This is a genomic window from Paraperlucidibaca baekdonensis (assembly GCF_003387535.1).
Classification (GTDB): domain Bacteria; phylum Pseudomonadota; class Gammaproteobacteria; order Pseudomonadales; family Moraxellaceae; genus Perlucidibaca; species Perlucidibaca baekdonensis.
On sequence record NZ_QUNR01000003.1, the window covers coordinates 399,957 to 456,116 of the forward strand.

57 protein-coding genes, 2 tRNA genes and 1 pseudogene (2 of these 60 running past the window's edge) are annotated in these 56,160 nt (G+C 53.4%); 47 read left to right on the forward strand and 13 right to left on the reverse strand.

The window, feature by feature from the left end; genetic code table 11:
• A protein-coding gene (yoaA, locus tag DFR26_RS08405; protein WP_116208505.1) for a DNA repair helicase YoaA crosses the window boundary here: on the forward strand, positions 1–4 show its final stretch. It extends 1,940 nt beyond the left edge of the window; 4 of the gene's 1,944 nt are visible here — the last part of the coding sequence; its start codon lies beyond the left edge, outside the window; its stop codon occupies positions 2–4.
• Positions 1–690 carry a tRNA (adenosine(37)-N6)-threonylcarbamoyltransferase complex dimerization subunit type 1 TsaB gene (gene tsaB, locus DFR26_RS08410; protein ID WP_116208506.1) on the forward strand — a complete coding sequence of 230 codons (690 nt, stop codon included), beginning with the start codon at positions 1–3 and terminating at the stop codon, positions 688–690. The genes yoaA and tsaB overlap by 4 nt, the downstream gene beginning before the upstream one ends.
• A complete protein-coding gene (locus DFR26_RS08415; protein ID WP_116208507.1) occupies positions 687–1,133 on the forward strand; it encodes an acyl-CoA thioesterase in 447 nt (148 codons plus the stop codon). The genes tsaB and DFR26_RS08415 overlap by 4 nt, the downstream gene beginning before the upstream one ends.
• Positions 1,133–1,960, forward strand: coding sequence for an undecaprenyl-diphosphate phosphatase (locus DFR26_RS08420; protein ID WP_116208508.1), 828 nt, complete (start codon positions 1,133–1,135; stop codon positions 1,958–1,960). The genes DFR26_RS08415 and DFR26_RS08420 overlap by 1 nt, the downstream gene beginning before the upstream one ends.
• Positions 1,957–2,802 carry a class I SAM-dependent methyltransferase gene (locus DFR26_RS08425; RefSeq protein ID WP_116208509.1) on the forward strand — a complete coding sequence of 282 codons (846 nt, stop codon included), beginning with the start codon at positions 1,957–1,959 and terminating at the stop codon, positions 2,800–2,802. The genes DFR26_RS08420 and DFR26_RS08425 overlap by 4 nt, the downstream gene beginning before the upstream one ends.
• 28 nt (positions 2,803–2,830) lie before the next feature.
• Here DFR26_RS08425 and plsB read toward each other — a convergent pair whose 3' ends face one another.
• On the reverse strand, positions 2,831–5,377 hold the full coding sequence (gene plsB / locus DFR26_RS08430) for a glycerol-3-phosphate 1-O-acyltransferase PlsB (protein WP_116208510.1): 2,547 nt from the start codon (positions 5,375–5,377) through the stop codon (positions 2,831–2,833).
• Between the two features lie 149 nt (positions 5,378–5,526).
• Here plsB and DFR26_RS08435 point away from each other — a divergent pair, with 149 nt between their 5' ends.
• A complete protein-coding gene (locus DFR26_RS08435; RefSeq protein WP_116208511.1) occupies positions 5,527–6,420 on the forward strand; it encodes an acyl-CoA thioesterase in 894 nt (297 codons plus the stop codon).
• 4 nt (positions 6,421–6,424) lie between these two features.
• On the opposite strand, the gene DFR26_RS08440 is transcribed toward DFR26_RS08435, so the two are convergent.
• On the reverse strand, positions 6,425–7,618 hold the full coding sequence (locus tag DFR26_RS08440; RefSeq protein WP_116208512.1) for a patatin-like phospholipase family protein: 1,194 nt from the start codon (positions 7,616–7,618) through the stop codon (positions 6,425–6,427).
• A gap of 173 nt (positions 7,619–7,791) precedes the next feature.
• Between DFR26_RS08440 and DFR26_RS08445 the strand changes: the two genes are divergently transcribed.
• Both DFR26_RS08445 and DFR26_RS08450 read left to right on the forward strand, forming a co-directional pair.
• Entirely contained in the window at positions 7,792–8,742 is a 951-nt protein-coding gene (locus DFR26_RS08445) for a FecCD family ABC transporter permease (RefSeq protein WP_116208513.1), read from the forward strand.
• Positions 8,739–9,536 carry an ATP-binding cassette domain-containing protein gene (locus DFR26_RS08450; protein WP_116208514.1) on the forward strand — a complete coding sequence of 266 codons (798 nt, stop codon included), beginning with the start codon at positions 8,739–8,741 and terminating at the stop codon, positions 9,534–9,536. Before DFR26_RS08445 ends, DFR26_RS08450 begins: the two co-directional genes overlap by 4 nt.
• On the opposite strand, the gene DFR26_RS08455 is transcribed toward DFR26_RS08450, so the two are convergent.
• Positions 9,526–10,539, reverse strand: coding sequence for a MaoC/PaaZ C-terminal domain-containing protein (locus DFR26_RS08455; RefSeq protein WP_116208515.1), 1,014 nt, complete (start codon positions 10,537–10,539; stop codon positions 9,526–9,528). The genes DFR26_RS08450 and DFR26_RS08455 overlap by 11 nt on opposite strands.
• Positions 10,540–10,550: 11 nt before the next feature.
• Positions 10,551–11,957 (reverse strand): 3-oxoacyl-ACP reductase, encoded by a 1,407-nt coding sequence (locus DFR26_RS08460; RefSeq protein ID WP_116208516.1) that lies wholly within the window; start codon positions 11,955–11,957, stop codon positions 10,551–10,553.
• 204 nt (positions 11,958–12,161) lie between these two features.
• Between DFR26_RS08460 and DFR26_RS08465 the strand changes: the two are divergent.
• Positions 12,162–13,433, forward strand: a pseudogene (locus DFR26_RS08465) (acetyl-CoA C-acetyltransferase); the annotation flags it as partial.
• A 122-nt stretch (positions 13,434–13,555) separates the two neighbouring features.
• On the opposite strand, the gene bamJ reads toward DFR26_RS08465, so the two are convergent.
• Together bamJ and DFR26_RS08475 are read right to left on the reverse strand one after the other, a co-directional pair.
• Positions 13,556–14,260 carry a BamJ family beta-barrel-assembly machinery protein gene (gene bamJ / locus DFR26_RS08470; RefSeq protein ID WP_116208596.1) on the reverse strand — a complete coding sequence of 235 codons (705 nt, stop codon included), beginning with the start codon at positions 14,258–14,260 and terminating at the stop codon, positions 13,556–13,558.
• Between the two features lie 69 nt (positions 14,261–14,329).
• Positions 14,330–15,205: an NAD(P)-dependent oxidoreductase gene (locus DFR26_RS08475; protein ID WP_116208518.1), complete on the reverse strand. Its 876-nt coding sequence runs from the start codon at positions 15,203–15,205 to the stop codon at positions 14,330–14,332.
• Positions 15,206–15,346: 141 nt separating this feature from the next.
• On the opposite strand from DFR26_RS08475, the gene DFR26_RS08480 reads away from it, so the two are divergent.
• Positions 15,347–15,568: a (2Fe-2S)-binding protein gene (locus tag DFR26_RS08480; RefSeq protein WP_116208519.1), complete on the forward strand. Its 222-nt coding sequence runs from the start codon at positions 15,347–15,349 to the stop codon at positions 15,566–15,568.
• Between the two features lie 87 nt (positions 15,569–15,655).
• Here the strand turns inward: DFR26_RS08480 and gltA are convergent, their stop codons facing one another.
• Complete coding sequence (gltA, locus tag DFR26_RS08485) at positions 15,656–16,933, reverse strand: citrate synthase (protein ID WP_116208520.1); 1,278 nt, start codon at positions 16,931–16,933, stop codon at positions 15,656–15,658.
• A gap of 406 nt (positions 16,934–17,339) precedes the next feature.
• Between gltA and sdhC the strand changes: the two genes are divergently transcribed.
• The 10 genes from sdhC (at position 17,340) to DFR26_RS08535 (ending at position 29,678) form a co-directional block, all read left to right on the forward strand.
• Positions 17,340–17,729 carry a succinate dehydrogenase, cytochrome b556 subunit gene (gene sdhC, locus DFR26_RS08490; protein WP_116208521.1) on the forward strand — a complete coding sequence of 130 codons (390 nt, stop codon included), beginning with the start codon at positions 17,340–17,342 and terminating at the stop codon, positions 17,727–17,729.
• A complete protein-coding gene (gene sdhD, locus DFR26_RS08495) occupies positions 17,729–18,094 on the forward strand; it encodes a succinate dehydrogenase, hydrophobic membrane anchor protein (RefSeq protein WP_116208522.1) in 366 nt (121 codons plus the stop codon). Before sdhC ends, sdhD begins: the two co-directional genes overlap by 1 nt.
• 3 nt (positions 18,095–18,097) lie before the next feature.
• Positions 18,098–19,870: a succinate dehydrogenase flavoprotein subunit gene (gene sdhA, locus DFR26_RS08500; RefSeq protein WP_116208523.1), complete on the forward strand. Its 1,773-nt coding sequence runs from the start codon at positions 18,098–18,100 to the stop codon at positions 19,868–19,870.
• 12 nt (positions 19,871–19,882) lie between these two features.
• Positions 19,883–20,590: a succinate dehydrogenase iron-sulfur subunit gene (locus tag DFR26_RS08505; RefSeq protein ID WP_116208524.1), complete on the forward strand. Its 708-nt coding sequence runs from the start codon at positions 19,883–19,885 to the stop codon at positions 20,588–20,590.
• 293 nt (positions 20,591–20,883) lie between these two features.
• Positions 20,884–23,724 (forward strand): 2-oxoglutarate dehydrogenase E1 component, encoded by a 2,841-nt coding sequence (locus tag DFR26_RS08510; RefSeq protein ID WP_116208525.1) that lies wholly within the window; start codon positions 20,884–20,886, stop codon positions 23,722–23,724.
• Between the two features lie 29 nt (positions 23,725–23,753).
• Entirely contained in the window at positions 23,754–24,980 is a 1,227-nt protein-coding gene (gene odhB / locus DFR26_RS08515) for a 2-oxoglutarate dehydrogenase complex dihydrolipoyllysine-residue succinyltransferase (RefSeq protein ID WP_116208526.1), read from the forward strand.
• Between the two features lie 53 nt (positions 24,981–25,033).
• Entirely contained in the window at positions 25,034–26,467 is a 1,434-nt protein-coding gene (gene lpdA, locus DFR26_RS08520; protein ID WP_116208527.1) for a dihydrolipoyl dehydrogenase, read from the forward strand.
• A gap of 105 nt (positions 26,468–26,572) precedes the next feature.
• The gene (gene sucC, locus DFR26_RS08525; protein ID WP_116208528.1) at positions 26,573–27,736 is read left to right on the forward strand and encodes an ADP-forming succinate--CoA ligase subunit beta; all 1,164 of its coding nucleotides are present in this window, start codon (positions 26,573–26,575) and stop codon (positions 27,734–27,736) included.
• A gap of 2 nt (positions 27,737–27,738) precedes the next feature.
• Positions 27,739–28,617, forward strand: coding sequence for a succinate--CoA ligase subunit alpha (gene sucD / locus DFR26_RS08530; RefSeq protein ID WP_116208529.1), 879 nt, complete (start codon positions 27,739–27,741; stop codon positions 28,615–28,617).
• Positions 28,618–28,736: 119 nt separating this feature from the next.
• Complete coding sequence (locus tag DFR26_RS08535; protein WP_116208530.1) at positions 28,737–29,678, forward strand: alpha/beta fold hydrolase; 942 nt, start codon at positions 28,737–28,739, stop codon at positions 29,676–29,678.
• Positions 29,679–29,755: 77 nt separating this feature from the next.
• Here DFR26_RS08535 and DFR26_RS08540 read toward each other — a convergent pair whose 3' ends face one another.
• The 3 genes from DFR26_RS08540 to DFR26_RS08550 all read right to left on the reverse strand — a co-directional run bounded on the left by DFR26_RS08540 (position 29,756) and on the right by DFR26_RS08550 (position 32,691).
• Positions 29,756–30,238 (reverse strand): FKBP-type peptidyl-prolyl cis-trans isomerase, encoded by a 483-nt coding sequence (locus tag DFR26_RS08540; RefSeq protein ID WP_116208531.1) that lies wholly within the window; start codon positions 30,236–30,238, stop codon positions 29,756–29,758.
• Positions 30,239–30,310: 72 nt separating this feature from the next.
• Positions 30,311–32,188, reverse strand: a complete 1,878-nt coding sequence (locus DFR26_RS08545; protein ID WP_116208532.1) for an Lnb N-terminal periplasmic domain-containing protein — start codon at positions 32,186–32,188, stop codon at positions 30,311–30,313.
• Positions 32,189–32,202: 14 nt separating this feature from the next.
• Positions 32,203–32,691: a DUF3015 family protein gene (locus DFR26_RS08550; RefSeq protein ID WP_116208533.1), complete on the reverse strand. Its 489-nt coding sequence runs from the start codon at positions 32,689–32,691 to the stop codon at positions 32,203–32,205.
• A 282-nt stretch (positions 32,692–32,973) separates the two neighbouring features.
• Here DFR26_RS08550 and htpG point away from each other — a divergent pair, with 282 nt between their 5' ends.
• From htpG to DFR26_RS08570, 4 genes are all read left to right on the forward strand, one after another.
• Entirely contained in the window at positions 32,974–34,875 is a 1,902-nt protein-coding gene (gene htpG / locus DFR26_RS08555; RefSeq protein ID WP_116208534.1) for a molecular chaperone HtpG, read from the forward strand.
• A 124-nt stretch (positions 34,876–34,999) separates the two neighbouring features.
• Entirely contained in the window at positions 35,000–36,028 is a 1,029-nt protein-coding gene (locus DFR26_RS08560; protein WP_116208535.1) for an NAD(P)H-dependent glycerol-3-phosphate dehydrogenase, read from the forward strand.
• A gap of 3 nt (positions 36,029–36,031) precedes the next feature.
• Complete coding sequence (gene sixA / locus DFR26_RS08565) at positions 36,032–36,559, forward strand: phosphohistidine phosphatase SixA (protein WP_116208536.1); 528 nt, start codon at positions 36,032–36,034, stop codon at positions 36,557–36,559.
• 24 nt (positions 36,560–36,583) lie between these two features.
• On the forward strand, positions 36,584–36,871 hold the full coding sequence (locus tag DFR26_RS08570) for a hypothetical protein (protein WP_147300284.1): 288 nt from the start codon (positions 36,584–36,586) through the stop codon (positions 36,869–36,871).
• Positions 36,872–36,880: 9 nt separating this feature from the next.
• On the opposite strand, the gene DFR26_RS08575 is transcribed toward DFR26_RS08570, so the two are convergent.
• Positions 36,881–37,663, reverse strand: a complete 783-nt coding sequence (locus DFR26_RS08575; RefSeq protein ID WP_116208538.1) for an SCP2 sterol-binding domain-containing protein — start codon at positions 37,661–37,663, stop codon at positions 36,881–36,883.
• Between the two features lie 112 nt (positions 37,664–37,775).
• Here DFR26_RS08575 and DFR26_RS08580 point away from each other — a divergent pair, with 112 nt between their 5' ends.
• The 10 genes from DFR26_RS08580 (at position 37,776) to DFR26_RS08625 (ending at position 44,118) form a co-directional block, all read left to right on the forward strand.
• On the forward strand, positions 37,776–39,005 hold the full coding sequence (locus DFR26_RS08580; protein ID WP_116208539.1) for a DUF445 domain-containing protein: 1,230 nt from the start codon (positions 37,776–37,778) through the stop codon (positions 39,003–39,005).
• 33 nt (positions 39,006–39,038) lie between these two features.
• Entirely contained in the window at positions 39,039–39,446 is a 408-nt protein-coding gene (locus DFR26_RS08585) for a phasin family protein (protein WP_116208540.1), read from the forward strand.
• Positions 39,447–39,517: 71 nt separating this feature from the next.
• Positions 39,518–39,593, forward strand: a tRNA-Gly gene (locus DFR26_RS08590).
• A 105-nt stretch (positions 39,594–39,698) separates the two neighbouring features.
• Positions 39,699–40,595 carry a 4-hydroxy-tetrahydrodipicolinate synthase gene (gene dapA, locus DFR26_RS08595; protein WP_116208541.1) on the forward strand — a complete coding sequence of 299 codons (897 nt, stop codon included), beginning with the start codon at positions 39,699–39,701 and terminating at the stop codon, positions 40,593–40,595.
• Positions 40,592–41,161: an outer membrane protein assembly factor BamC gene (bamC, locus tag DFR26_RS08600; RefSeq protein WP_181899028.1), complete on the forward strand. Its 570-nt coding sequence runs from the start codon at positions 40,592–40,594 to the stop codon at positions 41,159–41,161. The genes dapA and bamC overlap by 4 nt, the downstream gene beginning before the upstream one ends.
• Before the next feature lie 27 nt (positions 41,162–41,188).
• Positions 41,189–41,902, forward strand: a complete 714-nt coding sequence (gene purC, locus DFR26_RS08605) for a phosphoribosylaminoimidazolesuccinocarboxamide synthase (RefSeq protein ID WP_116208543.1) — start codon at positions 41,189–41,191, stop codon at positions 41,900–41,902.
• 32 nt (positions 41,903–41,934) lie between these two features.
• Entirely contained in the window at positions 41,935–42,177 is a 243-nt protein-coding gene (locus tag DFR26_RS08610; RefSeq protein WP_220375746.1) for a DUF6726 family protein, read from the forward strand.
• 52 nt (positions 42,178–42,229) lie between these two features.
• Positions 42,230–42,320: transfer RNA gene (locus DFR26_RS08615), tRNA-Ser, on the forward strand.
• Positions 42,321–42,727: 407 nt separating this feature from the next.
• Entirely contained in the window at positions 42,728–43,057 is a 330-nt protein-coding gene (locus tag DFR26_RS08620) for a hypothetical protein (protein WP_116208544.1), read from the forward strand.
• Complete coding sequence (locus tag DFR26_RS08625) at positions 43,054–44,118, forward strand: relaxase family protein (protein ID WP_116208545.1); 1,065 nt, start codon at positions 43,054–43,056, stop codon at positions 44,116–44,118. The genes DFR26_RS08620 and DFR26_RS08625 overlap by 4 nt, the downstream gene beginning before the upstream one ends.
• A 172-nt stretch (positions 44,119–44,290) precedes the next feature.
• Here the strand turns inward: DFR26_RS08625 and DFR26_RS08630 are convergent, their stop codons facing one another.
• Positions 44,291–45,316 carry an integron integrase gene (locus DFR26_RS08630; protein ID WP_116208546.1) on the reverse strand — a complete coding sequence of 342 codons (1,026 nt, stop codon included), beginning with the start codon at positions 45,314–45,316 and terminating at the stop codon, positions 44,291–44,293.
• 292 nt (positions 45,317–45,608) lie between these two features.
• Between DFR26_RS08630 and DFR26_RS08635 the strand changes: the two genes are divergently transcribed.
• Positions 45,609–46,415, forward strand: coding sequence for a hypothetical protein (locus DFR26_RS08635; protein ID WP_116208547.1), 807 nt, complete (start codon positions 45,609–45,611; stop codon positions 46,413–46,415).
• Positions 46,416–46,544: 129 nt separating this feature from the next.
• On the opposite strand, the gene DFR26_RS08640 is transcribed toward DFR26_RS08635, so the two are convergent.
• Positions 46,545–46,949, reverse strand: a complete 405-nt coding sequence (locus DFR26_RS08640; protein ID WP_116208548.1) for an MAPEG family protein — start codon at positions 46,947–46,949, stop codon at positions 46,545–46,547.
• A 277-nt stretch (positions 46,950–47,226) separates the two neighbouring features.
• Here DFR26_RS08640 and DFR26_RS08645 point away from each other — a divergent pair, with 277 nt between their 5' ends.
• The 12 genes from DFR26_RS08645 to DFR26_RS08695 form a co-directional block, all read left to right on the forward strand.
• On the forward strand, positions 47,227–48,681 hold the full coding sequence (locus DFR26_RS08645; protein ID WP_116208549.1) for an ATP-dependent nuclease: 1,455 nt from the start codon (positions 47,227–47,229) through the stop codon (positions 48,679–48,681).
• Positions 48,682–48,806: 125 nt separating this feature from the next.
• Positions 48,807–49,148, forward strand: a complete 342-nt coding sequence (locus DFR26_RS08650) for a hypothetical protein (protein WP_025264740.1) — start codon at positions 48,807–48,809, stop codon at positions 49,146–49,148.
• Positions 49,148–49,900: a hypothetical protein gene (locus DFR26_RS08655; RefSeq protein ID WP_025264739.1), complete on the forward strand. Its 753-nt coding sequence runs from the start codon at positions 49,148–49,150 to the stop codon at positions 49,898–49,900. Before DFR26_RS08650 ends, DFR26_RS08655 begins: the two co-directional genes overlap by 1 nt.
• A gap of 89 nt (positions 49,901–49,989) precedes the next feature.
• Complete coding sequence (locus DFR26_RS11035) at positions 49,990–50,328, forward strand: hypothetical protein (protein WP_147300285.1); 339 nt, start codon at positions 49,990–49,992, stop codon at positions 50,326–50,328.
• Positions 50,329–50,668: 340 nt separating this feature from the next.
• Positions 50,669–51,280, forward strand: coding sequence for a hypothetical protein (locus DFR26_RS08660; RefSeq protein ID WP_116208550.1), 612 nt, complete (start codon positions 50,669–50,671; stop codon positions 51,278–51,280).
• 144 nt (positions 51,281–51,424) lie between these two features.
• Entirely contained in the window at positions 51,425–51,838 is a 414-nt protein-coding gene (locus tag DFR26_RS08665; protein ID WP_116208551.1) for a DUF6713 family protein, read from the forward strand.
• A gap of 180 nt (positions 51,839–52,018) precedes the next feature.
• The gene (locus tag DFR26_RS08670; protein ID WP_116208552.1) at positions 52,019–52,636 is read left to right on the forward strand and encodes a LysE family translocator; all 618 of its coding nucleotides are present in this window, start codon (positions 52,019–52,021) and stop codon (positions 52,634–52,636) included.
• Between the two features lie 189 nt (positions 52,637–52,825).
• Positions 52,826–53,389, forward strand: a complete 564-nt coding sequence (locus DFR26_RS08675) for a TIR domain-containing protein (RefSeq protein ID WP_116208553.1) — start codon at positions 52,826–52,828, stop codon at positions 53,387–53,389.
• 25 nt (positions 53,390–53,414) lie between these two features.
• Positions 53,415–54,251, forward strand: coding sequence for a macro domain-containing protein (locus DFR26_RS08680; protein WP_116208554.1), 837 nt, complete (start codon positions 53,415–53,417; stop codon positions 54,249–54,251).
• 144 nt (positions 54,252–54,395) lie between these two features.
• Positions 54,396–55,091: a DUF2971 domain-containing protein gene (locus tag DFR26_RS08685; protein ID WP_220375747.1), complete on the forward strand. Its 696-nt coding sequence runs from the start codon at positions 54,396–54,398 to the stop codon at positions 55,089–55,091.
• Between the two features lie 114 nt (positions 55,092–55,205).
• Positions 55,206–55,817 (forward strand): cation efflux transmembrane domain-containing protein, encoded by a 612-nt coding sequence (locus tag DFR26_RS08690; RefSeq protein ID WP_116208556.1) that lies wholly within the window; start codon positions 55,206–55,208, stop codon positions 55,815–55,817.
• Positions 55,818–55,908: 91 nt separating this feature from the next.
• Positions 55,909–56,160 carry the 5' end (the start) of a hypothetical protein gene (locus DFR26_RS08695; protein ID WP_116208557.1) on the forward strand. Its footprint extends 465 nt past the window's final position, so the window shows 252 of its 717 coding nt (coding positions 1–252); the start codon lies at positions 55,909–55,911; the stop codon falls past the right edge of the window.

Sequence of the window (56,160 nt, forward strand, 5' to 3'; positions counted from 1 at the left end):
ATGAAGTTGCTGGCGATTGAAACCACCACGGAGTATTGCTCGGCAGCTTTGTCGAGCGGTGCTGGCGAGCCCTTATTTCGCCATGTGCACGCGCCACGCGAGCAAACCCAGCGTATTTTGCCAATGATCGATGCCCTGCTCGCGGAGTCGGGTTGGTCCTTGAGAGAGCTTGATGCCATTGCTTATGCCAATGGCCCTGGTGCTTTCACCGGCGTGCGCATCGGTGCGGCGGTAGCGCAGGGCCTAGCCTTCGGTGCGGATGTTGGCATGGTGGGCATTTGTAGCCTGCGCACGCTTGCGCAAGCGGCATGGCGCGAGCGCGGTGTTGATCGCGTGATGGCCAGCTTTGACGCGCGCATGGGCGAGATTTACGCCGGTGTGTTTGCCCAGCATCAGGGCTTAATGCAGGCGCTCGACGATGTCATTGCCTGCAAGCCTGAGGCACTACCGTCGAGTTGGGTATCGGGTAGTTATGTGGGTGTCGGCAGCGCGTGGGGCAGTTATGCCGATGTGTTGGCGGCTCAACTCGACATCACGCATCAATACCCAGATTTAGCGCCGAGCGCGGTCGATGTGGCGACGCTGGCCATTGACCATCTCGCCCGGCATCCAGCGCTTGCCCCCGAGCAGGCCTTGCCGGTGTATTTGCGCGATGATGTTTGGAAAAAGCTGCCGGGGCGCCAGTCATGATATTTGATGTGTCTAACCCGCATACGCTACAGGTCACGGTCTTGCCTGAACACATCGATGTCATGCGCCACACCAATAACATCGTGTATTTACAATGGCTTGAGGCTGTTGCCTGGTCTCATTCGAGCGCGCTTGGCCTAGGCCCTAGCGACTACGAAGCGGCCGGTCACGGCATGGTGGTGCGCCAACACGAGCTGTCGTATTTGCAGCCCACGCATTTGCACGATGAGCTGGTGCTGGCAACGTGGCTTACCGATGTCGATAAATTATCAACGCATCGTTGCTACCAATTTATTCGCCGCCGCGATGGCCAAACGGTATTCCGTGGCCGCACGCACTTCGTCTGTGTCGATATTGCTCAAGGGCGTATTCGGCGCATGCCGCCGGCGTTTTATCAGGCGTATTCGGCGGCCGTCTGCGCGGTCGCTGACAAGGACACATGATGGATTATTTACTGTATTTCCAAGCCTTGGTGATGGGCATTGTTGAAGGCCTCACCGAGTTTTTACCGATTTCCAGCACTGGGCATTTGATTTTGGCCGGCGAGCTGATGAACTTTTGGACGCACGATAAGCGCGTGGTGTTTGAAATTGCTATTCAACTCGGCGCGATTTTGGCGGTGTGTTGGGATTATCGTGAACGGCTCGTGCGTGTCAGCAACGGATTTTTCACGCGCAAACCGGTGGAAACACGTTTTGTGGTGAATATCTTGGTGGCATTTTTGCCGGCAGCGGTCATCGGTTTTTTTGCCATCGGCATCATTCGCGACTATTTATTTAGTCCCTTTGTTGTTGCCTTTATGCTGATTTTAGGCGGCTTGGTGATTCTCTGGGCCGAGCGCCGCGAGCATGTGGTACGCGTGGTAGAGGTCGATGATATGCGCTGGCAAGACGCGCTTAAGGTCGGCTTTGCCCAATGTTTGGCCATGGTGCCGGGCACCTCGCGCTCCGGTGCGACCATCATCGGTGGTTTGCTGGTGGGTCTGTCACGCAAAACGGCCGCGGAGTTCTCCTTCTTTTTAGCTGTGCCCACCATGATCGGTGCCACGGTGTACTCGGTCTATAAACACCGCACGGATTTTGTCATGGCCGACTTTCCCGTGTTTGCCATTGGTTTTGTCGCCGCCTTTTTGGTCGCCGCATGGGTCGTGAAGGCCTTGGTGGCCTTTGTCTCCACACATGGCTTTGCGGTGTTTGCGTATTATCGCATTGCCTTTGGCCTGTTCATTTTTGCCACAGCCGGTGCCGGCTGGATTAACTGGGCATCATGAAGCTGTATTGCCTGCATGAGGCGCAGGCGGGCGCCGCACAGGCACAGGCGCAGGCTATTGGGGCGAGTTTTCACGCGGCCTGGCCCGCGCAACCGCGTGATGCGCGCGGCCAGCAGCAGCATCGCCGCCACGTCTTTAGTGCGCTCAATACCGATGACGCGGTGCTCATTTACGATGATCAGGGCTTGGCGCTGCAAACCGGCGATACGCCATTGCCCGGTCCGGTGCGTGTCGATTTTGCTGATGCCGCCTTGCAGCGCCGCACATCACATGGCCATGCCGCCGGCGAGTCCGTTGCACGCGCCTGTGGTCTGCGTAAAGGCGCCACGCCACGCGTGCTCGATGCCACCGCCGGACTTGGCCGTGACAGCTGGATTCTCGCCTCACTCGGTGCCACCGTGGACATGTTTGAACGCTCAGCCATTGTGCACGCCTTATTGGCTGATGGCTTGCGCCGCGCCCACGCTGCGCCAGCACTGCAAGCCACGGCTGAGCGCCTGACGCTGCACGGCATCGATGCCCACAGTGCATTGGCGGCGATGGCGCAGCAGTCCGCCGAGAGTCGCCCAGAAGTGGTGTATTTAGACCCCATGTTTCCGCATCGCGAGAAGTCTGCGAAGGTGAAAAAAGACATGTGGGCATTTCGTCACATGGTCGGCAGCGACCTCGATGCCGATGCGCTTTTGGACCTTGCCCGTGCAGTGGCCACCAAGCGCGTGGTGGTCAAGCGCCCGCGCATTGCGCCCGATTTAAATGGTGAGCCGCCGCATCAACGCCTGCTTGGTCAAAGCAGTCGCTTTGACCTCTACACGCCCAAGCCGCTGCCAAGCAATCGCCCATAAAAAAGCCCTGACTCGCAGGGCTTTTTCGTTAGGCGTTGCTTTTGGCCGCCGAGGCGCGCTGTTTTTTGCGCTCCTTACTGGCCTCGAGCGCAGCAAGCGCCGTATTGACGGCATCGTCGGTAATCAGCGTGACCTGCAAAATTGCTTGGCGGATGCCACTGGGCAGCACTTCTAAGGCTTCTTGCGCGAGGCCATCTAAACGCTTGTCGAACGTTAGCGTGCCTTGGCTGCAAATTTGGATGAAGCCCAGGGTTTTCAAGGTATCGAGAAAGCCTTTAAACAGGCCCTTGTCGAAAAACTCTGGAGCGCTAAATTCACGCACAAACGACAAACGCTGGGCGAGCAAATGGCAGAGCTCTTCAAGCTGCTGCTGCGTGAGTTTGCCGGTACCGCGTTGGTTCAAAATGGTCACGGTCATGTGGTAGCGCACCAAAGTTTGCCGCAGGCCACGGCTTAAAATATGCAGGCGCGCATAGTTTTCGCTGCTAACTTTCGGCGGCGCGAGGCAGCCAGAAGCTGTTCGTAGCACCAAACCCAGTTCGATCATGCTGTTGACGTATTGCGCGACGACCGCCTCGAGTTCGTCGTCATGCCAGCGCAAAAAGAGCTCAGACTTTAAGAAGGGATAAACCGACTTAATACGGCCTAGCAACTCCTCTTGCGAGATGTCGCCACGTTGCAACAGCAGCACGGCAATCAGCGATGGCAGCGCAAAAACATGCAGCGTGTTATTTCGGAAATAAGTCATCAGCACGGCATCTTCTTCGTGCAAATACAGCAAGTCACCGAGCGGATGTTTGCGGCGCTGCAGAATTTTCAGCTCCTCGCCATAGGCCACCATGGCCGGGCCATCAAGCTCGGTCATGGTGAGGCGCTCGCTATAAGGCACAGCGAGTGCCAGCGCTTTATAGAGCGCGACTTGCTCGGCGAGTTGCGCCTCATCAATGGCGTGCTTGGGCGTAGACAGTAGCACCAAGCTGATCAAATTGATGGGGTTGATCACCGCACTGTTATTGATACCGGTGCTCATGGCCAGACCCAATGCCATGGAGGTTGGCGCAAACTCGGCGGAGTCAGCGGCAGCAGGGCCTTGCTCGCGCCAATTTGGCATATGCGCGTCGAGGTGTTCATTTAAGTAGATGGGCGCGCCAAAACTCAAATGCACGCGGCCAAAGACTTTTTTTAGCTTGCGAATAGACATCAGCAGCGAAAAAATATTTTCTTTTTCTTTCGGCTTGCCCTGCAGCTCGCCAATATAAGTGCCACCTTCCATGAGTTTTTCATAGCCAATATAGGCGGGAATAAACACCAAGGGTCGGTGGTTGTCGCGCAGATAACTGCGCAAGGTCATATTGATCATGCCGAGTTTGGCCGGCAGCAGGCGACCAGTTCGGCTACGGCCGCCTTCCACGAAATACTCCATGGGGTAGCCGTGGCTTAAAATTTGGTGCAGGTACTCATTAAACACCGCGCCATAGAGCGGGTTGTCTTTGAAGGTGCGGCGCAAAAAGAAGGCCCCAGCTCGGCGCAATAAGCTGCCCACCACCGGCATGTTTAAGTTCGCGCCGGCGGCGATGTGCGGCACCATATAGCCACGTATGAAGATGGCATAAGACAGCAGCAAATAATCGATATGGCTGCGGTGGCAGGGCACATAGACAATTTCATGATCTGCCACATGCTGCTCAATCACCTCGAAATTATTGACCGTGACGCCGTTGTAAAGCCGTGTCCAAAGCCAGTTTAAAAACAGCTCAAAGAAACGAATCACCGGATACGAATAGTCCGAGGCAATTTCATTAACATAGATGCGCGCGCGCGCCTCGGCTACGTCGCGACTGACTTGGCGACTGTTCATTTCCACAGCAATTGCCGCTTGCACCACATCGGAGCCAATGATTTCGCTGCGCATGGTGCGTCGGTGCGACATGTCCGGGCCAATGGCGGCGGTGCGTTGGCGGCGAAAATGCACGCGCAGCACGCGCGAGACTTTGCGCAGGCTGCGCTCGCTGCTTTGCGTGTCATCACAGAGCTGGCGTAAGGAGATCGGCGGGTTGATGCGCATGATGGTTTGGCGACCATGCAGCATGATGGTAATGAGCTGCTTCAGCGCCGATGGCGTGGCCCATGAATCGGCAAACAGCACTTTCAGCCATGAGCTCTCGGTGTCGGGCGAGCGCCCCCAGAGAATGGTCACCGGCACCAGCTGCACATCGAGCGTGGTGTCTTCAAACACTGCATCCATCAGCGACACTAAGCGCGGAGAGTGCGCGTGGCGAGGCTTCGCCAACGGGTTGCGATGCTCTTGCGTCAGGCAAATTAAGGAATGCTTTTCACGCAGACCAAAACGCCGCATCGAACTTAATGCGGCCGGCATACCGAGATTGCGCATTTCCGTATCGAGTACCAATACGCTCGATAACAAGCGGTTTTGTAGGACATAGCAAATGGGGCGATTGGGGTCGATGCCAAGCAGTTCTAGGTCGTGTGGAGAGACCTGCACGCGCACCCAGAGATACATCAGGCCGCGAATAATGAGGCGGAAAAAGCGATCGAGACCGAGAAATCTCAGCATAATGCAGGCATCCTGTGCAAAATCATGCGTCCAAAATATACAGTGACGCGTTAAAATCGAGCTCGAGTGTAACAAAAGCCGAACAAACGCACGTAAGCCAATGCGCTTTTTGTCTTATTTTCGCGTGTAACCGACCAAAGGAGTTTGCGATGTCTGTGGTGATGCATGAGTTATTAGCACTGCTTGATCTGGAAAACTTGGAGGTCAATCTATTTCGCGGTGGCAGCCATGATTACTTTGGACACAACGTTTTTGGTGGACAGGTCTTGGGCCAAGCGTTGATGGCGGCAGGGCGCACAGTCGAAAACAACCTGCTTGCGCACTCATTACACGCGTATTTTTTGCGTCCGGGAAACCCGAAGTCACCGATTGTCTATTCCGTTGAGCGAGTGCGTGATGGCCGCAGCTTCACCACGCGCACGGTCAAGGCTATTCAGTTTGGCGAAATTATTTTCACCATGATGGCCTCGTTTGCGACCGAGGAAGATGGCTTTGACCATCAGCTGCCCATGCCCGATGTGGAGGGCCCCGAGGCCTATACCAGTGAGCTCGATTTGCGCCGCATGATTGCGCCCTATGTGCCGGAAAAGCACCGCGCCATGCTAGAAGTGGAGCGTCCCATTGAGTTGCGCCCCATCGATCCGGTCAACCCCTTCGATGTGAAGCCGCAAGAGCCAGTACGTGGGCATTGGATGAAGTCGCAAATGACGCTGCCCGATGACCCATTTTTGCATCAATGCATGCTCGCTTTTGCCTCGGATTTCGCCTTAATGGGCACCGCCATGTTGCCGCATGCTGCGCATTTTATGCAGCCTGAAATGCAATGCGCGAGCATCGATCACGCCATGTGGTTTCACCGCGAGGCGCGCATGGATGAATGGTTGTACTACCACATGGATGCGCCGTCGGCCTCGAGCGCCAAGGGCATGAATCGGGGTTTGATTTACACGCGCGATGGCCGTTTGGTGGCCTCTACCGCGCAAGAGGGCTTGCAACGTCGGCGCGCGGCGAAAAGCCGCGACTCGTCAGCGCCGATTGTTTAAGCGCTTAGGAGCTGCGTTGGCTGTCGCGGCGCAGCGTGTAGACATTGCTGGGTGGCGCGTCGGCAGGCCGCAGAAATTCGCGTAATTCGACCTCACGCGCGCGCGTTTCGCGGTAGCCAAGTGCCATTAATGCTTGCGTGTAATCGGTTTCGAAGAGCAGGTAACTCAGCACATTCGAGCCGCTGCGTTTAAACATGCCGGAGCCGCGCACAAAGCTGCGAATAGCCGGTGGTAATGCGCTGGCGTATTGGCTAGCAAGCTCTTCAATGCTGGCTAAGTCGGGGCTGAGCACGAGGTAGTCAACAGGCCGCAGCGTGGTGCTAGCTTCGGCAGGCAGCTGCTTGACGGTGTTATTGATGCGGTGCAAACGCTCGATGTCCATTTCCAGGCTGTCGGTAAATGAGCTGCTCATGATGTGGCCAATAATCTCTGCCAAGCTGGGGTAGCCGCTGCGTTTAAAGCGTTTGGGCTCGGGGCTTTGCATGCCCGAACCAATCACCAAGATGCGTTCGGCACCCAAGTGCAGCGCCGGGCTCACGGGCGCGAGCTGACGCAATGCGCCATCACCATAATATTCTTGCTGTAACTTGACGGCCGGAAAGAGCAGAGGAATGGCGCTGGAGGCCATTAAATGTTCAATGCCAATGTCGCAGCGCATGCCGCGACGGCGCGCCCGTGCCCAGTTGTCTAAGTCGCTGGCGCCTTGATAAAAACTCACCGAGTCACCCCGCGAGTAGCTACAGGCGGTAATGCATAAGGCGCGTAAATGCCCCGCCTCAATAGACGCTGGCAGCCGATTGAAATCGAGCGCCTGGCTAAGTAATTGCTGCAGCGGTGCGTTATCGAGCAATGACACCGGCTTGCCGCGGTTAAACCAGCCAAAGGCTAAGTTTGTTAGCCAGCGAAACGCGCCCGACAGCACGCCAGCCCAGTCGGTGCGATAGACCTGGGCGCTATGAAAGCCGGCCCAGACTTCGCGCAGGGCATTGACCCCCTCCTGAAAGCAAGCGGCGTGAACGGCGAGGCTAGTGGCATTGAGTGCGCCGGCCGATGTGCCACAAATAATCGGGAAGGGGTTACCGCAGCGGTCGGGCATGATCTCGGCGATGGCCTGTAGGGCGCCCACTTGATATGCCGCACGCGCGCCGCCGCCTGATAAAACCAAGGCAGTATTTTTTGAAGTGATGGGCGTATTCATGCTGACCTCCAGCGGCCATGCGGTTAATACTTACTCTCTACTCTCGTATCGACGCTGACAAGCCCTGCTTTAGTCAACTCTGTTGCTCATTAGTTGATCAAACGTAGTACAACAGTAGACCGCTTGCTAGCCGCCGCCTATGCTTGGCGCCTATTTTATTGCATGGCGCCTTTATGGCCGTTATTTCATCTCAACAGCCGCTTCGGGCACTGCTATTGCTGGTGTGCGTGGCGGCGACTGTGATCATGGCGCTCGCCTATGACTTGCCTGCCGGCGCCCTCGGCGACAGCATTTTTTGGCAGTTGCGGGTGCCGCGTGTGGTGCTGGCGTTTATGGCGGGCGCGGGGCTCGCCGTTTCTGGTCTGTGGCTACAAACCTTATTTCGTCATGCCTTGGTTGAGCCGGGGTTATTGGGCGTTAGTGCGGGCGCGAGCTTGGCGGCAGTGCTGAGCTTGCTGCTCGGTGCCGCTTATGTGTTTTTGCTGCCGCTGGCGGCATGCCTAGGTGCGGCGTTGGCATTGATGGTGGTGCTGGCCATGGCGCGGCGCTATCAGCTCCAGGCCGAGGCGTTATTGCTGGTGGGTATCGCGCTCAATGCGGTGTTGTCGGCGGCCACGCAACTGCTGCTCATTATGGCTCCCGATAGCGGCCTGCGCGCCGGCAGCTTTTGGCTGATGGGCAGCTTTGCCTACGCCGAATGGCCGTTGCTGATCGCCAATGCCGTGGTGCTCGCCGGCCTGATTAGCTGGGGCCTGCGCCAGCGTGCAAGCTTCGATATTTGGCTGCTCGGCGAGCGTGAGGCGGGGCATTTAGGGCTAAATGTCCGGCGCTTTCGTCGCCAGGTCATTTGGGCCAGTGCGGCGGTGGTGGCCATGGCCGTCGCGCAAACCGGCAGCATTGCGTTTATTGGCCTGATGGCACCGCATATCGCCAGCCGATTGGTTGGCTGTATGCATCGCCAGCTCATGCCGGCGAGCCTCGTGATTGGCGGGCTTTTGGCCGTTATCGCGGACATGCTGGCGCGCACGTTGATGGCGCCGCTGGAGTTGCCGGTGGGCATTTTGACGGCGTTGTTTGGCGCGCCATTTTTCCTGTTTATTTTGCGCCAACGGTGGCAGCGATGAGTGCGCTCATCGTCTCCGCGCAACAGCTATACGTTGCACGCGATACGCCGGTGCTGACGCTGCCTGAGTTAGTGTTTCGCGCGGGCGAATGCTGGGCCATATTAGGCGCCAATGGCGCCGGCAAGTCGACCTTGTTGCGGCATCTAAGCGGTATTGATCCCGACCAAGCCGCCGCCAATGTCTGTGCGCAATGGCATGGCGAGGCGCTACCGAGCTGGAATAGCCGGCGCTGGGCGCAGCAGCGTAGCGTGCTACCACAGCACCATCATTTGATGGCCGCGCTGTCGGTGGCGGCGATTGTGCGCATGGCGGCCTACCCTTGGGGCGGGGCGCATCCTCGCTTAGCGGACTGCTTAGACGCGATTATCGCAGAATGGGACATCGCAGCATTAATGACGCGGCGTTGGCCGACCTTGTCGGGCGGTGAGCAGCAACGGGTGATGTTGGCACGATCTGCCTTGCAATTGAGGCTCGCCGAATCCGATCAGCCGCGTTTATGGCTGCTCGATGAGCCATTGGCGGCACTCGATTGGCCGCATCAGCAGCGCGTATTTCACGCCTGCCAAGACGCTGCGCAGCAGGGTGCAACGGTGCTGGCGAGTGTGCATGACATGAATGCACCGAGCGCGTTTGCTAGCCACGCGCTGGTGATGGGGCAGGGTCGTGTGCTGTGGGCGGGGCCAGTTCACCATGATGGCTATGTGGCGGCGCTCGAGGTGGCTTTCGCGCTCACACTGACGCGCTTAAGTCACCCCGAACATACCCACGGCTGGTTGGTGCCGCTTAGGCCTTAGTGGCCTTGCTAACGATCTTCGGCTTAACGGCGGCCTTTGGTTTCGATGCGGCTTTTGGCTTAGCAGCTGTCTTTGGCGCAGCAGTCTTTGGCTTAGCGGCGGCTTTTGGCTTAGCAGCGGCTTTCTCGCTTGCCGCTTTCGGCGCGACTAGCGCGTTGAGCGTGCCAGCAAGATGGGGCTTGCCCTTGCGCGCATCAGACACAGCAAAGTGGATGACATCGTTGCTGAGCGCATTGCTAAAGGCCACCTTGGCGGGCAGCAACACGGGCAATTTAAAGTCGACGCTGACCGTGTAGGCCTCTGGCAGCAGCGACTCCATCGCCGCCAAACACGCCGCCTTAGTCCACATGCCATGCGCAATGGCTTGAGGGAAACCCAACAGCTTGGCGGTCACGGCATACATATGGATGGGGTTGCGATCGCCCGAAATAGCACCGTAGCGGCGACCGATATCCGCAGGGACAGACCACATTGCATTGGCGCTGGGCTTAGCGGCTGCAGCGGGCTTGGCGGCGCGCGGCTTGGCGCCGGAGTTGCCAGATGCTTGGCGGCGCAAATACGTGCAAACGCCGACCCACACCAGTTCATCACCAACAAACGCTTGATTGAGCAGGTCAAAGGTCGCGCCTTTGTCGTGCGGCTGCAAGTTGGTTGCTGTGCTGGTAAAGCGCAATGTTTCATCGGCGCGCACCGGGCGGTGCTGCGTGATGGTATTGCTGATATGTACTAGGCCGAGCAGCGCAAATGGGAAGGCCTTGTCGGTCATCACGCGCATTTGCAGGTCAAAGGTCAACACATGCACATAGGTAGACGGCAAGGTATCACGCAATGCGAAGCCACAGACGCGGTTGTAATTCGCCAAATGCGCACGATCAATGCGCACATCGCGTTGGCTCACGGTCAGCGTTGGCAGTGCACCGCCTTTGGCGCTAAAGCCGTTGAGCACGGCCTTCGCGTAAAAGCTCAAGGCACTGGGCGCATCCTGCATTTCAATCATCGACATAACGCCTCTCCTTAAGCGCCGATCAGGCTTTGACCGCAGACGCGGACGATGTTGCCGTTGACGCCGTTGGAGGCGGGGCTGGCATACCAGGCAATGGCTTCGGCAACATCCACCGGCAAGCCGCCTTGTGACATCGAGTTCATGCGGCGACCGGCTTCACGAATGGCAAACGGAATGGCGGCGGTCATTTGTGTCTCAATAAAGCCTGGCGCCACGGCGTTGATGGTCACGCCTTTGGCTTCCAAAATCGGCTGCATGCTGTTGACCATGCCAATAACGCCGGCTTTCGACACCGCGTAGTTGGTCTGGCCCATATTGCCGGCGATGCCAGAAATCGATGACACGCAAATAACACGGCCATTGGCGCGCAAGATTTTCTTGGCAATGAGCTCGTCATTGATGCGCTCTTCCGACGACAAGTTAATGTCGATGACCATATTCCAGAGCTGATCTTTCATATTGGCCAAGGTTTTGTCGCGCGTGACACCGGCGTTATGGACAATGATATCCAAGCCTTTGTGGGCCTTTTTGCAATGCGCGGCGATGGTCTTTGGCGCGTCAGCAGCGGTGATATCCAGTGCCAGCACCGAGCCATTGATGCTCGCGGCCACGCGCTGCAGGTCAGCTTCTTGCTGCGGCACATCGAGGCAAATCACGTGGGCGCCATCGCGCGCCAAGGTTTGCGCAATCGCCTCGCCAATGCCGCGTGACGCACCAGTGACCAGTGCCACTTTGCCATTGAGCGGCTGTGCCCAATTTGGTGTCTCGCCAGCAATGGCAGTGGCTTGCACGCGCACCACTTGGCCCGACACATACGCAGATTTTGGCGAAATAAAGAAGCGCAGCGTGGATTCGAGGTTGGCTTCGGCGCCTGGCGCTACATAGATCAACTGCGCCGTGCAGCCTTTTTTCACTTCTTTGCCAATGGCGCGGGTGAAGCCTTCGAGGGCGCGCTGTGCGGTGGTGTATTTGGCGTCGTCGAGCAGCTCAGGTGTGCGGCCAATGACGATGATGCGACCGGAGCTGGCCATTTTGCGAATGACTGGGCTGAAGAAGTCGTGCAGCGCTTTCAGTTGGGCGCTGGTTTTAATGCCCGAGGCATCAAACACCAAGGCTTTGAATTTTTGATTGTCGTCGGCGCTGGGCACATAGGCTTGGGCGTTGAAGTCAGCGCTGGCGGCGGCTTCGTGCACGCCGCTATCGAAAAATGCGCTGGTGTTGGCGCCAATATTTTTCAGCACGCTAGCAATAGCCGGCGTTAAATCGCTGTCAGCGGCGGCGCCCAATAGCACCGTGCCATTGACCACAGGCGCGCTGGCATCATAACGATCTAATGGCGTGGGGCTGGGCAGGCCGAGATTTTTCGCGACCAGTTGACCAAAAGGGGAGTTCACAAAATCAATATAACGATCGCTCATAACAAAATCCTCATCGATAAATAATGCCGTTTGGCAACATGCTCAGCACTTTTTCGCGCGCAGCAAAGGCTTGGCGCGCAGCCTAGCAAATCTCGGAGCCGCTGTATTTGCCCGCTTATCGGCGTGCGTGCGCATTTTGGTCAATGGCTTGTCCGGCTTTTGTGCTAGCGTGTCGGGGTTTTCTACAGGAGTCTTCACATGACCACATTACGCAAGGTCGCCATCGTTGGCGCCAATCGCATTCCGTTTGCCCGCTCCAATAGCGTCTACGCCACCGCCTCCAACCAAGACATGCTCACCGCTGCCCTCGATGGCCTCGTGAGCCGTTGCAAGCTGGATGGCGTGCGTGTGGGTGAGGTCGTTGCCGGCGCCGTACTGAAGCACAGCCGTGATTTTAACCTAACTCGCGAGTGCGTGCTGAGCACCAAACTGGCGCCAGAATCCACCGCTTATGACATTCAACAAGCCTGCGGCACGGGCTTGGAAGCCGCTATTTTGGTCGCCAATAAAATCGCTGTCGGCCAAATCGAGTCGGGCATTGCCGGCGGTGTCGATACCACCTCGGATGCACCGATTGCATTGAGCGAAGGCTTGCGTAGCATTTTGCTGGAAGTAAACCGTGGCAAAACCACCGGTGCCAAGCTGAAAACCTTGTCGAAAATTCGTCCCAAGCATTTGATTCCTGCCGTGCCGCGCAATGGCGAGCCGCGCACCGGTCTGGCCATGGGCGACCACGCCGCCATCACCGCCGCCGAATGGCAAGTGCCACGCGCAGCGCAAGATGAGCTCGCGGTGAGCAGCCACCACAAATTAGCCGCAGCCTATGAGCGCGGCTTTTTCGATGACCTGGTCACCCCATACTTGGGCCTAAAGCGCGACCAAAACCTGCGCCCAGACTCCAATATTGAAAAGCTCGCGACCCTCAAGCCTTGCTTTGGTGATCGTGAAACCGGCACCATGACCGCCGCCAACTCGACACCATTGACCGATGGTGCTTCGGTGGTGCTGTTGGCCAGCGAAGACTGGGCGAAAGCGCACAATCTACCCATTTTGGCCTACTTTGTGGATGGCGAAGTGGCTTCAGTCGATTTCGTGAACAAGAAAGAAGGTCTGCTGATGGCGCCAGCCTATGCCGTGCCGCGTTTATTGGCGCGTCGTGGATTAACGCTGCAAGACTTTGATTACTATGAAATTCATGAAGCCTTTGCGTCGCAAGTATTATCCACGCTAGCAGCTTGGGAAGATCCTACGTTTTGCAAAGAGCGCTTAGGGCTCGATGCGCCTTTAGGTTCGATCGATCGCAGCAAGCTCAACGTCAATGGCTCGTCATTGGCTGCGGGTCACCCATTCGCTGCCACCGGTGGTCGAATCGTTGGCACGCTGGCAAAAATCCTGAGCGAAAAAGGCAAGGGCCGCGGTTTGGTCTCAGTCTGCGCTGCCGGTGGTCAAGGCGTGGTCGCCATCATCGAGCGATAAGCCGAGTAGGGCGGGTGCTTTGCGCGCTCGCCTGATGGTGCATAAAAAAAGCCCGGCTTACTAACCGGGCTTTTTTATGGCATTTAGCAGCGCATTAACGGTTGCGCTGCTGCAGGCGCGACTTATTTTTTGATATCGAGCAGCTCAACATCAAACTTCAGCACTTGGTTGGGGCCAATTTTGCCGCCCGCGCCTTGCTCGCCGTAGGCTAATGCCGCGGGAATGACAAACTCATATTTGCTGCCGACCTTCATCAGCTGCACGCCCTCAGTCCAACCGGGAATGACCTGATTGAGTTTGAAGGTTGCGGGTTCGCCGCGATCATAGGAGCTATCGAAGGTGTCGCCATTGAGCAATGTGCCTTTGTAATGCACGGTGACGGTGTCTGCAGCGCTCGGTTGAGCACCCGTGCCGGCTGTTAAAACGCGGTATTGCAGGCCGCTGGCCGTGGTTTTCACGCCGTCTTTTTTGCCATTTTCGGCGAGGAATGTTTCACCCTCAGCGACGGCTGACTCGGCTTCTTTGGCTTGTTTTTTCATGTGCTTTTCGCGCAGCTTTTGAGCCACCACGGTTTGGATCTCGCGACGTGCAGCGTCATCCATCAGCAGCTCGTTTTCAGCCATGACATCATCTAAGCCTTTGTTCAAAGCGGCCATGTCGAGGTCATCGCGAATGGTTTCAAGCGATTTACCAATGTCGACACCGACGGAGTAGCTAAATTTTTCGGACTCTGTTTCCACTGAAGCACCACCAAAGGGGTTGCAGGCGGCCAATACAGCAGCGGCGGTCAAGGTCATTGCCAGTTTAGGCAGGGTAGCGCGAATCATAACGTGTCCTTTTTTCTTGGGGTTGGTGGTGAAGCGATTGAAGCGCATTGGTCAGCGTTTGTCATCGTTTCATCGGGATTTTTCTTGTAAGCGTCGCAGGAGACTGGAGGTATCCCAGCGGCCGCCGCCAAGGTCTTGCACATCGGCATAAAAGCCATCGATTAGTTCTGTTGCGGGTAGCGTGAGGCCGAGTGCGTGGGCTTCGTTGAGCACAATACCTAGGTCTTTACGCATCCAATCGACCGCGAAGCCGTGCTCATAAGCATCGGCCAACATGGTTTCATAGCGGTTGAGCAACTGCCAAGAGGCCCCCGCACCTTGACCAATGAGTGGCATGACTTTGGCAACATCGATACCTGCTTGTTGCGCGAAGTGCATGCCTTCGGCTAAGCCTTCAATGACGCCGGCGACGCAAATTTGGTTGACCATTTTCGCCAGCTGACCCTGCCCGCAGGCACCAATGTGCGCCTGCGCTTTCGCATAGATGGCTAAGATGGGCTCGGCGCGCGCCACGGCGGCTGCGCTGCCGCCACAAAAAATGCTCAGCTGGCCATTTTCAGCGCCTTGCTGGCCGCCGGAGACTGGCGCATCCACCCAATCAATGCCTTGCTTGGCGAGCTCGTCTGCTAACGCTCGTGTGATGGTTGCCGACACGGTTGAATGGTCGATGATCAGCCCGCCGGATTGTAGGCCAGCGCCAATGCCTTCTGGGCCGCGCACGACCTCGGCGAGGTCTTCATCGCGGCCAACACAGGTGAGTACAATGTTGGCGTTGGCGGCGGCTTCACGCGCGCTGCTGGCCTGTCTGCCGCCATAGCGAGCAACCCATGCGTCGGCCTTGGCAGACGTACGATTCCATACCGTGACCTGATGACCTGCTTGCTGCAGATGGCCTGCCATGGGGAAGCCCATGACCCCGAGCCCAATAAAGGCAACTGCTGCCATGTCACTGACTCCATGAAATGATGGTTGAGCGTAACAGGGCGAATTGCCGAGCCACAACTCCACATAGTACGCGGTACTTGCAAATACGAATCCATCGCATTTATACTTGCGTCATCAACATGATTGCTGAGGGCTGCGCCCATGTATGTTTGTCTTTGCCACGGTGTCACCGATCGAGCCATTGCCCAAGCTGCCCGCGATGGCGTTGCCGATTTTGACGCGTTACAGCAACGCACCGGCGTGTCGACTTGCTGCGGTGCTTGCCGTGATCATGCCGAAGATGTGTTTGCTAGCGCCTGTGTGAGTGAGGCCGGGGCCACGGTCACGGTTGGCCAATGGCAGCCTGCTCTATTGAATCGCTGAGTGTTACGGCGCCATCAGCTGTGAACCATTAAATATGAAGCCACAAAAAAGCCGCGATAATCGCGGCTTTTTTTGTGGCTGAGCGTATTACCGCTTGTCTAGCGGCGTGAAGTCACGCTCGGTGTGACCGGTATAGAGTTGGCGAGGGCGGCCAATTTTGTATGGCGCGCTGTGCATTTCCAGCCAATGCGAAATCCAGCCAACGGTGCGAGCCAAGGCGAAAATCACCGTGAACATCGAGGTGGGGATGCCGATCGCTTTCAAAATGATGCCGGAATAGAAGTCGACGTTCGGATAGAGTTTGCGCTCAACGAAGTAGGGATCGCTCAAGGCAATACGCTCTAATTCCATGGCCAAGGCGAGTTGCGGATCGTTGATGTTGAGTGCGGCAAGCACTTCATCGCAGGTCTGCTTCATGACTTTGGCACGCGGGTCAAAGTTTTTATAGACGCGATGACCAAAGCCCATCAGTTTGACTTCTTTGGTCTTCACTTTTTCCATGAAGTCAGCCACGTTTTCCACGGAGCCAATATCGTCGAGCATTTTCAGCACGGCTTCGTTGGCGCCACCGTGAGCAGGGCCCCACAGCGCCGCAATGCCCGCTGCAATACAAGCGTAAGGGTTAGCGCCAGTGGAGCCTGCTAAACGCACAGTCGATGTGGACGCGTTTTGCTCGTGATCGGCGTGCAGCGTGAAGATGCGATCCATGGCTTTCGCCAAAACGGGGTTGACCTTGTAATCCACGTCGGCAGGCACAGAAAACATCATGTGTAAGAAGTTTTCGGCATAGCCCAAATCATTGCGCGGATAAACAAAGGGCTGACCCGATGAGTATTTGTAGCTCATGGCGGCAATGGTGGGGATCTTGGCAATCAAGCGAATCGCCGTGATTTCGCGATGCTTCGGATCATTGACATCTAGGTTGTCGTGATAAAACGCGGACAGCGCACCAACCGCACCACACATGATGGCCATTGGGTGAGCATCGCGACGGAAGCCTTCAAAAAACTTGCGGAATTGATCGTTGAGCATGGTGTGGTTTGTCACCAAATGATCAAATTCGGCTTTTTGCTCGGCATTTGGCAATTCGCCATTGAGCAGCAGGTAGCACACTTCGAGATACTCAGCCTTCTCAGCGAGTTGACCGATGGGGTAACCGCGATGCAGCAAGATACCTTTATCACCATCAATGAAAGTGATTTTCGACTCGCATGCCGATGTGGCCATAAAGCCGGGGTCATAGGTGAAGTAGCCTTTGGCTAAAATATCTTTAACATCAACAACATCCGGGCCTAATGTGCCTGATGAAATAGGCAGGTTGATGGTGTCATCGCCAATGGTTAACGTCGCGGTTTTGGCCGTCATCACGGTCTCCTGAAGAGGGGTTCAGCGCTCAGCGGGGGCTGCACCAGCGTCATCAAATTAAACCAACGCGCTGGGCGCAAGCATCAAGAAAGAAGACATCATGGGGACAGCCCAGTGTGGGTTGCGCAGGTAGCTTAAACCGCGAGCATAAATTGTCAATAAAATAGCCCATGTCGTGTAAACCTCTTCGACTGAAGTCGTATGCGCTGTTGGTGCCTGTTCTACTTTTGTCTGTGAAATAGCGCCAACGCTGGTTTGTATTACGATCTGTGCGGGATTATACTTTCGAGCCAATCTGCTAAGTGCTCAAAATTTAAGCAATTCAGCTTGCCTTTCAAGCGCTTAGCCAGAGGAAACTGCACCCATCTGCCACGCCCTTTAGGGCTCGACCAACAGGACGCTCTCTGTGAAAAATAACAGACCGGTCAATCTCTCGTTGGCTACTGTCATTGAAGTTAATCTTAAATCGCCAGTGGCCGTAGCCTCCATTTTCCATCGCTTATCAGGCATTTTGCTGTTTTTTGTGGTGCCGGGATTGCTCGCGCTGCTGAGCTGCTCGTTAGCCTCGCCTGAAAGCTTTGCCGCCACCAAAGACCTACTCAATGGCTTGGTTGCGAAAATCGTGCTGTTTATTGCGCTTGCAGGTTTGGTCTATCACCTGCTTGCCGGCATCAAGCATTTGATTATGGACTGGGGTTTTGCTGAAACATTAGAAGGTGGACGCGCCTTCGCAACCGCCACACTGGTGGCCTCTGCCTTTGCCATTGCCGCCGTTTTTGTATGGGTGATGTTCTAATGAAAAGTGCAACAAGTTTCTCTCGTTCGGGTTTGTCCGATTGGCTGGCACAGCGTGTCAGTGCTGTCATTCTAGCTGTCTACACGGTTTGGTTATTTGCTTGGATCATTGCGCATCCTAGCCTTGATTACGCCACATGGCACAGCTTCATGACGACAACGCCCATGCGCATTTTCACGCTGCTAGCGCTCTTGTCTTTTGTTGGCCATGCGTGGATTGGCATGTGGACGGTACTGACCGACTACATGACTTCGTTGCAGATGGGCCCGAAAGCCGATGTGCTGCGTTTAATTGTGCAAATGGCCATGGCGATCGCGTTGTTTGTGGTCATCATCTGGGGCATTCAGATCATTTGGGGCAGCTAAATCATGACTAAGATGCGTACCGTAAATTTTGATGCAGTGATCGTGGGCGGCGGCGGTGCCGGCATGCGTGCATCACTGCAGTTGGCTCAATCAGGCTTCAAGACTGCCTTGATTTCGAAAGTATTCCCCACGCGCTCACACACGGTGTCGGCGCAGGGCGGCATCACCTGTGCAATTGCATCAGCCGATCCCAATGATGACTGGCGCTGGCATATGTACGACACCGTTAAAGGTGCCGACTTTATTGGTGACCAAGACTCTATCGAATACATGTGCTCGGTGGGCCCGCAAGCCGTGTTTGAGCTTGAGCACATGGGTTTACCGTTTTCGCGTACCGAAGAGGGCCGTATTTACCAGCGTCCATTCGGTGGTCAGTCGAAAAACTTTGGTGAAGGTGGTCAAGCCGCACGTACATGCGCCGCTGCTGACCGTACCGGCCATGCGTTGCTGCACACGCTGTATCAGCAAAACTTGAAAAACAACACCAAGTTCTACATCGAATGGTTAGCGCTTGACATCGTGCGTAACCAAGACGGTGCTGTTTGTGGCGTTATCGCTATGGACATCGCTACCGGTGAGACGGTGTTCTTCAAATCGAAAGCCACGGTGTTTGCTACTGGTGGTGCGGGTCGTATTTATTCATCGACCACCAACGCCCACATCAACACCGGCGACGGCGTTGGCATGGCCGCGCGCGCCGGCATTCCATTGCAAGATATGGAAATGTGGCAGTTCCACCCCACCGGCATCGCCGGCGCCGGTACGCTGGTGACCGAAGGCTGTCGTGGTGAGGGCGGTTATCTGCTCAATAAAGATGGCGAGCGCTTCATGGAGCGTTACGCACCGAATGCCAAAGATCTCGCCTCGCGTGACGTAGTAGCTCGTTCGATGGCGCTGGAAATTCGTGAAGGGCGCGGTGCTGGCCCCGATGGCGAATACCTGTTCCTGAAGCTCGATCACCTCGGCAAAGACGTGCTGCACAGCCGTTTGCCTGGCATTTGCGAATTGGCGCAAACCTTCGCGCATGTCGATCCGGTGAAAGAGCCGATTCCGGTCATTCCCACCTGCCATTATATGATGGGTGGTATCCCCACCAATGTGCACGGTCAGGCCATCAGTACCGATGCCTCTGGCAAAGACTCGATCATCCCCGGTCTCTATGCCGTGGGTGAGATCGCCTGCGTGTCGGTCCACGGCGCTAACCGTCTCGGCGGCAACTCATTACTCGATTTGGTGGTGTTTGGTCGCGCGGCGGGTCTGCACATTGAAGATGCATTGCGTCAAGGCATGGATCAGCGTCAGCCAAGCGAGTCCGATGTTGAGCGTGCGCAATCGCGTTTGGCGCGTTGGGATAGCTCAGTGAATGGCGAGTCTGTGCCTGCACTGCGCAAAGAACTGCAGAAAACCATGCAATCAGCCTTCGGTATTTTCCGTCGTGGCGATGACATGGACACTGGCGTAGAGGCTGTTGCGGCCATGCGCGAGCGTATTGGCAAAGCGCATTTGGGTGACAAATCTAATGCCTTCAATACCGCCCGTGTAGAGGCCTTAGAGCTCGATAACTTGCTCGAAACCGCACAAGCCACGGCGCTGTCGGCACAAGCACGTACCGAGTCACGTGGTGCGCATAGCCGTGAAGATTATCCAGATCGCGATGACGAAAACTGGTTGGCACACTCCTTGTTCAACACCGAATCACAAACGGTGAGCAAGCGTGCCGTGAACTTTGCGCCGAAGCAGGTGAAAACCTTCCAGCCCAAAGCGCGTACTTACTAATAGGGGTGCATCATGCTAAAAGTTAGCCTTTATCGCTACAACCCAGAAACGGATCGCGAACCGTACATGAAGGACTATCAGATCGACACCCAAGGTCGCGATTTGATGGTTCTCGACGTGCTCAACTTGGTCAAAGAGCAAGATGATTCCTTGGTGTATCGTCGCTCATGCCGTGAGGGCGTTTGTGGTTCCGACGGCCTCAACATGAATGGCAAAAATGGCCTGGCCTGCATCGTGCCCATTTCACAAGCCACCAAAGGCGGCAATCACCTGATTGTTAAGCCACTGCCGGGCTTGCCTGTGGTTCGTGATTTGGTGGTCGATATGACCATGTTCTACAACCAGTACGAAAAAGTGCAGCCGTTTGTCATTAATGACACGGCGACACCAGCCATTGAGCGCCTGCAAACCCCAGAAGACCGTGCCAAGCTTGATGGTTTGTACGAGTGCATTCTCTGCGCGTGCTGCACCACCAGCTGTCCATCGTTTTGGTGGAATCCAGAGAAGTTCCTCGGTCCATCGGCACTGTTGCAAGCCTGGCGCTTTCTCGCCGATAGCCGCGATAACGCTACCGCCGAGCGCTTAGCTAAGCTCGACGACCCGTTTTCGCTGTTCCGTTGCCGCGGCATCATGAACTGCGTCAGTGTGTGTCCGAAAGGTTTAAACCCCACCAAGGCAATTGGGCATATTCGTAATATGCTCCTGACCGAAGGCTCCTAAGCTTCAGGTGTCATCAATAAAGGTCTTAATCAGCACTGATTAGGGCCTTTTTTGTTTCTATCGGCTGTCTTCGCCTTTAGTCGGAATTTAACAAATTCACACTTTAGTAGAGGTTTAACCCCCTGAGTATTCGCGCTAGACTGCCCCACGCAGTGTATGCATAAACCGCGCTTAACAAGCGCCTATATGCGGGTCGTAATGCCTTAAAAGGGCGTTACGGTGACAGTCAAAAGGAGGGCGGCGGTTAACCATCGTGCCAATCGCCTTGCGCACCTCCGCTTGGGAAAATCATCATGCAAGAAGGCCAGATGCTACGGCAGTTGAATACCTCTCAACTCTCTGCCGAAAACGCCGCCTATGTTGAAGAGCTGTACGAGCAATACCTTGTCGCCCCCAATGACGTGCCAGATGATTGGCGCAGTTATTTCGAAAAACTTCCCCGCGTCGATGGCATCAGCATCGATACGCCCCACAAGGGCGTGCGTGAACAATTTTTATTGCTAGCAAAAAACTCCAGCCGCTCACGGCCAGCACCTACGGGCAGCGTCAGCAGTGGCCATGATCGCCGCCAAGTCGGTGTTTTGCAGCTTATTGCGGGTTATCGAAATCGCGGCCATCAGCGCGCCAAACTCGATCCGCTTGGCCTCATGCCGCGCCCGGATGTGGCCGATTTAGACCTTGCCACGCATGGCTTATCACTCGCCGACATGGATACGGTTTTTCAAACCGGCAACCTCGCGATTGGCAAAGAAGAGTGCACCTTGCGCGAAATGGTCGATGCCATGGATGCCATTTATTGCGGCAGCATTGGCATTGAGTACATGCACATTGTCGATACCGCGCAAAAGCGCTGGATTCAGCAACGCATTGAAGGCAAGCGCGGCCAGCCGGGCTTTTCTGCCGACACCAAGAAAGATCTGCTTGAGCAGGTAACGGCGGCAGAGGGCTTGGAAAAATACCTCGGCACCAAATTTGCCGGTGCTAAGCGCTTTGGTCTAGAAGGCGCAGAGTCCTTTATTCCCATGGTCGACGAGCTCATTCAGCGCGCCGGCAGCTATGGCACCAAAGAAGTTGTTATTGGCATGGCCCACCGTGGCCGTCTCAACGTCTTAGTGAATATTCTCGGTAAAAATCCCGCGAACCTATTTGATGAGTTTGCCGGTAAGACCTTTAACCAAAGTGGTTCTGGCGACGTTAAATACCACCAAGGGTATTCATCAAATGTGATGACACCTGGTGGCGAAGTGCATTTGGCGCTGGCATTTAACCCCTCGCACCTCGAGATCGTCTCGCCGGTTGTTGAAGGCTCGGTGCGTGCGCGCCAAGATCGTCGTGGCGATCGTGTGGGGCGTGCGGTTATGCCCATTAGCATTCATGGCGATGCCGCGTTTGCTGGTCAGGGCGTGGTCATGGAAACCTTCCAGATGTCGCAAACGCGCGGCTATCGCACGGGCGGCACCATTCACATCGTCATTAATAACCAAGTCGGCTTTACCACCAGCCGTATTGATGACGCGCGCTCGACCGAATACTGCACCGGTGTGGCAAAAATGGTGCAGCCACCGATTTTCCACGTCAATGGCGATGATCCCGAAGCCGTATTGTTCGCCACGCAAATGGCCTTGGATTTCCGCATGGAGTTCCAAAAAGACGTGGTCATCGACATGTACTGCTACCGCCGTCGCGGTCACAACGAAGCCGACGAGCCATCTGCCACGCAGCCAAAAATGTACCAAGTGATCACCAATTTGCCGACCACACGCGCACTCTATGCCGAGCGCTTGGCCGAACAAAATGTGGTCGAAGCCAGCGTGTCTGATGACTTAGTGGAGCGCTACCGGAAGGCGCTCGAGGCTGGTAAAAGCGTGGTGAAGCAGCTGGTCACCGAGCCCAACAAATCCTTATTTGTGGATTGGACGCCTTACCTAAATCACAGCGTAGTCGATGATTGGAATACTGGCGTGCCCATGGCCAAGCTCATTGAGCTAGGTAAGCGCATGGGTCAGTTGCCCGAAGGCTTTGTGGTGCAGCGCCAAGTGCAAAAAGTGGTCGATGATCGCCAACGCATGTGGTCGGGTAATCTCGATCTCAACTGGGGCGCCGCGGAGGTCATGGCCTATGCGACCTTGCTCGATGACGAAACCCTGATTCGCATCACGGGCCAAGACGTTGGTCGTGGCACGTTCTCGCATCGTCATGCGGTGATGTATAACCAAAAAGACGCCGAGCCGTTTGTGCCGCTTCAGCACATAAGCAGCATGCCGCGTCGCTTTGAGCTCTATGACTCGCTGCTCTCAGAAGAGGCGGTGTTAGCGTTTGAATACGGTTACGCCACCACCACGCCCAGTGCGCTGATTATTTGGGAAGCGCAATTTGGTGACTTTGCCAATGGCGCGCAAGTGGTGATCGACCAGTTTATCTCCAGCGGCGAGACCAAGTGGGAGCGCCTCTGTGGCTTGACCATGTTGCTGCCCCATGGCTTTGAAGGCCAAGGACCTGAGCATTCTTCAGCTCGCCTTGAGCGCTTCTTGCAGCTGTGCGCTGAGCACAATATGCAAATTTGTACGCCGTCTACACCGGCGCAGATTTTCCATTTGCTGCGGCGCCAAGTGGTGCGGCCATTGCGTAAACCATTGATTGTCATGTCGCCAAAAAGCTTGCTGCGCCATAAGTTGGCCACCTCGCCATTGGAAGCATTAGAGAATGGCCGCTTTGAAACCGTGCTGCCGGAACTCGACAGCCTGGTGCCGGAAGACGTTAAGCGTGTGGTGATTTGCGGTGGCAAGGTCTACTACGACTTGCTTGAAAAGCGCCGTGAATTGGGCCTGACTGAGGTTGCGCTGATACGCGTTGAGCAGCTCTATCCATTCCCTGATAAACGTCTGATTGAAATTTTAGAGCCCTACAGCAAGGTCAATGACGTGGTGTGGTGCCAAGAAGAGCCAATGAATCAAGGCGCTTGGTATAACACGCGACACAATCTTGAGCGTGTGGTGCGTCAGTGGCAGCCCGAGTTGACCATTCGTTATGCGGGTCGTCCGCTTTCGGCGGCACCAGCCTGTGGTTCCATGTATTTGCACACAAAAGAACAATCGGCCTTAGTCGCTGATGCCCTGGGCGGCAAAACCGTCTAATTAACCGCCGAGTCATAAGGAAAAAACCCATGAGTGTGGAAATTAAAGCCCCGGTGTTCCCCGAATCAGTTGCTGATGGCACGGTGGCCACCTGGCACAAAAAGCCTGGTGAGGCCGTCAAACGTGACGAGCTCATTGTCGATATTGAGACCGATAAAGTCGTGCTCGAAGTCGTTGCACCTGCCGATGGCAGCTTGAGCGAAATCCTCAAAGAAGAAGGCGATACGGTGTTGTCGCAAGAGGTGTTGGCTCACTTCACCGAAGGCGCAGCAGGTGGCGCAAGTGATGCAAAAGACAGTAAAGCATCCGACGCTAAAGCCGCTGAGTCCAAAGGTTCAAACACGAAAGCTGCAGATGCCAAAGCCGAGAAGTCCACAGGCTCAGCTGGCCCTGCCGCGCGCAAAGCGGCCGCTGAAAGCGGCGTGTCGTTAGACAGTGTGGAAGGCACCGGCAAAGGTGGTCGTGTAACCAAGTCTGATGTGCAAAATGCCAAGCCAGCCGCCAGTGCCGCGCCGGCACCTGCCGCTAGCTCTCCTGTGGCCATGGCCGTGGGTGAGCGCGTTGAAAAACGCGTACCCATGACCCGCCTACGTGCGAAAGTCGCCGAGCGTCTGCTTGAAGCTAAGCAGTCCACCGCCATGTTGACGACCTTCAACGAAGTCAACATGAAGCCCATCATGGACCTGCGTAAGCAATACGTAGACAAGTTCGAGAAAGTCCATGGCGTACGCTTGGGCTTTATGTCGTTCTTCGTGAAAGCCGCGGTTGAAGCCTTGAAGCGCTTCCCCGCTGTGAATGCCTCTATCGACGGCAATGACATTGTCTATCACGGCTACAACGACATTGGCGTGGCCGTGTCGTCGGATCGTGGTTTGGTGGTGCCGGTACTGCGTAATGCCGAATACATGAGCTTGGCGGAAGTTGAAAAAACCATCATGGAGCTGGGTAAAAAAGCCCGCGATGGCAAATTGTCGATCGATGATATGACCGGCGGCACTTTCACCATTTCCAACGGTGGTGTGTTTGGTTCACTGCTCTCCACGCCGATCTTGAACCCGCCACAAACCGCCATCTTGGGCATGCACAAAATTCAAGATCGACCCATGGCCGTGAATGGCCAAGTGGTGATTTTGCCGATGATGTATCTGGCGGTGTCGTATGATCACCGCCTCATCGATGGCAAAGAGGCCGTGAGCTTCTTGGTGGCCATGAAAGAACTAATCGAAGATCCCGCACGATTATTGCTGGAAATCTAAGCCACGGATGCACAGAGCCGACTCGTCGGCTCACTTAACGGTAGAGAGAAATTATGAGTCAACGCGCAGATGTGGTCGTCATTGGCGGCGGCCCCGGCGGCTATGAAGCCGCCATCCGTGCCGCCCAACTTGGGCTATCGGTGATTTGTATCGAGCGTCGCCTACACAAGGGCAAGCCCGCGCTCGGCGGCACCTGCCTCAATGTCGGCTGCATTCCATCGAAAGCTTTGCTTGATAGCTCGCACAAGTATCACGACCTAAAGGCCGGCTATGAAAAGCACGGCATTCAGTTCGATGGCTTGAAAATTGATATTCCCGACATGTTGGCGCGCAAAGATAAGGTCGTCGATCAGCTCACCACCGGTATTGCCGGCCTGCTCAAAGGCAATGGCATTACGTGGTTGCAAGGCAGTGGGCAGCTGCTCGCAGGCAAGCGCGTAGAGTTCACGCCGCATGAGGGCGAGGCTGAGATCATTGAAGCCGAACACGTGATTTTGGCCTCTGGTTCGAAGCCGATTGAAATCAACGCCGCGCCCTTGGTCGATGACATTGTCGTGGATTCCACCGGCGCGCTCGAATTTACCGAAGTGCCTAAGCGGCTCGGCGTCATTGGCGGCGGTGTCATTGGCTTGGAGTTAGGTTCGGTGTGGTCGCGCTTAGGTGCTGAAGTGGTGGTGTTGGAAGCCATGAATGACTTTCTCACCATTGCCGACAAAGCCATCTCGAAAGAGGCGAAAAAAATCTTCACCAAGCAGGGCCTCAACATCCGCTTGGGCGCGCGAGTGACCGGCACAGAAGTCAACGATCAGCAAGTGACCGTGACCTTTACTGACGACAACGGTGAGCACTCTGAAGTCTTCGACAAGCTCATTGTCGCCGTGGGCCGTCGCCCAGTGACCACGGGCCTGGTCAGCGCCGACTCCGGCATTACGCTCGATGAGCGCGGCTTTGTCCATGTCGACGATCATTGCCGCGCCTCAGTACCCGGCGTCTACGCCATTGGTGACTTGGTGCGTGGCCCCATGCTTGCGCATAAAGCCATGGAAGAGGGTGTGATGGCCGCTGAGCTGATCGCCGGACATCATGCGCAATTTAATTATGACTTGGTGATCTCGGTGATCTACACGCACCCCGAAGTGGCGTGGGTGGGGCTCACCGAAGAGCGTGCTAAATCCGAAGGCTATGAAGTGAAAGCCGGGCAGTTTGCCTTTGCGGTCAATGGCCGTGCGCTCGCCGCCGATGACAACGCCGGTTTCGTGAAGTTCGTTGCCTGTGCGAAAACCGACCGTCTACTGGGCATGCACATCATTGGCCCAGGCGCTGGCGACATGATTCACCAAGGCTTAATCGCCATGGAGTTTGGTTCCAGTGTGGAAGATTTGCAGCTCATGTGCTTCGCGCACCCGACTTTATCGGAAGTGGTGCATGAAGCTGCGCTGTCGGTCGATGGCCGCGCCATTCACGCCATCCAACGAAAACGCAAGTAATTAGACTTATCGGGGCCTTATGTGGCCCCGGTTCATTTCCGCCAGAGGCTTGGTGGGCAAAAGCCTAGCGCTGCTAGGTTAAACACAACGAGTGGTGATCTCACGATGAATCTGCACGAGTATCAAGGCAAGCAACTGTTTGCCGACTATGGTCTGCCGGTATCCAAAGGCTTCGCAGCCTCCACACCGGAAGAAGCACGCGCCGCGGCTGAGCGTATTGGTGGCGATGTTTGGGTGGTTAAAGCCCAGGTTCATGCTGGCGGTCGCGGTAAAGCCGGTGGCGTGAAACTGGTGAAAACCTTAGACGAAGTGGAAGCCTTTGCCCGCGAAAAGCTCGGCACGCGCTTAGTGACTTACCAAACAGATGCGAAAGGCCAGCCGGTCTCGAAGATTTTGGTGGAAAACTGCACCGACATCGATAAAGAGCTGTACCTAGGTGCCGTTGTCGATCGCGCCACGCGCCGCATTGTCTTCATGGCCTCCACCGAAGGCGGTGTGGACATCGAGAAAATCGCGCACGAGACACCCGAGAAAATTTTGACCGCTGCCATTGATCCATTGGTTGGCCCGCAAGCTTTCCAAGGCCGCGAGCTGGCGTATCAGCTCGGCCTAGACAGCAATCAGGTGAAACAGTTCGTGAAGATTTTCATGGGCTTAGGCAAAATGTTTACCGACCTAGATCTGGCGCTGCTGGAAATTAATCCATTGGTCATCACCAGTGAAGGCAACCTGCATTGCCTCGATGCGAAAATCGTCATCGACTCCAATGCCCTGGGCCGTCACCCCAAACTCAAAGCCATGTACGACCCATCGCAAGATGACGAGCGTGAGCGTCGTGCCGCGGAGTGGGAACTAAACTACGTGGCCCTCGAAGGCAACATTGGCTGCATGGTCAATGGCGCTGGCTTGGCCATGGCGACCATGGATTTGATTAAGCTCAAAGGCGGCCAACCCGCGAACTTCCTCGATGTCGGCGGCGGTGCGACCAAAGAGCGCGTCACTGAAGCGTTTAAAATCATCCTGTCGGATGATTCCGTAGCGGCCGTTTTGGTCAATATTTTCGGCGGTATTGTGCGTTGCGACATGATTGCTGAAGGCATCATTGGCGCAGTGAAAGAAGTCGGCGTGAAAGTGCCGGTGGTGGTTCGTTTGGAAGGCAACAATGCCGACCTCGGCGCGCAAAAACTGCGTGAGAGCGGACTCAATATCATTCCAGCCGCCTCGCTCAATGAAGCAGGCGAGCTCGTTGTTAAAGCTGTGGGAGCCTGAACATGAGTGTTCTGATTAACAAAGATACGAAAGTCATCTGCCAAGGCTTTACTGGCTCGCAAGGCAGCATGCACAGCGAGCAGTCCATTGCTTACGGTACGCAAATGGTCGGTGGCGTGACGCCCGGCAAAGGCGGCACCACGCATTTGGGCCTGCCTGTATTTGATACCGTGCGCGAAGCCGTGGAAAAAACCGGCGCCACCGCCTCGGTGATCTATGTGCCCGCCGCGTTTGCCAAAGACTCGATTTTAGAAGCCGTGGATGCTGGCATTGAGTTGGTGGTGTGTATTACCGAAGGCGTGCCGACCATCGATATGTTGTTTGTTAAAGAGTACATCGTGCGTAAAGGCGGTGTGCGTTTGATTGGGCCAAACTGCCCCGGCATCATCACGCCTGGCGAATGCAAAATCGGCATCATGCCCGGCCACATTCATTTGCCCGGTAAAGTTGGCATTGTGTCGCGCTCCGGCACCTTGACCTACGAAGCCGTGAAGCAGACCACCGACCTAGGCTTTGGCCAGTCGACTTGCATCGGCATTGGCGGTGACCCCATCCCCGGCATGACGTTTATTGATGCGCTGGAGCTCTTCCAAAACGACCCGCAAACCGAAGCCATCATCATGGTTGGTGAGATTGGTGGTTCGGCTGAAGAAGAAGCCGCTGAGTACATCAAGGCCAATGTGACCAAGCCCGTGGCCTCGTACATTGCCGGTGTGACTGCACCGCCAGGCAAGCGCATGGGCCATGCTGGCGCCATCATCTCCGGTGGTAAAGGCACAGCCGATGAAAAATTCGCTGCGCTGCAAGCCGCTGGCGTAAAAACCGTGTCGAACCCCGCCATGCTGGGTGCGGCCATTGCTGAGCTGACTGGCTGGAAATAAGTCATGCGGTGATGCTAAAAGCCCGCTTAGGTTTTGCGTAAGCGGGCTTTTTTGTGGCTGTGTAATAATTCCCAACGCTGAGTGACTAAACTGTATCTTCTGTGCTGTTGAGCAAATGCATGTCTATTTTTTCGGGCTTTATTGCGGTGTTGGCTGCTCTATTGGTGGGTTTGTTGGTGTGGACCGGCATTGGCCAATGGTGGGTTGAGCGTGAGCATCCGCCGGTTGGGCAGTTCATCACGGTCGATGGCATCACGCTCCACTATGTAATGGCGGGCGATGGCCCAGGCTTGGTGCTGGTGCATGGCGCGAGCTCGAACTTGCAGGAGTTCACCAGCAGCATCTTGCCGGAGCTAGCGAAAACGCATCGTGTTATTGCCTTTGATCGACCCGGCTATGGTTATAGCGATGCGCCACCGGGTGACGGTTGGTTTGACCCAACCCAAGTGGCCGACTTGTTACTTAAGGCCGCGGCGCAACTCGGCGTAGAAAAGCCAGTGGTTTTGGGGCATTCGTGGGCCGGCTCAGTGGTTATGGCGGCCATGGTGCATTTTCCTGAGCGCATTCGCGGTGGCGTGATGCTCAGTGGCGTGGCGGGGCATTGGGCTGGACCGTTGAATTGGACCTATGAAATTGGCGATAAGCCCGTCATTGGGCCGTTGTTTGCGTGGACCATGGTGTACCCGCTGGGCTCATTGGTTTTGGCCAATAATGTGCAGGAAGTATTCACCCCCGATGCCATGCCTGAGGGGCATTTAGATCGAGCTGCCGTGGCCTTGGCGCTGCGTCCAGCGACCTTTCAGCGCAATGTGCGCGATATGAATCAGCTCAATGAATATATGCAATTGCTGAGTCCGCGTTACGACGAGGTGACGTTGCCGCTGCTGATTATTCACGGAGAAGATGACATCTTGGTGCCGTTTTGGAATCACGGCCGCCGCGTGGTGCCGGTGATTAAGCAGGCGAAAGTCGTGTTATTGCCGCACACGGGGCATGCCCCGCACCACACGCAGACCGCGCGCGTGGTGCAGGAGATTAGTGCTTTTGATTTGCAGTATTAGCGTTATTTGCGGGTATCAATAGAAATAAAAACGCCCCGAAATCGGGGCGTTTTTTTAAGCATTTAAAGCTAATAAGCTTAGTGCTGATGACCACCAACGCCATGCACGTGGCCGTGCTCTAGCTCTTCGGCGGAGGCTTCGCGCACTTCGGTCACGGTCACATCAAAATGCAATGTTTGGCCGGCCAACGGGTGGTTGCCATCGACGGTGACTTCTTCGCCATCGACTGCTTTCACGGTGATGACTTGCGTGCCTTGCGCGGTTTGCGCTTGGAATTGCATGCCCACTTCAATGTTATCGACGCCTTGGAACAAGTTGCGCGGCACGGTTTCGAGCAGGCTGGGGTTCACTTCGCCATAGCCTTCAGCTGGCTCAACGATGACTTTTAAGCTGTCGCCAACGACTTTGCCAACTAAGGCTTTTTCTAAGCCCGGAATGATGTTGCTGTGGCCGTGCAGGTAGGCCAGTGGTGCGCCGCCTTCTGAGCTATCGATAACATCGCCGGCATCATTGGTGAGTTTGTAGTCGATGAGGGCGACGCTGTCTTGAGCAATTTGCATAAAAAACCTATGGGGTTATGGGGTGTGTGAGGCCATTTGGCTGGGCAGTATGGTAGCCGATTTGACAGCGAATCAAAAATACTGATGCCATTGCAGGCTAAACGTGGTCAAGGCATTGGCTCGCCATTCGCGATTTAGGCCGACTGAGATGGCCTGATTGGCGGCAACATTCCATTGCACGGCGCTTCGCAGTTCGTGATCCAGGCGCGCTGCGGGTAGTGCATAGAGCGAGCGGGTCTCGACCAGCCAGCGCCAATTAGCCGCTCCTTGACTTGCGTAACTGCCGGTGCAGCCGGCGCGCACGCCGGTGGCGGCCTCCCAGCCATCGCTAAGTGCTGCGCCACCTTGCAAATGACTGTGCGATTGGCTAAAGCAGAGGGTTTTGCCTAACGCCACGCTGATACCACCGCCCCCTTCGAGCGTGGTTGCCGAATGTCGCGTTGGGCCGGCCTCATCGCTTAAGCGGCGATCGAGCCCCAGGCGCACCGACCACGATAGCGGCGTGCTGAGTGCGTTGATGGGCGCAAGCGAGTCGATGCCGACCACCGTGAGCTGTTCGATGCTGAGGCCGTCGCGGTCGGCACGCAGTTGGCCGGTTAAAAAGTCGATGCGCGCGCCGGCGCGATAGCCCACGGTGCTGTCGAGCCAGTCGTGGTAGGCCGGACGAATAGCTAGGGTGGTGAAGGTTTGATGGTCATAGCCGCCACCGACGCTGATGCGCGCGGTGCCATGACCTTGACTGGGGTCATGGTGTGGGCGTTGTGGCGTGACGCGCTGAGGCGGCACGTCGATGACCGCACGGGCGGTGAGTAGTTGGCGTAGCTGCGCGGGGGCGTCTGCTGTGGCTTTGCGGTTCACATGGCGGGCGTATAAGTCGTCATAGGCCACTTCAAGCGCGCGGGCGCGTTGCAGCGGCGTGAGCGCCTGCGTGGCGTTTGTAGCGCTCGTAGCGTTGTGGCTGAGCTTGGCGGCGGCAGCATTGGTCATGGCGTCGTTGCGCGCTAGGCTGGCGCGTAGTTGCGTGCCGCTCGCCGCGCGCCACGTCACGCGCTTGAGCAGGCCATCGGTGGCGAGTACGGCGCGCACGGTATCGGTGGGGATGGCGGCGACTGGAAACTGCGATTGCAGATCGAGCCCGTCGCGGGCCATCTCGATAAGCCCGAGCAGCTCATAGCTGCAATTGCGACTGAGAAAATAATACGGCGAGGTTATGCCGCGCCAATCCCAAAATACCAAGAGCATTTGCCGGACTTCGGCCGGCGTGAGGGCGAGCTCGTACTCCCATAAGTCGCGGCTTTCCCAGTCGTTGTATTCCTTCACTTTTTCATAATACGGCAGCAAAGAATACGCGCCGGGATAGCCGCCGGTAAGGCCTTTTACGGCGAACTCTAAGCCATTGCTGGTGTTGGTTTGCGCGGAATAATTGATGGCGTAAGACAGCAAGCGAGTGTCGTCATGTTGACTGGCGGCATCGATGCGCAGCAGCGTGTGGCCAAACATCGATGACGGATTATTTAAGTAGTCGCTGGCAAATACGAGGGTGGCTTGCGAGGCATCGAGACCCTTGAGCCAGGTGTTGAGCTCGGCGCAGTCAGGCCTTGGCCAGTGGGCCGCGAGGTCGGGGCGCTGTTGGCTCAGCCAGGCGTGGCGACCGGGGTAGCGGCAACTGGCATCAGGTTCGTTGGCGAGTGCCGTGAGCGTGGCGCGAAGCTCGGCGAGCGCATCTTCGGCGCCTGTTGGGCTGAGAAAAAAGCCATTGAGGGTGACCGGGCTTGCGTAGTCTGCCGATTGCGGTGATGCATCGCGCAATAAGCGTTGCCAATAGGGTGTGCTGGCTAGCGCTTCTAGGCTGGGGAGGGGGCTTACACGGTGGTGTTGCGCCTGCGCGGCGGGCAACAGGCAAAGCATCAGCCCCGAAATAAAAGAACCCCGCCGAAGCAGGGTTCTCATGACGCTAGCGAGACTCACGCTTTCACGTAGCCTGCTAAGGTGCTGTCGGCTGCCATGACGCCATTGAGGGCATCGAGGACTTGGCCGGCGGTGACATTTTCTGGCGCGAAAATAGTGCCGAAGTGCGTGCGTGTGGCTTGGAAAAACGCCGGTTTATCGGTGGCTGGCACGCCCATCAAGTCGGCGAGCACATTGAGGCTTTCGCCTTCGCCAACCGACATATCGCGAGCGAGTTTTTCAATGTTGGAGCCGGTGTACATGGTTAAGCGCACGCGTGAGGTGATCACGCCACTTTGTTGGCAGCCTAATGTGCCAGTGGAAATACCAAAGGTTTGGTTACCAAACGTGCCGTTCGTTGTAGCGGCGAGGACTTTAGGAATTAAGCCTGATTGGCCTGCCCACAGAATCGTACCCACACCACAACCAACATCTTGGTCAGCGGAAGCGACGGTGCTCATCGAGCCCATGCCGGCCATTAAGGCCACGGCGAGTAATTTTTTCATGTCATACCCCTCAATCATTGAGAACATGCCTGCTGGTCAAGCAACCAGCGACGCCATGGAGTGTACCCCGATTGTTCATGCACAAAACAAGACGCTTGTTTGATTTCTAGACAAACGGCAGCGGTGTTTTTTGTCCACGGTTTAGCTTCTTTTTATCTGCCCTTGAGATTTTCGTAATCGACCTTATATCTAAAGCAATCGCTCACGTGCATGAGCGCGCAACTATTCTCTGTGCTTTGTAATGGCCCCGCCACAAAGCGCTCACCTAAACCAGGAGCTGCCATGACTGCCGCCACCGATAAACCCGCCGCTGATAAAAAAGAAACCCGTGGCTTTGAGGCCGAAGTCTCGAAACTGCTGCATTTGATGATCCACTCGATGTATTCCAATCCGGAAATTTTCCTCCGCGAGTTGGTCTCTAACGCCTCCGATGCCGCCGATAAACTGCGCTTTGAAGCACTCTCCAAGCCTGAGTTACTGGGCGATGACAGCGAGCTGGGCATTTGGATCAGTGTCGATCCTGAGGCCAAAACGCTGACGCTGCGCGATAACGGCATTGGCATGAGCCGCGATGAAGTGGTGGCCAACCTCGGCACTATTGCGCGCTCGGGCACCAGCGAGTTCATGAAAAACTTAAGCGGCGATGAGAAAAAAGACAGCCAGCTCATTGGGCAGTTTGGTGTGGGCTTTTACTCGGCGTTTGTGGCGGCGGAGCGCGTGGTATTGACCACGCGTCGTGCCGATGCCGCCAGCCATGAAGCGGTGCGCTGGGAGTCTGAGGGCACCGGCGAGTTTACCGTGGAGTCCATTGAGCAGGCCGAGCGTGGCACCAGCATCACCTTGCATTTGCGCGAGTCGGCGCAAGAGTTTGCCGAAGCGTTCCGTGTGCGCAGCATCATCAACAAATACGCCGAGCACATTGCGCTGCCCGTGCACCTGCTGCAAAAAGCCGAGAAAGATGACGAGGCCGATAGCTGGGAAGTGGTGAATCAGGCGAAAGCCTTGTGGACTCGCCCGCGCACCGAAGTTAGCGACGAGGATTATCAGGCCTTTTACAAACACGTGGGCCACGACTACGAGAATCCACTGAGCTGGAGCCACAACAAGGTCGAAGGCAAGCTCGAATACACCTCATTGCTGTTTGTGCCCGGTCGTGCGCCGTTTGATTTGTATCAGCGCGATGGCGCGCGCGGCCTCAAGCTCTATGTGCAACGCGTGTTTATCCGCGATGATGCCGAGCAGTTTTTGCCGCTCTATCTACGCTTCATTAAAGGCATCGTCGATTCCAACGACCTGCCATTGAATGTCTCGCGTGAGCTGCTGCAATCATCCGATATTATTGATTCGATGAAAGCCGCGCTCACCAAGCGCAGCCTCGATATGCTCAGCAAGCTCGCAGGCGACCCGGAAAAATACGCGACTTTCTACGCCGCCTTTGGCCAAGTGTTGAAAGAAGGCTTGGCGGAAGATTTTGCCAACAAAGACAAAATTGCCGGCCTGCTGCGCTTTGCGTCGAGCACCACAGGCGAGGGCAAGGCCGAGGTGTCATTAGCCGATTACATTGGCCGCATGAAAGAGGGCCAAGACACGATTTACTACGTCACCGCCGAAAATTATGTGACCGCCGCCAACAGCCCACATTTGGAGCTATTCCGCAAAAAAGGCGTGGAAGTGTTGTTGCTCACCGATCGTATTGATGAATGGATGATGAGCCATCTCACCGAGTTCGACGGCAAGAAGTTCCAGCATATTGGCAAGGGCGAGGTCGATCTCAGTGCTATTGCCGGCGAAGGCAATGAGCCCGAAGTCAGCGAGGCCGATACCAAACAAGCCGAAGCGCTGGTTGAGCGTCTGCAAAAAGCCTTGAGCGAGCGTGTGAAAAGCGTGCGTACCACCACGCGTCTGAGCGAGTCGCCCACGTGTTTGGTGCTCGATTCATTCGATCCCGGCTTCCAAATGCGCCAGTTGATGGAGGCGGCGGGGCAAAAAATGCCCGAGGTGAAGCCAATTTTAGAAATTAACCCCGGTCATAAGCTCATTAACCGTTTGGCTGAAGAGGCCGATAGCGCGCGCTTCAGCGACTTAGCGCTTGTTCTCTTAGATCAAGCGGCATTGGCTGAGGGCGCTCAGCTCGATGATCCCGCCGCTTATGTGCGCCGCGTGCAGCGCTTGCTAAACGCTTAAGCTCAGAGATTCTGACGGATCGTCCGACAGAATTCGGTTTTTGCAAAAAGGGCATGGGTATACTCCTCATGCCCTTTTTTTATGTACAGTGCTTTTCTTCACGGGCGCTTGTTGAGGATTTTTTATGTCGACGCTTCGAGTCGCTGTGTTAGGTGGCGGTAGCTTTGGTACCGTTATCGCGAACTTAGCCGCCAGCAATGGCCATGCCACCACGCTTTGGTTGCGTGACCCCGAGCAGCTTGCCGATATGCGCGCCAGCCATGAAAACACGCGGTATTTGCCGGGCTTTGCGTTGTCTCCAGAGCTTAAGTTTAGCGACGATTTATTGGCCACTGTGGCTGCTGCCGATCTGATTTTTGTGTCGATTCCCAGTAAGGCATTTCGCGCCGTGGTGACTGCCGCCAAGCCGGCATTTCGGCCCGATCATATGTTGGTGAGCACCACCAAAGGCGTGGAAAAAGATAGCTTTGCGCTGATGAGTGAGATCTTGCGTGAGGCCTCGGGTTTAGAGCGCATTGGCGTGATTAGCGGGCCAAACCTTGCCAAAGAGATTATGGCCAAGCAAATTGCCGGCACTGTGGTGGCGAGTGCCGATGAGTCGCTACGCGATGCTGTGCATGAAACGTTGTCATGCACTTTTTTTCGCGTCTTTGCCAATACCGATGTCTATGGCGTGGAGCTCAGCGGCGCGCTGAAAAATATTTATGCGGTGGCCTCGGGTATTGCGGCAGCGCATAAGCTCGGCGAAAACACGCGAGCCATGCTGCTGACACGCTCGCTGGCCGAGATGAGCCGATTTGCTGTGCACCTGGGTGCTAATCCGCTGACTTTTTTGGGCTTGGCTGGGGTCGGTGATTTGCTCGCCACGTGCTCGTCGTCATTGAGCCGGAACTACCAAGTCGGCTTTGCGATTGGCTCGGGTCAGAGCTTGGAAGAAATTGTTGAGGATTTGGAACAAACGGCCGAGGGCATCAATACCATTCACACGGTGAAGCACAAAGCCGATGCCATGGGCATCCGGATGCCGCTGGTCAACGGCTTATATGATGTGATTTACAACGGTAAAAGTCTCTATGACGTGGTGCTGGCCATGATGCTCGCCAGCCAAAGTAGTGATGTGGAGTTTGTCCTGCCCAAGCCCGGTGAGGAATAAGCCATGCGTTTGTATTTAGTGCGTCACGCAGAGGCATCGCTGGATGCCGAGCGCGACGAAGAACGCCCGCTGACCGAGCGGGGTTGGGCGCAAGCACAAGATGTGGCGGATTGGCTGTGCCGACAAATCACTGGGCCGGCTTGTGTGGTGGCGAGCCCCTTGCTGCGCGCACAACACACGGCCTCGGTAATGAGTCAGGCCTTGGGGCTAGACACGGTGCAGTGCGAGCCCTCATTGGCGCCTGAAAGCGACCCATTGCGTGCCGAGCAAGCGCTGTCGTTATTAGCCGGCGAGGGTATTGAGGATTTGGTGGTGGTTAGCCACATGCCGTTAATTGCGAGCCTGTATGCGTGGATCGCTGAGGGCACGCTGACCACCGGTGATGCCTACGATTTGGCCGAGGTGCGGGTGTTGTCGATCGAGATTATTGCGCCGGGCTTGGGGCAAGCAGCGGGCAAGTATCAGCCCGAAGCGGTTGAAGTTAGCAGCGATTTGCGCCAGTTTATTGCCCGCCTAACAGGTGAACACTAAGGATACGAGATGATTTGGTTGGCGATGATAATCACTGCGCTTGCGTCGAGTGCGCTGACATTAGGAGTGGCGCGCTGGTGGCTGCTGAATCAGGGACAGTCAATTTGGTCGCGTGAGATTGACGCGCTGCATGAGTCATTAGCGCGCACGGTGGAGATCCGTGTCAAACGCGCGATGATCGAAAGCTTGGCGGAGACGCGACAAGACGAAGATTTGCGCGAGTCCACTTGGAAGGCGGCGCGCTCCGGTGGCGAATTGATTAACGAAAGCATGAAAACCTGGCTTAAGCGCCGCAAAGTGGCCAGCGACTGAGCGAGTCGTTTAGCGCCGCCACGCGCGACTACACACCAAGGCAATACCTAGCGCGATGGCCATCAGCTCGCTATGCCCCAAGCCGGCTAGTCGCGCACCCAGCGTGTCGCCAGGCAGCAAGGTGGCGAGTAAGGCCAGCAAGACCACGGCGACGCTCAGCATATCCCAACGTTTTTGCTTGGCCCACGCCGCCTCACGCGCCGCCCACGCGGCTTCTTGCGCGGCAAGCGCCTGCTTCAAATCACGAATTTCACTCAATGCTTCACGCAACATGCCGGGCATGGGCATGAGGTCGCTGATCCAGCTCGGGTCGTGGCGGCGAATCTTTTGCCAGAGCTCTTGGATGTTGAGGTGCTCGCGCAACCAGCGTGTAAACAACGAGCGCACATTGGCCTCTTGCAGCAGCTCTACCAGCCAGTTCACCGCGTCGCTGTCGCCCCAAAGCCGAATACGCCCGGGGTTATCGAGGCGTTGTTGGCCAGTGAGCACGCCCAACAACGATAGCAGTGAGGCATTAATGCGCACGCTGGCACGACCGGGGCTACGGCTGCTGACCTCAATGCCTTGCGCGGTGAATAGGAGGTAAGCAGTAAGTGCCGGGTCACTGGTTTTTACGCGCACCACCAGGCCCTCGCGCGATAGCACCTGGCGTCGCGTGGTGTCATCGTGCTCAATGCAGGCATTCAGCAGGCTTTCCACCACGCCCAAGCTGAGCTCGGTAATGAGCCGAGGCGGCGTGTCGGTGTGGTCGGCGTCGTCGAAATGCGTGCTGGAGTTATTGTTATCGGTCATGGGCCTGCCTCGGGCGCAGTCGGGTCTTGCAGCGTCTGTGTATACTGCGCGCTTATTAGCACAATACTGCGTGATTTTTCGCGTCAATGCCTCCCATTTTCACAGGAAATAGATGAACGACTGGCTTGCTGCGGGGCTTGATTATGCCCATGACCCGTTATTTTTGGCGATTCCATTGGTGGCGGCGCTGGTTGGCTGGCTAACCAACTGGCTGGCCTTGGCGATGACGTTCAAACCCATCGAGTTTGTCGGCTTTCGCCCGCTGCGCTTGGGCTGGCAGGGCATTGTGCCGGCAAAGTCGGGCAAGATGGCGGGCATTGTTGTGGATAACGCATTGGCGAAGCTGGCGGATTTATCTGAGTTATTTCAGGCCATGGAGCCGGAAAAAATCGCCGAGCACATTGCTGCCAATATTGATGAGCGCCTTGAAGACTATATTGATGAGATAATGCGCGAAAATCACGCCGTGCTCTGGGAGCGCGTGCCGCTGATGGTGCGTCGGCGTGTCTATGCGCGCACGCGACGGCAGCTGCCGGAGGTCATGGACAATATCGTTGAGGATATGGCGGCGAATATTGAACAGCTGGTGGATCTGCGCGATATGGTGGTGCGGATGATGCGCGCCAATAAAGCCCTGGTGGTGCGCGTATTTACGGAGGTTGGCGCCAAAGAGCTGCGTTTTGTGGTGCGCTCGGGCGCTTATTTTGGGTTTTTGTTTGGCCTGCTGGAACTGCTGATTTTTAGTGTCTATCCGGCGCCGTGGCTGCTGCCGCTCGGCGGCTTTGTGGTGGGCTATTTGACCAATTGGCTGGCGCTGAATTTGATTTTTCGCCCCGTGGAGCCGATCAGTTGGGGGCCGCTGCATCTGCACGGGTTGTTTATGCGCCGCAAAGCCGAGGTCGCTAGTAAGCTATCGGCGCTAACCACAGCGGAAATTATCAATCTGCGTAATCTCATGGTGGAAGTGCTGACTGGCCCACAAGCGGGAAAGACGCGCGCCATTGTGAAACGGCATTTACGGCCGCTATTAGACTCGCCAGTGATTCGCGCGGCGCTGCAAATTGCCATGGGTGCTGAGGCCTATGTGGATTTAAAGAACTCCGTGACTGATCGTGCTGTGGCCATGTCGTTAGACTCCATTACCGCGGCAGACTTCTCCGAGGAGCGCTCAAAAATTATCGATAATGTCTTCAGTGAGCGCCTACAGGCCATGAGCAATCGCGCGTTTCAGGAGCTGCTGCGGCCGGCATTTAAAGAAGACGAATGGATTTTGATTGGCTTGGGGGCTGCGCTCGGGGGTGTTGCAGGTCTGTTGCAATGGCTCTTGATGATTGGCCTATAAAAGCCCCACACTATTGTTTGATATGAGGTGCCTATGACACATGACACAAAGCAGTCGGCGCGTGGCCGACTCAAGCTTTCACCCGCAAAAGATCTTCGCAAATACACCCAGCAAATTTGGCTCGCCGGCTTAGGCGCGTTTTCTCGGGCCGAAGAAGAGGGCGGCAAGCTCTTTGATAACCTCGTGCAAATTGGCGAGGAGCTCGAGCATAAAACCCGTGATCTCGCCGATAACGCTGCCGAGGAAATCAAAGATAAAGTCATCGAGAAAGCCAGCGATACGCGTGAAAAGGTCGAGCGCGTCATTGATGATCGCCTCAGCAGCACGCTGTCACGTCTGGGCATTCCTAGCCAAAAAGATATCGAATCCCTTACGCAGCGCATGGATAACCTAACGCGCGTGATTGAGCAATTAGCGCTGCAGCTGGACAAGAAAAAATAGCGTGTAGTCTGTGTTGACAGCGGCTGGCGGCCTGTCTAGAATCCGCGCCACACTAAGACGCCATCGTCTTTGCGGGTGTAGCTCAGCTGGTAGAGCGCGACCTTGCCAAGGTCGAGGTCACGAGTTCGAGCCTCGTTACCCGCTCCAAATTATAAAACCCTCAGTCCGTACAGGCTGGGGGTTTTTTCATTTCTGTATGTCTTGTGACTAAGTGCCTCAGGCCGTTACTATTGCTGATTGTTTATGCCTTGTATGCCAGTGGAGAGCCGCATGATTGTTGGTAGTTTAGTTGCCCTTATCACCCCCATGAAAACAGATGGTTCGGTGGACTGGGCAGCCCTCAAACGCTTGGTCGAATGGCATATTGCTGAAGGCACGCACGGCATCGTGGCGGTTGGTACCACGGGCGAGTCACCGACATTGTCGGTCGAAGACCATCTGGCGGTGGTTCGCACAGTCATTGAAGTGGCTGATGGCCGTGTGGCGGTGATTGCTGGCACTGGTGCAAATTCCACGCGCGAAGCCATTGTCTTAACGCGTGAGGCCGCAAAGCTCGGCGCCGATGCCGCGCTACTGGTCACGCCGTATTACAACAAGCCGACTCAGGAAGGCCTGTATTTGCATTACAAAGCCTTGGCGGAAGCCGTTGATATTCCACAGATTCTCTACAATGTGCCGGGCCGCACCGGTGTGGATATGCAAAACCACACGGTAGCGCGCCTGCTCGGTGTAAAAAATATCGTTGGCATTAAAGATGCTACCGGCAATCTGGATCGCGGCCGCGAGCTTATCGATTTATTGGGCGATGGCATGGTGGTGTATTCCGGCGATGACGCCACCGCCATCGACCTGATTTTGGCTGGCGGCAAAGGCAATATTTCGGTCACCGCCAATGTCGCGCCGAAAATCATGGCGCAGGCCTGCGAGGCCGCCCTCATTGGCGATGCCACCCGCGCGCATGCTGAAAATGAGCGCATCAGCTCCCTGCATAGCGCCTTATTTATTGAAGCGAATCCGATTCCAGTGAAATGGGCCTTGGCCGAAATGGGCCGCATCGAGATGGGTATTCGTTTGCCATTAACCGTGCTCTCGGAAGAGGCGCAGCCGCGTGTTCGAGCCGCCCTGGTGGCCTCTGGAGTGTTGTCATGAAGCGTTTGATGTGTGTGGTTTTAGCGCTGTCTGTGCTGCCGGCGTGCAGCGGTTTTTTTCGTGATCGCAGCTTGGCGTATGTCGATGCGCAGAGCACGCCGCCACTGAACATCCCCGCCGATGTTTCCACGCGACCCATCACGCCGCTGTATCCGGTGCCAGAAGTGGCCGCCTCAGCAGTCGAGGCACCCGCCGAGGCGCCATTTCCGCCGACACTGAAGACCCAAGTCAGCGTCGATATGGCCGCACTGCCGGCAGCGCCTGGTCGCACGCCGGTGAAGTTCGGTACCGATGGCAATGGCGTGCCTGAGCTGCGTGTGGTGGGTCCGCGTGAGCGCGTTTGGGATGAGCTTGGCCGAACACTCAAAGCCATCGATGTGACCATTAAAGATCGTAATCAATCGTTAGGCCTGGTCTACATCACCATTGCCGAGCAGGATTATCAGTTACGCATGATCCGCGCCACTGAAGCCTATGTGATTAGCTTGCAGCGCGATGAAGAAACGCTAGCCCCGGTCAATTTGTCGCGTAATTTGCTCGGCACCTTGCAGGTTCGTTGGCTCTAACATTTTACCGAGGTAGCGGAGACTCTGATGGAAAAGCGCGATTTGTTATACACCGGCAAGGCCAAATCTGTTTTCGCAACCGATGATGCTGATCGCGTGGTGATTGAATACCGTAATGACACATCCGCCTTCGATGGCAAAAAAGTCGAACAGCTCGACCGTAAAGGCATGGTCAATAATCGCTTCAATGCCTTCATCATGGAGAAGCTGGAAGCCGCTGGCATTCGCACGCATCACGAAAAGCTGCTGTCGCCCAATGAGTCGCTGGTGAAGCGCCTTGAGATGCTGCCGGTGGAATGTGTGGTGCGTAATTATGCCGCTGGTAGCTTAGTGCGTCGCTTGGGCGTGACCGAGGGCCAAGCGCTTAATCCACCCACGTTTGAACTGTTTTTGAAAAATGATGCCCTTGGCGACCCCATGATCAATGCCTCGCACGCCGTGTCATTTGGCTGGGCGAGTATTGACCAGCTCACGGTTATGCAGGAGCTCACGCTGAAGATCAACACCGTGCTGTCGGCGCTGTTTGATGACGCCGGAATGCTACTCGTCGATTTCAAGCTGGAGTTTGGTCTGTTTCATGGTGAAATTGTATTGGGTGATGAATTCTCGCCAGACGGCTGCCGTCTGTGGGATAAAGACACCAAGAAAAAGCTCGACAAAGACCGCTTCCGCCAAGGCTTAGGCGGTGTTGTTGAGGCCTATGAAGAAGTCGCCGCGCGCTTGGGCCTGGTGATTGACTGAGCCTTAGCTCATGACATAAGAAGAGGTGCTACATGCTCCCAAATAAAACATCGATGCGTTTGCTGGTGGTGGCGCTTTTAGCGACTAGCCTCAGTGGTTGCCTGCTCACCAAATTGGTCACCATGCCCATGCGGGTTGCCGGCTCGGCGTTGTCGGTTGTTGGCGCGGTGGTGTCGGTTGTGCCGGTTGTCGGCGACAGTGTTGATGAGGCACTCGAGGCTGCCGACGAGGGCATCGATAAAGCCGCCGATGCTGTCGATAAAGTACCCATTTAAGCGCCTATGGGCTTGAGTTTTGCGGCGGCATCCGCTACATTTCGCCTCCTTCGGAGAGGTGGCAGAGTGGTCGAATGCACCGGACTCGAAATTCGGCATACGGTTCGCCCGTATCGAGGGTTCGAATCCCTCCTTCTCCGCCAGATGAGTCGCCTAAAACCCGCCTAAACAGCGGGTTTTAGCGTTTCTGGGCTTCCCAAAAATTTAATTTCCCACCAATTTTCCCACCATTTGGCTTGTTGCTAGCTGTTGAGTGCTCATGAGCGTTCACGAGTAGTCATATAGCGTCACGGTATAACAGCACGACGAATTTTCGTCGTTGGTGCGGGTTTCCAATGAAAAAAAATCCTATTTAATTTTGAACGCTACTGGCGTCATCTGAACGCTTATGGCGCCATAAAATACGATATGAATCAATTGCTTACAATATCCTGGATGTTGACAGCTCCCCCATCCTGGGGGCAGTCTGATGGCGTCAACAAGGTATAGCAGAGGGCCCTCAAGACTCACTTGATTTGGTCGGGCATACCAGCACAAACAGGAGTTGGTCATGCGAAAAAACCGACTAAAGATAGCGCTCGACGATGATGAAGAAAGCGCTATTTTGGACGCCTGCCCTGAGCGGCAAGTGGCGACATGGGCACGACGTGTACTGCTGCATGCCGCTGGCGTTGGTCCACGCAGCAAGCCTACAAGTCGTCAAAGTACTATCGAACATAATCATGAGTTGTTGCTGGCTCTGGGTAGAGTTTATGAAGCCTTACAGTCGCTAAAAATAAGATGCGATACCTACACTAGTAATGAGTTCAACCAGCGCTTCAAGGCAGTTTGCGACGATATTCACCAGCTGACAAACATCATGTCGAGTCTGGAAAAATGATAATTAAAATTTTCAATACTAGCGAAAGAACGGGCAGAGGTTGCATCAATTATTTACTCGGACGACAGTTTGAGCGCGAGGGTGCGAGTGTTATTTCCGGTCTTCCGGCTCTAACCGCCTCGATTATTGATAGTTCAAAGTTAAAAAAGAGTTATGTTTCAGGAGTAATAAGCCTAAAGGGAAAGAATATTGATGACCGAAAAATCAACGAAATCACACAGGGTTTTCAATTATTGTCATGTGCTGGTTTACCTGAAAATCGAGTCAACTTTATGTGGGTAAAACACACTGATAAAGACCATGTGGAACTAAATTTCGTTATTCCCTGTGTCGATCTTGTTTCCGGGAAAAATATCAATTTTCTTGATAAAAAATATGACCATTATTTCCTGTCAAGGTTTCGAGACTTTTTTGATGTGCTTCATGGTTACGATACGCCCCTTGATCCAGTTAATAAAAGAAGTTTGATCCTGGGCGAAAAGCTTCCTGCCACAAGTAAAATTGAGTTACATCGATTGCATGATCTCGCAATGCGTGACATTCATTCTGGCGTAGTCAAATCAAAAGAGAATTTATTCGAATTTTACAACTTTTATGGCTACGAGGTGAAGAGCATAAAAAGTAGCTCAATCACTATTGAGGATATCAATAGTAAGAAGAAGTACAGGCTTGCTGGCTTTGCGTACGAAGAAGACTTTGACTTTTCTGCTGATTATTACGAAAAGCTTATGATGGAAAGCAGAGCGTTTCATTTATCTCGTCAAGCACGATTGGCAGAGTCACGGCAAGCGCTTATTTTTTCACTACAGTGTCGAGTTAAAAAGCAGGCTAGGTACGTGAATAGGTATTTTGATGAAATCTTATACGATAGAGCAATTCAGTTAATCGATGATTTGTTATTTGCTGATTATGAGTCGACTGAGCCTGATTTAACTACCATAGCTGACTACGATGCTAGAGGTCCTTTAACTGTCGATGGCGCAGCGAGCGACTCTGTGTCGCGGGATGACTTGGATGATGAAAGTTTTGAGCCGGAGGAATCTCCTGATTATGGTCCTTAGTAAGTGCTAGTGGCATAGAAACTCTGCTTGTCAAAATGAAAGGTTGTTTGCTACAGATTAGTTGGAGCTTTCGCAGGGAGTGCGGCCGCACACCACCTTCGCCAGTTTACTGACCTGGATGAATCAAACACCTTCTTCGCAATGACTCCAAGGATGGGCCGCGCTCATTGCACTACGTCAACTGAGTGGCGGTAGCGTGCCCAACGCAACTGTCCAGTGGACTAATAACCCCACGACCACCTTGGTTCAGCACATGCGTATAGATCATGGTGGTGGACACATCGGTGTGGCCCAGCAGTTCCTGTACCGTGCGAATATCGTAACCGCCCATAAGTAGATGAGTCGCAAAACTGTGCCGTAAGGTGTGCGTGGTCGCTGGCTTCACAATACCGGCTGCCTGCACCGCACGCTTGATCGCGCGTTGCACGGCCTGCTCAAAGAGGTGATGCCGCCTGCGAATGCCGCTCACTGGATCTGTCGACAGATGATCTGCTGGAAAGCACCAAAACCATGTCCAACTGGTCGGTGCGCTAGGATATTTTCGCGCGAGTGCATCAGGCATGGAAACGCCCGGTTCGTTATTGAGCCGATCTAGATCATGAAAGCGGCGAGCGCTACTGATATGAGCTTGTAAGTCGGGGGCCAAGCTGGCCGGCAACATGGTCACGCGGTCCTTGCCGCCTTTGCCCGCACGAATGGTAATTTCGCGCTGATGAAAATCAATATCTTTGATGCGCAGCTGACAGCACTCCATGAGGCGCATGCCAGTGCCATAAATTAAGCGTGCCATAAGGCCCGTGACTCCATGCATGTGTGTCAGTAAGGCACTCACTTCCTGATGCGATAGCACAACAGGTCGTCGTACACGCGGTTTAGCTCGGGTGATATTGTCTAGCCAAGGTAGCGTTAAACTCAGCACTTCCTTGTAGAGAAACAGTAATGCGGCAAGCGCCTGATTTTGTGTCGAGGCCGACACTTCGCGATCTGTCGCTAGCCACGATAAGAATGCTTCAACCTCAGCGGCGGCCATATCACTCGGGTGTCGCTTCTGATGAAAGAGTATGTAGCGCTTGATCCAGTGCGTGTACGCCTGCTCAGTACGCCGACTCAAATGCTTAGCGCGCACGCGGCGGCGCACTTGCTCTAGCAATGATGGTGGGGCAGAGATGCGGTCTTTTTCTGGGGCTGCTGATGACATGACTTTCCGCTTCCTTGTGGAATCATGTAGTTAAAGCTAGTCACAGTTTCTTAGTTTCGCCAGTTAATATTGTTATGCAGCGAGATTGTCGCCTACAAAATGGCATGGCATGCTTTAGGACACAGAATGTGCGGTATTTGATGGCAAGGAGTGTTGTGTTTAAGTTTCCAAAGCTTTGATGCCTTTGAACTTTCCTTGCGCTACCCCGTCTTATGCAGCAGATCAAAATTATTACACCGCAACCCTGCGGTATAAACTAAGTTAGCTTTATAAATGGAGTTACCGAAAAACAATGCCATATAAGAAGTTTTTAGAAGAATATTCGCTTTACAGAAAATTCAAAGTGACTCAGTTGCCGCCAAGAACTGATGTGCTTCCTGTAGTTCAGATAAATATGGAATGCCCGAAATGCAGTTCTAATCAAACTTTTGTAATGACTAACAAATATTGGGAAAACTGTGAGTACAGCAATTACCCTGTAGAGGGTCTTGTTTTTCGCATGGTGTACTTGTGTGTTCATTGCCAAGAGTTTGAGCGTGTTTTCTATATAAAAGTAGCCGATGATAAACAGTGGCTAATGAAGGTGGGTCAGTTCCCGTCTTGGGAAATAAAAGGCGATGTTAATATTGAAAAGCTACTTGGAGAACATTCTGGGTATTACCGAAAGGGGTTAGTCTGCGAATCGCAAGGATATGGTATTGGCGCTTTTGGCTATTACCGGAGAATAGTTGAAGAAATCATTGATGGTCTTCTCGACGAAATTGCAGAACTCTTAACTGACTCAGAACTTCTTGAATACCAAGATGCATTAGCAAAAACAAAAGAAACAATAGTCACGCAAGAAAAAATTGACTTGGTAAAAGACTTATTACCACCAATTCTAAGGCCAGAGGGTATGAATCCTTTATCGGCACTACATTCTGCTCTTAGTGAAGGTCTGCATGCTGAGTCAGACGAAGAGTGCTTAGAATATGCAGAAACTTGTCGTGAGATACTCATTTTCTTGGTGAACCAAGTTGCTGCAAGCAAGGCTGCCTCAAAAGGATTTACCGACAGCATGAGAAAGTTGCTTGACAAGAAAAGTAAGAAGAAAAGCTAACAAACACATCCAGCCGACCCAAAAACCGCTGCGCGGTTTTCGGTCGGCTGATGTGAGGCGTTAGGCGGCCGGATTCTGTCCCATTATCACGGGATGTCCTGTACCAGGCGCCCCCTTCTGGGGGAAAAATCAGGCGATGAGCTGAAAGCAAATCCAGAAAATCATGCCGACCTGGGCAAGGAAAAAGGTGGCACGTAGCAGCACAAACGCCGGGGCAGTGCTGATGAGATGTGACAGGCTCTGCCCCAGGCGCGCAAGCAGGATAAACATCGCGAGACTATCTACCACGGGGCTCTTGCCCATGAGCGCGGCAACCACCACGACGCCAGCGAAAAGCGGAAAGTTTTCCACGCAGTTCAGGTGCGCGCCCTTGGCACGAACCATGAAGGCCGGGTCGCGGTTAACCTCAGCGCGTTCCCAGTCTGAGAACTTACGACCTCCGAACAGCGCCATTGGCACGCGAGGGAATGCGTAAGCCAGCGTGAGCAACTGCATCCACACCACGTAAAGCAACACTGCAATGAATCCGGTCATGGGCTTTCCTAGTATTTGTATTTGGACTTATTATACGTCAGCCTCCGGACAGATGCCACGTATCGGACGGCGCTGGCACCAGTTGATGCCGAGGGTACGGTGGTAGAACACTACGTCCGTGTGGGCAGTTTCGGGTGAGGTTCCGGGGTCGTGGAGGACTGCCGCCTAACAAATCGTTGCACAGGACGTTTGACCCGCTGGCTAATTTTCCTATCGCAAAATCATCCATCGCCTCAAACGCCTGTGAACTCAAGCGTTAGGCAAATAAGGAGTCATTGTGGCGGATATAGCCAAAAAACTTCAATCGAAATATGTTGAAAAAAATCGTTATGCAAACTTTGGACCCTGTTTAAGAAAGGTTCATATTGACGGTTTCAGGGGGATCAATTCAATTGATCTTGAACTTGATTTTCCGATAACTGTAGTTTCAGGGCTAAACGGCGCAGGCAAAAGCACTGTGGGCCAGTTAGCAATCTGTGCTTATAAGAAGCCCTCGACGTCCGTCGAATACAAAAGATTGTACATAAAAGATTTCTTCCCAATATCACCTGCTGACCCAAAACCAATATCTGACGGTGCAAAGGTGATTTATTTCTATGAAACTGATGATCATAGAAAGCCGCAAGAAGTAACAATATCGCGAGCAAACTCTGCATGGTCTGGCTATAAAAGACAGCCAGAACGACATTGCTACTATGTTGGCTTCACAGTTTATATACCGAAAGTAGAGCGTCGAGATCTAAGTGTTTATGGCGGGGCAAATCTCCACTTTACGGAGAAGAGATATATTGATTCGGAAGTTATCGAGAAAATGGCTCGTATAATTGGCCATAAATATGATGATGTCACGTTCCAAGGGCTCTCTCATAGGGGAAAGGAGTCAGAAGTTGGTATTGCTTCAAGACTTGGGTATTCGTACTCAGAAAACAATATGGGCTTTGGAGAGGGGAGAGTTCTTTATACGGTCGATAAGCTTGAAAATGCACCCGAGCAAAGTCTTTTCATTCTAGAAGAGCCGGAAACTTCACTTCATGAGAGTGCTCAGCATGAGTTTGCAAAATATCTATTAGATGTCTGTAATAGACGGCACCACCAAATAATCCTGTCAACGCACTCCAGTGTAATAATTAACGCTCTTCCATCAGAATCTAGAAAATTGATTCTTCGGGATGAGAATGGAGTTGATATAAGAAATAAAATTTCGTCTAACCAAGTGCGCTCAATTTTGTCATCTGGCCATGTACGGCAGCTCGATGTTTGTGTTGAAGATATTTTTGCTAAGGTATTGCTGACAGAAATAATACGTATCAAGAAGAAGGAGCTTCTTAAAGCAGTTGCGATTCATGACATCGGTGACAAAGATGCAGTCCGTGAGGCGGTGCGTGTACTAAATAAGACGGGAAAGAAAGCCATAGCTGTCAGAGACGCGGATGTGGGATCTGCACCACAAGAGGCATTGTATTCGTTTCCTGGGGAGCTTCCACCAGAGAAAGAGGTTTTTCAGCACCTAAAAGTCAAAGACCTTCTCAAGCAGAAGTATGGTCTTGATGTGGACTGGATTCTACAAAGAGATCAGGTTACGGATCATCATAAATATGCCATGTGCCTTGCTAAAGAAGCCGAGACTGAAGAGAGCGTTATTAGAACAGTAGCCATTGAGCAATATATCAAGGAAATCGATGGTGAGTTTGATGATCTGATTGCTGCCATCGAAGCAGCGGTTAATGCCTAACAAAGTGCTGCTAGGGACAAGCCTACGCTATGCTTCGGCTTGCCCCAGAGCACGGTGTTATGCGCTTCTGCGACACATTCTGTCGTTTGAGTGGCGTAAGCTGAAAAAAGCAAAAGGGAAAATTTATGTCGAATTTCGATAAAAACTTTGAAGCAGCACGCCTTGCCATGCTGGCTAAGCAACATTCAGACATTGTGAAAGTTACAGGTGAGGTGGTTTTCTGTGCTGAAGATGATGAAGACCGCTTGAGTGGCACCTCTTGGACACTTGAAGAGGATATTTTCGATCAGGTTACGGAGTCTGGTTTCAAATTGCATCTGATTGAGCTTTTAGATGATTTTATTGCACACCGAGGCCAATGTAATGTGCTACCAAAAAAAGAAGGGATTGTTCGCTTCGGTGGTGGTGATTTGAGTATTGAGTGGTTGCCAGAAGGCTCAACTCACCTTTCCAAAGGAGGCTCGTAATGGAGGCGCTGCTTGATGAGTATGGCAGGATTTTAAAAGAGTTAAAATTTGACTCATTTAACCATAATGAAGATAAGTACTCTGGTGTATTCTTGCCTGTCCCATTTGATGAATACTGGAGCTCTAGCCTAAAAATAATGTTGGTTGGCCGAGAAACTGCTGGTTGGAATACAGACAATCAAAAAAACACAATTAAGCGTGTAGCAGAGTTTGCTGAAAATAATAAAATTTCCGATCTTGTGCAAGAGGCCACTGGGCGTTACAAAAGACATCTACCAGTGAGTAAGAATGGGAAAGTTATTACAAAAACTCGAAGTCGTTTTAAGCAGTACTTTTTTCGGCTGGCGAAGGAGCTTGAAGTTAATCCTGAGTCAATTATTTATGGGAATTTATTTGCTTGGGATTACAACAAAAAAAGCCCTAGAACACGCCCGAAAAATGAGCTAAAAGAAATAACAGAAGTTTCTAAAAAGCTTCTTGCCGCTCAGATAAGGTGCTTGAGGCCAGACGTGATTATTTTTGCTGCTGGCTTTGTTGGTGTTGATCAAGTAATAAGGGATCTATTCGAAGAGCACTTTAGTGGCTATGAAAATGGCGAAGTTATATCTGGGAAATACTGGGAGTTTAAGCCAGTTGACGACGAATTTTCAAATATTGAATGTTTTAGAATTGCTCACCCTAGAGCAACGCATGGACATAGAGAGTTTCGAGAAAAAGTGATTCAGAGCATTAAAGCTCGTGCTGCTGGCTAATAGTTCGCATAACAAAGCATTGCAGCGGACAAGCCGCTGAATGCGGCGTTAGCTTTATAATCTGTCAAATGTAAAAAAGGAGAGAACCATTGAAGAAAGTACTTTTATTGCCAATTGTTGGCTTAGTTGTGTCTTGTACTATGACTGGTGATATTGTTCCCACCGGGCCTGATTCCTACATGATTAGCACCGTCGCCTGTCCTGCTTGTGGTGGAACTACAAAGTCAACAACTATGGCTTTTCAGGAAGCCGGTCAATTTTGCATGTCACAAGGTAAGCGATTACTGCAATCCAACATGACAAACGATAGATGGTTCAATGAAGCAGGTGAAACAGTTCTAGAGTTCCGCTGCCTTGACGAAGACCATCCTGCTTTCATTCGCGCAGACGAGCGAAGAGATAGCGATATCATAATTGAGCATCGATAAAGGGAGGTTTACGTGGCGGAGATAAAAGAGATTGAATGCTCTTGTGGTCATAGAGCATCAGCTTCGTACCGCGAAAAGGATAATCCTTATTCGTCATATGGTATATGGACGTTCAGCAATCTTGAATGTGTTTCAAATCAGGTAGAGAAGGCGGTTCAGATGAGCTATTCGGAAGCAATCAATGCAGCTAAACCAAAGTGTCCTTTATGTGGTTCCAAAATCAGCTAACAAACCCATTAAAACGGACGCCATAGACTCCGTGTCATTTGCGCATGGCTTCGCCATTTTATGCGCAAATGCCACTCCGCTATGGCGCCGTTTATGAGGAGCGTTGGGCATCATGAAAATCGCCGAGCACATCAAACAGTCCCTGGACGCCTGTGATACCGGGCACCTTGAAAAGGCAATGCTGTTCGTCTGTCTAGCCGTGGATGGAACGGCAAAGAAGACCTACCCCGAGATTGATAAGGTGGGTAAGCGGTTTCGGAAATTTATCTCCGACAACCTAGACATCATCGAAATCATGTTCGGTGGCATCAACTTGAAGGAGACGGTATTTCCCTTCAAGGATGCTAAGGGCAACCTCGGGGTCAAGTTCGAAGATATCGTCTACGAGACATTCCGCTGCAACCTAGCGCATGGGGATGAGCTACCGGAGGGGTACGGCATCACTGTTAAGGTCGCAGAGGGGCGTCATCAATTCATGGTGAACATCGAGGCGCAGTCTTTGACTCTACCTGAGAGCACAATTTTCGCTTTAGGTCTCGCCTGCGTGCTGGCGCCTGTCAACAAGGACCAGAAGATCGGAAGCAATTTGTACTTCTACCGCGACTCCATCAACCAATATGCCGTTGATCGCTGGTGGGGGAAAATCGATTGTGCAAGGCAGATTATGGATTTCGAGAACAGCATCAGAGTCAAGATGGATTTCAGTAATGTCTGGCCGAAATGATGCCCAACCAACGCTTCAAGCCGACGGTCCCGCTTCCGGCGGGCCCGCGGCTTAAGCTGGGCGTTGGGCGCCATTACCTAAGAGGTAGTTGAACTTGACCAATGATCACCGTACGTTGGCGGTTTTCATGATCGGGAAATACAAATGTCATCAAGGCAATGGCTTGAGGTGATTTTTCTCCTAAACGCGACGGTGTTATGTGTTCACCAGATTGATGCTGCGTTCTGGCACGAATGGAATATGTTTAAAATTCCTGGGGGCAATCAGATCAATCTTTTGTTGAATCTTCCCATCATCGCAAGTGTCTTTATGGCTTTTCGTCACGTGGTGAAACAATCCCAGAGGATGTACTTGGCGCACATTTATCTCGTAGCGCTTGGATTGCTTACATTGCTTCTACATACGGCATTATTTGTTACGGGCTATAACGAGTTCTTACAGCCCATGTCTTTGCTTCTTATTACTGCGGCGGGAGTCCTGTCTGTGACACAGTTGTTTCTATTGTGGGCGGATATGAAGAGCTGCAGAAACCCTTCGAATCAGGTCAATAAATCTTAAGAGGCGTTTGTATGATGTTGATGCTCTTGGGGCCTTCCCCTTGCTCAAGTTGAATTTGACCGCGGAGCTGATGCCGCCCAACTCAGGCGATGGGCGGCAACTGCTTAACACCTTTGGAACTGGTGTAGTTATTCCGATCTTTTCTATACTCAACACTTAATAGAGGTAGATGCATCGGCCATGGGTACATTTGAAGCACTAACGCTTTTCTTAGTAATGCTGCCATTGGCCGCAATGCCAAGTTCGAGTGTCGCGCTCGTGGTGGCTAGGTCAGTCAGCTCGGGAAGGGCCAGCGGGGTGTTTTCTGCATTGGGCATCGTGGCAGGTGATTTAATTTTTGTCGCAATGGCACTGGTCGGCATGAGCGTCTTGGCTGAGTGGCTTGGTGCGTTATTTTCTGTTGCGAAATATTGTGGTGGCATTTACCTGATTTGGCTGGGGGTTGGAATTCTCAGGTCCAAATCATCGCTGGAAACTCAAAGTATCCCTACAAGCAAGGCCTCTTACGTTGCGGATTTTTTGGCGGGGATATTCCTGACGCTTGGCGACGTTAAGGCAATTTTGTTTTATGCCAGCCTTTTTCCAACCTTGATTGATATGAAACAGGTCGGTCTAAGTGAGGCCGTGGCCATCGGTTTAATTACCATCGTCACAGTTGGCGGCGTGAAGCTGACCTATGCAATATTTGCTTCAAGAATTGTTGAAAGCCTTAGGCACAAGGTATCGTCAGACCTGCCAAGAAAGCTGGGTGGCACACTTATGATTGGGTGTGGTTCGGTATTGGTCACAAAAGCATGAAGGCCCAGCAGTCTTTTAACTGCAAGCGCGTGCCGTTGTCGCCCAACAAATCATTGCAGCGGACATTTGACCCGCCACCCATTTTTGCTTTCGCAAAAACAGGCGTCGCCTCAAATGCCGCTGAATTCAGGCGTTAGGGGCCAGTTTACGCCCTAGAAAATTTAAGCATTGAAATCATTTGGAGGACACATGGCATATCGAAATGGGAATTACGTGGCTTTTTATGTTGCAGAGCCATTTGATGCTAGCCCGCTTGCAGCCCATGCGACCAAGGATTTTTGCTACTACAACATGCTGAGAGCATGGAAAGGAAAAGATGCATCATTTCCGTTCTTCGATAGTCATGGCAAGACCTACAATGTTCGCGATGACAGTAACTGGGAAACAACATTGAAGCCTAGGCTGAGAGAGCGTCTGAGGAGTTCAAAAAATATTGTTTTATTCCTCAGCTCGAATACTGTTAGCTCCAGAGCTCTTCGAGAAGAAATAGACTATGGGATAAATGATCAAGAGCTCCCAGTTATAGTTATCTATCCAGATTATGACTCTAAGGAGAGTCTTCTTGACAATGGCTCACTAAAGGCATCCGTGAAAAAACTTTGGGACAAATTGCCTGTTTTTAGAGACTCCATGAGCAATGTTCCTACTCTGCATGTCCCTCTCAAGCAAAGCCTAATTAAGAGTGCGCTGAGCGACGAAGACTTTATGTTATCTACAAAGACTGACCCAAAAATATATCGGTACAACCCTTGAGTCTTTAAGACGGAAATATAAAATTATGTCAAAAGTAAGTTTCATAGACAAAAGGGTATTTGAAACATTTCTAAAAATTACGTCCGCCATTAGTGCAACCTTGTCGTTGGTAGTGTTATTTGTAGATATTCCTGAAGGGTGCCGAACTGCTTATGGCTGGCTCTTTATAACCGTACTATTGGTAATTTATGTTGTAATTTGGATATGGTCCAACACCTTAAACCATATAGATATAAAGGTCGAAGGTAGCGATGTAACAATAAAAGTTGGCGACATCTTCAGCGAGAAGGGGTTAAAAGCAATCGCGTTTAATGAGTATTTTGATACCCAAGTAGACAACAAGTTGATATCTGAAAAATCTCTTAATGGAATTTTTATTCAAAATCACCTTGAGGGATCAGTCGAAGATCTTGATAAGTATATTGAGAGCTATGCATTTGACCAGAGTGAAATTATTGGGATCAATGAAAGAAGAACGAATGGCAAGAGAAGTCGCTTTCAAATTGGCACGATTTGTATGTACAAGAGTTACCTCCTGGCAGCATTCTCTAAATTCGACAAGGATAATAAAGCGATACTTACAATGCCTGAATATTTAGAGTTTCTAATAAATTTCTGGGACAAGGTTAATAATGTTTACGCTCAGCAAAGCGTATCAACACCAATATTCGGATCGGGAATCACACGAATAAAAGGCCACAAAACTATAAGTGATGAAGACCTTTTGAAAATCATGCTTTGGACATTTCGCATTAGCGAGATGCGCTTCAAATATCCAGCAAGACTCACAATTGTCATTCATAAAGACAAAATAAATCAGATAAACCTGCTTGATATTAAAGCAGCGAGAAATGGGGTGTGAACAATGTTTAAGTATAGGCAGAATGCCCCTAACAAGCGCATGTTGTCGGACTGGCTTTCCGCTGCGCTCCAAGCCAGCCGCAAATGCGGGCGTTAGCCCCCAGCAGGAGTAAATTTGCGAATCATCGGCAACCAAGAACTCGACATGAACGAACCACTCTGGCGCTATTTCAAAACAGAGCGCTTCTTGGAGTTACTACAGTCGAGCCATCTCTATTTTGCGTCAGCAAGGCAATTCGCTGATCCTTTCGAGGGTGCTGTTGCAGTCCTACCTGCTGGATTCCCAATTGATCCACGTTATGCTGAGATTGTGCATGATGAACGTGCCTTTGAAGAATTAAGGCGCCTCACAAAAGTTAGTTGTTGGCACCGAGCAAATTACGAGAGTGATGCTATGTGGCAACTCTATGCTGGCGAGTGGAAAGGAGTCGCTATACGCACAACCCCTAGCCGTATTAGCGCCGCGGCTAAACCCTTTCGCTTAAAACCAGAGTATGGCCACGAAGAGCTTTGGGCTGGAAACGTAAACTATGTAGACTTACTTAAAGAGCGCCTTCGCATAAACATGCTAGAGCGCTTCTGGTACAAGCACATGGCTTTCTCATGGGAAAATGAATTTCGCTTAGCAATTTCTGCTCGTATGGCGGAGGAATTTGGTGTTGTAGTACCCGAGCAAGGCGTGAATGTTGAGTTCGATATTCCTCAACTCATCGAAAGAATATACCTAGGTCCATCTCTATCGGAATTAGATATTGCTGCAATTCGAAGCGCTGCTAAAAGTCATGACCTAGAAGACAGAATCAGAATTACAAGTATGCTTGGCACTCCAAGGTATACGTAGTGGGGGGCTAACAAGTGGTTCAAATCGTTCGCTCCGCTCACTGGGACGGGCTAAAGCCCGCCCCTTAACCAAACGTTAGGTAACAAATCCCACCAACCAATAGGTACCGAAACCATGTCAGATTGCGGCTGCGGCACAGAGCAAGCAGAGAAGCTAGAAAGAACTACCCTGACCTATCTACTCGCTATCAATGGAGTAATGTTCGTTGTTGAAGCAGCGCTAGGCCTATATGCCCAATCAACCGGTCTTATCGCAGATTCATTGGATATGCTCGCGGATGCTACCGTTTACGGAATTTCACTTTACGTTGTAGGTAAAGGCATTTCGCAGCAAGCAAAAGCAGCAAGTGTCAGCGGCGCACTCCAAATCATTCTCGGTCTTGGAGTCCTTTTCGAGGTTATACGTCGCTCAATGTATGGGAGCGAACCTCAAAGCATACTAATCATGTCAGTTGGTCTTCTTGCATTAGTGGCTAACATTGCTTGCCTAAAACTCATCTACAAACATCGAGATGGTGGAGTTCATATGCGTGCATCATGGATTTTCTCCACAAATGATGTCATTGCCAACATTGGCGTCATTTGCTCTGGCGCTTTGGTCTGGATTCTCGGCAGCAGATACCCAGATTTGGTCATAGGGGCAATAATATCCGCCGTAGTAATCAGGGGCGGCATTAGAATACTCAAAGAAGCCCGGGCAACAAAATCCAAAGAAGTTGTTACCTAACAACGCCATGCAAGGGACAAATTTTCCGTTACGCCTTCGGCTTCACTCCAAATTTGCCCCTGATGGCGGGCGTTAGGCACTAATACCAAACATGAACGAAAAACGAACCGGCGACGAAGAACGCCCAGACATGACAACGGTCGATTCAGGACCGCTGCGTATTCATCGCAAACTGCTCTCACTTGTTTACATATTGTCGTTGGCACCGGCTTGGTTTGTAGTATCGGCACCGGAATCTCGGGAAACGTTGATTGGTCTATTGGCGTCTGGTGCAATTCTCGCCACGTTTGGATCAGCTCTATGTGCGCTAGCTGGGGCCTGGGAACGTGACCTGCTAGATCGT

Excerpts from the sequence above, each read along its gene's own strand:
- tsaB (WP_116208506.1), top strand. The coding sequence starts at position 1 with ATGAAGTTGCTGGCGATTGAAACCACCACGGAGTATTGCTCGGCAGCT.
- DFR26_RS08415 (WP_116208507.1), top strand. The coding sequence starts at position 687 with ATGATATTTGATGTGTCTAACCCGCATACGCTACAGGTCACGGTCTTG.
- DFR26_RS08420 (WP_116208508.1), top strand. The coding sequence starts at position 1,133 with ATGGATTATTTACTGTATTTCCAAGCCTTGGTGATGGGCATTGTTGAA.
- DFR26_RS08425 (WP_116208509.1), top strand. The coding sequence starts at position 1,957 with ATGAAGCTGTATTGCCTGCATGAGGCGCAGGCGGGCGCCGCACAGGCA.
- plsB (WP_116208510.1), bottom strand. The coding sequence starts at position 5,377 with ATGCTGAGATTTCTCGGTCTCGATCGCTTTTTCCGCCTCATTATTCGC.
- DFR26_RS08435 (WP_116208511.1), top strand. The coding sequence starts at position 5,527 with ATGTCTGTGGTGATGCATGAGTTATTAGCACTGCTTGATCTGGAAAAC.
- DFR26_RS08440 (WP_116208512.1), bottom strand. The coding sequence starts at position 7,618 with ATGAATACGCCCATCACTTCAAAAAATACTGCCTTGGTTTTATCAGGC.
- DFR26_RS08445 (WP_116208513.1), top strand. The coding sequence starts at position 7,792 with ATGGCCGTTATTTCATCTCAACAGCCGCTTCGGGCACTGCTATTGCTG.
- DFR26_RS08450 (WP_116208514.1), top strand. The coding sequence starts at position 8,739 with ATGAGTGCGCTCATCGTCTCCGCGCAACAGCTATACGTTGCACGCGAT.
- DFR26_RS08455 (WP_116208515.1), bottom strand. The coding sequence starts at position 10,539 with ATGTCGATGATTGAAATGCAGGATGCGCCCAGTGCCTTGAGCTTTTAC.
- DFR26_RS08460 (WP_116208516.1), bottom strand. The coding sequence starts at position 11,957 with ATGAGCGATCGTTATATTGATTTTGTGAACTCCCCTTTTGGTCAACTG.
- bamJ (WP_116208596.1), bottom strand. The coding sequence starts at position 14,260 with ATGATTCGCGCTACCCTGCCTAAACTGGCAATGACCTTGACCGCCGCT.
- DFR26_RS08475 (WP_116208518.1), bottom strand. The coding sequence starts at position 15,205 with ATGGCAGCAGTTGCCTTTATTGGGCTCGGGGTCATGGGCTTCCCCATG.
- DFR26_RS08480 (WP_116208519.1), top strand. The coding sequence starts at position 15,347 with ATGTATGTTTGTCTTTGCCACGGTGTCACCGATCGAGCCATTGCCCAA.
- gltA (WP_116208520.1), bottom strand. The coding sequence starts at position 16,933 with ATGACGGCCAAAACCGCGACGTTAACCATTGGCGATGACACCATCAAC.
- sdhD (WP_116208522.1), top strand. The coding sequence starts at position 17,729 with ATGAAAAGTGCAACAAGTTTCTCTCGTTCGGGTTTGTCCGATTGGCTG.
- sdhA (WP_116208523.1), top strand. The coding sequence starts at position 18,098 with ATGACTAAGATGCGTACCGTAAATTTTGATGCAGTGATCGTGGGCGGC.
- DFR26_RS08505 (WP_116208524.1), top strand. The coding sequence starts at position 19,883 with ATGCTAAAAGTTAGCCTTTATCGCTACAACCCAGAAACGGATCGCGAA.
- DFR26_RS08510 (WP_116208525.1), top strand. The coding sequence starts at position 20,884 with ATGCAAGAAGGCCAGATGCTACGGCAGTTGAATACCTCTCAACTCTCT.
- odhB (WP_116208526.1), top strand. The coding sequence starts at position 23,754 with ATGAGTGTGGAAATTAAAGCCCCGGTGTTCCCCGAATCAGTTGCTGAT.
- lpdA (WP_116208527.1), top strand. The coding sequence starts at position 25,034 with ATGAGTCAACGCGCAGATGTGGTCGTCATTGGCGGCGGCCCCGGCGGC.
- sucC (WP_116208528.1), top strand. The coding sequence starts at position 26,573 with ATGAATCTGCACGAGTATCAAGGCAAGCAACTGTTTGCCGACTATGGT.
- sucD (WP_116208529.1), top strand. The coding sequence starts at position 27,739 with ATGAGTGTTCTGATTAACAAAGATACGAAAGTCATCTGCCAAGGCTTT.
- DFR26_RS08535 (WP_116208530.1), top strand. The coding sequence starts at position 28,737 with ATGTCTATTTTTTCGGGCTTTATTGCGGTGTTGGCTGCTCTATTGGTG.
- DFR26_RS08540 (WP_116208531.1), bottom strand. The coding sequence starts at position 30,238 with ATGCAAATTGCTCAAGACAGCGTCGCCCTCATCGACTACAAACTCACC.
- DFR26_RS08545 (WP_116208532.1), bottom strand. The coding sequence starts at position 32,188 with ATGAGAACCCTGCTTCGGCGGGGTTCTTTTATTTCGGGGCTGATGCTT.
- DFR26_RS08550 (WP_116208533.1), bottom strand. The coding sequence starts at position 32,691 with ATGAAAAAATTACTCGCCGTGGCCTTAATGGCCGGCATGGGCTCGATG.
- htpG (WP_116208534.1), top strand. The coding sequence starts at position 32,974 with ATGACTGCCGCCACCGATAAACCCGCCGCTGATAAAAAAGAAACCCGT.
- DFR26_RS08560 (WP_116208535.1), top strand. The coding sequence starts at position 35,000 with ATGTCGACGCTTCGAGTCGCTGTGTTAGGTGGCGGTAGCTTTGGTACC.
- sixA (WP_116208536.1), top strand. The coding sequence starts at position 36,032 with ATGCGTTTGTATTTAGTGCGTCACGCAGAGGCATCGCTGGATGCCGAG.
- DFR26_RS08570 (WP_147300284.1), top strand. The coding sequence starts at position 36,584 with ATGATAATCACTGCGCTTGCGTCGAGTGCGCTGACATTAGGAGTGGCG.
- DFR26_RS08575 (WP_116208538.1), bottom strand. The coding sequence starts at position 37,663 with ATGACCGATAACAATAACTCCAGCACGCATTTCGACGACGCCGACCAC.
- DFR26_RS08580 (WP_116208539.1), top strand. The coding sequence starts at position 37,776 with ATGAACGACTGGCTTGCTGCGGGGCTTGATTATGCCCATGACCCGTTA.
- DFR26_RS08585 (WP_116208540.1), top strand. The coding sequence starts at position 39,039 with ATGACACATGACACAAAGCAGTCGGCGCGTGGCCGACTCAAGCTTTCA.
- dapA (WP_116208541.1), top strand. The coding sequence starts at position 39,699 with ATGCCAGTGGAGAGCCGCATGATTGTTGGTAGTTTAGTTGCCCTTATC.
- bamC (WP_181899028.1), top strand. The coding sequence starts at position 40,592 with ATGAAGCGTTTGATGTGTGTGGTTTTAGCGCTGTCTGTGCTGCCGGCG.
- purC (WP_116208543.1), top strand. The coding sequence starts at position 41,189 with ATGGAAAAGCGCGATTTGTTATACACCGGCAAGGCCAAATCTGTTTTC.
- DFR26_RS08610 (WP_220375746.1), top strand. The coding sequence starts at position 41,935 with ATGCTCCCAAATAAAACATCGATGCGTTTGCTGGTGGTGGCGCTTTTA.
- DFR26_RS08620 (WP_116208544.1), top strand. The coding sequence starts at position 42,728 with ATGCGAAAAAACCGACTAAAGATAGCGCTCGACGATGATGAAGAAAGC.
- DFR26_RS08625 (WP_116208545.1), top strand. The coding sequence starts at position 43,054 with ATGATAATTAAAATTTTCAATACTAGCGAAAGAACGGGCAGAGGTTGC.
- DFR26_RS08630 (WP_116208546.1), bottom strand. The coding sequence starts at position 45,316 with ATGTCATCAGCAGCCCCAGAAAAAGACCGCATCTCTGCCCCACCATCA.
- DFR26_RS08635 (WP_116208547.1), top strand. The coding sequence starts at position 45,609 with ATGCCATATAAGAAGTTTTTAGAAGAATATTCGCTTTACAGAAAATTC.
- DFR26_RS08640 (WP_116208548.1), bottom strand. The coding sequence starts at position 46,949 with ATGACCGGATTCATTGCAGTGTTGCTTTACGTGGTGTGGATGCAGTTG.
- DFR26_RS08650 (WP_025264740.1), top strand. The coding sequence starts at position 48,807 with ATGTCGAATTTCGATAAAAACTTTGAAGCAGCACGCCTTGCCATGCTG.
- DFR26_RS08655 (WP_025264739.1), top strand. The coding sequence starts at position 49,148 with ATGGAGGCGCTGCTTGATGAGTATGGCAGGATTTTAAAAGAGTTAAAA.
- DFR26_RS08660 (WP_116208550.1), top strand. The coding sequence starts at position 50,669 with ATGAAAATCGCCGAGCACATCAAACAGTCCCTGGACGCCTGTGATACC.
- DFR26_RS08665 (WP_116208551.1), top strand. The coding sequence starts at position 51,425 with ATGTCATCAAGGCAATGGCTTGAGGTGATTTTTCTCCTAAACGCGACG.
- DFR26_RS08670 (WP_116208552.1), top strand. The coding sequence starts at position 52,019 with ATGGGTACATTTGAAGCACTAACGCTTTTCTTAGTAATGCTGCCATTG.
- DFR26_RS08675 (WP_116208553.1), top strand. The coding sequence starts at position 52,826 with ATGGCATATCGAAATGGGAATTACGTGGCTTTTTATGTTGCAGAGCCA.
- DFR26_RS08680 (WP_116208554.1), top strand. The coding sequence starts at position 53,415 with ATGTCAAAAGTAAGTTTCATAGACAAAAGGGTATTTGAAACATTTCTA.
- DFR26_RS08685 (WP_220375747.1), top strand. The coding sequence starts at position 54,396 with ATGAACGAACCACTCTGGCGCTATTTCAAAACAGAGCGCTTCTTGGAG.
- DFR26_RS08690 (WP_116208556.1), top strand. The coding sequence starts at position 55,206 with ATGTCAGATTGCGGCTGCGGCACAGAGCAAGCAGAGAAGCTAGAAAGA.